General features: G+C 66.5%; 50 protein-coding genes (2 of these 50 cut by a window edge). 20 read left to right on the top strand and 30 right to left on the bottom strand.

Annotation, left to right across the window (positions count from 1 at the left end; all coding sequences use genetic code 11):
* The 3 genes from prpC to prpF form a co-directional block, all read left to right on the top strand.
* A protein-coding gene (gene prpC, locus AC1G9C_RS12490) for a bifunctional 2-methylcitrate synthase/citrate synthase (protein WP_457787062.1) crosses the window boundary here: on the top strand, positions 1–855 show its 3' portion. 300 nt of this gene lie to the left of the window's left edge; the window shows 855 of its 1,155 coding nt (coding positions 301–1,155); its start codon lies off the left edge, out of view; it ends in the stop codon at positions 853–855.
* Complete coding sequence (gene acnD / locus AC1G9C_RS12485) at positions 855–3,464, top strand: Fe/S-dependent 2-methylisocitrate dehydratase AcnD (protein WP_480410363.1); 2,610 nt, start codon at positions 855–857, stop codon at positions 3,462–3,464. Before prpC ends, acnD begins: the two co-directional genes overlap by 1 nt.
* Before the next feature lie 108 nt (positions 3,465–3,572).
* Positions 3,573–4,760, top strand: a complete 1,188-nt coding sequence (gene prpF, locus AC1G9C_RS12480) for a 2-methylaconitate cis-trans isomerase PrpF (RefSeq protein WP_480410362.1) — start codon at positions 3,573–3,575, stop codon at positions 4,758–4,760.
* Positions 4,761–4,826: 66 nt separating this feature from the next.
* On the opposite strand, the gene ppsR is transcribed toward prpF, so the two are convergent.
* Positions 4,827–5,645, bottom strand: coding sequence for a posphoenolpyruvate synthetase regulatory kinase/phosphorylase PpsR (ppsR, locus tag AC1G9C_RS12475; protein WP_021445819.1), 819 nt, complete (start codon positions 5,643–5,645; stop codon positions 4,827–4,829).
* Between the two features lie 182 nt (positions 5,646–5,827).
* On the opposite strand from ppsR, the gene ppsA reads away from it, so the two are divergent.
* The 9 genes from ppsA (at position 5,828) to AC1G9C_RS12430 (ending at position 14,115) form a co-directional block, all read left to right on the top strand.
* Positions 5,828–8,200 carry a phosphoenolpyruvate synthase gene (gene ppsA, locus AC1G9C_RS12470; protein ID WP_031303835.1) on the top strand — a complete coding sequence of 791 codons (2,373 nt, stop codon included), beginning with the start codon at positions 5,828–5,830 and terminating at the stop codon, positions 8,198–8,200.
* A gap of 127 nt (positions 8,201–8,327) precedes the next feature.
* Complete coding sequence (locus tag AC1G9C_RS12465; protein ID WP_457787058.1) at positions 8,328–9,317, top strand: alpha/beta fold hydrolase; 990 nt, start codon at positions 8,328–8,330, stop codon at positions 9,315–9,317.
* 90 nt (positions 9,318–9,407) lie between these two features.
* The gene (locus AC1G9C_RS12460; RefSeq protein WP_021443658.1) at positions 9,408–9,707 is read left to right on the top strand and encodes a Rieske (2Fe-2S) protein; all 300 of its coding nucleotides are present in this window, start codon (positions 9,408–9,410) and stop codon (positions 9,705–9,707) included.
* 36 nt (positions 9,708–9,743) lie between these two features.
* On the top strand, positions 9,744–10,232 hold the full coding sequence (gene rraA / locus AC1G9C_RS12455; RefSeq protein WP_021443659.1) for a ribonuclease E activity regulator RraA: 489 nt from the start codon (positions 9,744–9,746) through the stop codon (positions 10,230–10,232).
* Positions 10,233–10,236: 4 nt separating this feature from the next.
* Positions 10,237–11,223, top strand: coding sequence for a zinc transporter ZntB (locus tag AC1G9C_RS12450; RefSeq protein ID WP_457787056.1), 987 nt, complete (start codon positions 10,237–10,239; stop codon positions 11,221–11,223).
* A 49-nt stretch (positions 11,224–11,272) separates the two neighbouring features.
* Positions 11,273–11,524 (top strand): CrfX protein, encoded by a 252-nt coding sequence (locus AC1G9C_RS12445; RefSeq protein WP_480410409.1) that lies wholly within the window; start codon positions 11,273–11,275, stop codon positions 11,522–11,524.
* A gap of 1 nt (position 11,525) precedes the next feature.
* Positions 11,526–12,350, top strand: coding sequence for a mechanosensitive ion channel family protein (locus AC1G9C_RS12440; RefSeq protein WP_480410361.1), 825 nt, complete (start codon positions 11,526–11,528; stop codon positions 12,348–12,350).
* Positions 12,351–12,435: 85 nt separating this feature from the next.
* On the top strand, positions 12,436–13,026 hold the full coding sequence (sigX, locus tag AC1G9C_RS12435) for an RNA polymerase sigma factor SigX (protein ID WP_031303023.1): 591 nt from the start codon (positions 12,436–12,438) through the stop codon (positions 13,024–13,026).
* Between the two features lie 108 nt (positions 13,027–13,134).
* Positions 13,135–14,115 (top strand): OmpA family protein, encoded by a 981-nt coding sequence (locus tag AC1G9C_RS12430; RefSeq protein ID WP_122109772.1) that lies wholly within the window; start codon positions 13,135–13,137, stop codon positions 14,113–14,115.
* A 115-nt stretch (positions 14,116–14,230) separates the two neighbouring features.
* Here AC1G9C_RS12430 and cobA read toward each other — a convergent pair whose 3' ends face one another.
* The 7 genes from cobA to AC1G9C_RS12395 all read right to left on the bottom strand — a co-directional run bounded on the left by cobA (position 14,231) and on the right by AC1G9C_RS12395 (position 24,497).
* A complete protein-coding gene (cobA, locus tag AC1G9C_RS12425) occupies positions 14,231–14,974 on the bottom strand; it encodes a uroporphyrinogen-III C-methyltransferase (protein ID WP_457787055.1) in 744 nt (247 codons plus the stop codon).
* An 11-nt stretch (positions 14,975–14,985) separates the two neighbouring features.
* Positions 14,986–17,703: a nitrate reductase gene (locus AC1G9C_RS12420; RefSeq protein ID WP_480410360.1), complete on the bottom strand. Its 2,718-nt coding sequence runs from the start codon at positions 17,701–17,703 to the stop codon at positions 14,986–14,988.
* 61 nt (positions 17,704–17,764) lie between these two features.
* A complete protein-coding gene (nirD, locus tag AC1G9C_RS12415; protein WP_021442824.1) occupies positions 17,765–18,091 on the bottom strand; it encodes a nitrite reductase small subunit NirD in 327 nt (108 codons plus the stop codon).
* On the bottom strand, positions 18,088–20,544 hold the full coding sequence (nirB, locus tag AC1G9C_RS12410; RefSeq protein WP_480410359.1) for a nitrite reductase large subunit NirB: 2,457 nt from the start codon (positions 20,542–20,544) through the stop codon (positions 18,088–18,090). Before nirB ends, nirD begins: the two co-directional genes overlap by 4 nt.
* 354 nt (positions 20,545–20,898) lie before the next feature.
* Entirely contained in the window at positions 20,899–22,566 is a 1,668-nt protein-coding gene (locus AC1G9C_RS12405; protein WP_480410358.1) for a bifunctional protein-serine/threonine kinase/phosphatase, read from the bottom strand.
* Positions 22,567–22,698: 132 nt separating this feature from the next.
* The gene (locus AC1G9C_RS12400; protein ID WP_021442821.1) at positions 22,699–23,910 is read right to left on the bottom strand and encodes a nitrate/nitrite transporter; all 1,212 of its coding nucleotides are present in this window, start codon (positions 23,908–23,910) and stop codon (positions 22,699–22,701) included.
* A gap of 431 nt (positions 23,911–24,341) precedes the next feature.
* Positions 24,342–24,497 carry a hypothetical protein gene (locus AC1G9C_RS12395; RefSeq protein WP_178082579.1) on the bottom strand — a complete coding sequence of 52 codons (156 nt, stop codon included), beginning with the start codon at positions 24,495–24,497 and terminating at the stop codon, positions 24,342–24,344.
* 240 nt (positions 24,498–24,737) lie between these two features.
* On the opposite strand from AC1G9C_RS12395, the gene AC1G9C_RS12390 reads away from it, so the two are divergent.
* Positions 24,738–25,292, top strand: a complete 555-nt coding sequence (locus AC1G9C_RS12390; RefSeq protein WP_021444948.1) for a hypothetical protein — start codon at positions 24,738–24,740, stop codon at positions 25,290–25,292.
* Between the two features lie 28 nt (positions 25,293–25,320).
* On the opposite strand, the gene AC1G9C_RS12385 is transcribed toward AC1G9C_RS12390, so the two are convergent.
* From AC1G9C_RS12385 to AC1G9C_RS12335, 11 genes are all read right to left on the bottom strand, one after another.
* Complete coding sequence (locus AC1G9C_RS12385; RefSeq protein ID WP_021444949.1) at positions 25,321–25,653, bottom strand: cytochrome C oxidase subunit IV family protein; 333 nt, start codon at positions 25,651–25,653, stop codon at positions 25,321–25,323.
* Between the two features lie 10 nt (positions 25,654–25,663).
* Entirely contained in the window at positions 25,664–26,353 is a 690-nt protein-coding gene (locus tag AC1G9C_RS12380) for a heme-copper oxidase subunit III family protein (RefSeq protein WP_021444950.1), read from the bottom strand.
* Positions 26,354–26,359: 6 nt separating this feature from the next.
* Entirely contained in the window at positions 26,360–27,031 is a 672-nt protein-coding gene (locus tag AC1G9C_RS12375) for a cytochrome c oxidase subunit 3 (protein WP_480410357.1), read from the bottom strand.
* The gene (gene ctaD / locus AC1G9C_RS12370) at positions 27,028–28,788 is read right to left on the bottom strand and encodes a cytochrome c oxidase subunit I (RefSeq protein ID WP_021442207.1); all 1,761 of its coding nucleotides are present in this window, start codon (positions 28,786–28,788) and stop codon (positions 27,028–27,030) included. Before ctaD ends, AC1G9C_RS12375 begins: the two co-directional genes overlap by 4 nt.
* A gap of 23 nt (positions 28,789–28,811) precedes the next feature.
* Positions 28,812–30,254, bottom strand: coding sequence for a c-type cytochrome (locus AC1G9C_RS12365; RefSeq protein ID WP_480410356.1), 1,443 nt, complete (start codon positions 30,252–30,254; stop codon positions 28,812–28,814).
* 169 nt (positions 30,255–30,423) lie between these two features.
* Complete coding sequence (locus AC1G9C_RS12360; protein WP_397484877.1) at positions 30,424–30,867, bottom strand: thioesterase family protein; 444 nt, start codon at positions 30,865–30,867, stop codon at positions 30,424–30,426.
* 89 nt (positions 30,868–30,956) lie between these two features.
* Entirely contained in the window at positions 30,957–31,646 is a 690-nt protein-coding gene (locus AC1G9C_RS12355) for a polysaccharide lyase family 7 protein (protein WP_021442201.1), read from the bottom strand.
* A gap of 102 nt (positions 31,647–31,748) precedes the next feature.
* A complete protein-coding gene (locus tag AC1G9C_RS12350; RefSeq protein WP_480410355.1) occupies positions 31,749–32,540 on the bottom strand; it encodes an ABC transporter ATP-binding protein in 792 nt (263 codons plus the stop codon).
* Between the two features lie 10 nt (positions 32,541–32,550).
* Entirely contained in the window at positions 32,551–33,402 is an 852-nt protein-coding gene (ntrB, locus tag AC1G9C_RS12345) for a nitrate ABC transporter permease (protein ID WP_021442199.1), read from the bottom strand.
* 12 nt (positions 33,403–33,414) lie between these two features.
* A complete protein-coding gene (locus AC1G9C_RS12340; protein ID WP_480410354.1) occupies positions 33,415–34,698 on the bottom strand; it encodes a CmpA/NrtA family ABC transporter substrate-binding protein in 1,284 nt (427 codons plus the stop codon).
* Between the two features lie 387 nt (positions 34,699–35,085).
* Complete coding sequence (locus AC1G9C_RS12335; RefSeq protein ID WP_021445895.1) at positions 35,086–35,400, bottom strand: hypothetical protein; 315 nt, start codon at positions 35,398–35,400, stop codon at positions 35,086–35,088.
* 148 nt (positions 35,401–35,548) lie between these two features.
* Here AC1G9C_RS12335 and AC1G9C_RS12330 point away from each other — a divergent pair, with 148 nt between their 5' ends.
* Positions 35,549–35,941, top strand: coding sequence for a hypothetical protein (locus AC1G9C_RS12330; RefSeq protein ID WP_480410353.1), 393 nt, complete (start codon positions 35,549–35,551; stop codon positions 35,939–35,941).
* A gap of 34 nt (positions 35,942–35,975) precedes the next feature.
* On the opposite strand, the gene alaC is transcribed toward AC1G9C_RS12330, so the two are convergent.
* From alaC to acnB, 5 genes are all read right to left on the bottom strand, one after another.
* On the bottom strand, positions 35,976–37,205 hold the full coding sequence (gene alaC, locus AC1G9C_RS12325; RefSeq protein ID WP_480410352.1) for an alanine transaminase: 1,230 nt from the start codon (positions 37,203–37,205) through the stop codon (positions 35,976–35,978).
* Positions 37,206–37,359: 154 nt separating this feature from the next.
* Positions 37,360–37,938, bottom strand: a complete 579-nt coding sequence (locus tag AC1G9C_RS12320) for an ANTAR domain-containing response regulator (RefSeq protein WP_122109786.1) — start codon at positions 37,936–37,938, stop codon at positions 37,360–37,362.
* A gap of 18 nt (positions 37,939–37,956) precedes the next feature.
* Positions 37,957–39,168, bottom strand: a complete 1,212-nt coding sequence (locus tag AC1G9C_RS12315) for a CmpA/NrtA family ABC transporter substrate-binding protein (RefSeq protein ID WP_480410351.1) — start codon at positions 39,166–39,168, stop codon at positions 37,957–37,959.
* A 188-nt stretch (positions 39,169–39,356) separates the two neighbouring features.
* Positions 39,357–39,566: a YgdI/YgdR family lipoprotein gene (locus AC1G9C_RS12310; RefSeq protein ID WP_122109788.1), complete on the bottom strand. Its 210-nt coding sequence runs from the start codon at positions 39,564–39,566 to the stop codon at positions 39,357–39,359.
* 143 nt (positions 39,567–39,709) lie between these two features.
* A complete protein-coding gene (acnB, locus tag AC1G9C_RS12305) occupies positions 39,710–42,310 on the bottom strand; it encodes a bifunctional aconitate hydratase 2/2-methylisocitrate dehydratase (RefSeq protein WP_480410408.1) in 2,601 nt (866 codons plus the stop codon).
* 404 nt (positions 42,311–42,714) lie between these two features.
* Between acnB and AC1G9C_RS12300 the strand changes: the two genes are divergently transcribed.
* Complete coding sequence (locus tag AC1G9C_RS12300; protein WP_031303887.1) at positions 42,715–43,191, top strand: DUF1289 domain-containing protein; 477 nt, start codon at positions 42,715–42,717, stop codon at positions 43,189–43,191.
* Between the two features lie 128 nt (positions 43,192–43,319).
* Here the strand turns inward: AC1G9C_RS12300 and AC1G9C_RS12295 are convergent, their stop codons facing one another.
* On the bottom strand, positions 43,320–44,183 hold the full coding sequence (locus AC1G9C_RS12295) for a universal stress protein (RefSeq protein ID WP_122107997.1): 864 nt from the start codon (positions 44,181–44,183) through the stop codon (positions 43,320–43,322).
* A 157-nt stretch (positions 44,184–44,340) separates the two neighbouring features.
* Between AC1G9C_RS12295 and AC1G9C_RS12290 the strand changes: the two genes are divergently transcribed.
* The gene (locus tag AC1G9C_RS12290) at positions 44,341–44,994 is read left to right on the top strand and encodes a MiaE family protein (protein WP_021445887.1); all 654 of its coding nucleotides are present in this window, start codon (positions 44,341–44,343) and stop codon (positions 44,992–44,994) included.
* Between the two features lie 105 nt (positions 44,995–45,099).
* Here AC1G9C_RS12290 and lpxH read toward each other — a convergent pair whose 3' ends face one another.
* Both lpxH and AC1G9C_RS12280 read right to left on the bottom strand, forming a co-directional pair.
* Positions 45,100–45,843 (bottom strand): UDP-2,3-diacylglucosamine diphosphatase, encoded by a 744-nt coding sequence (lpxH, locus tag AC1G9C_RS12285; RefSeq protein WP_480410350.1) that lies wholly within the window; start codon positions 45,841–45,843, stop codon positions 45,100–45,102.
* Positions 45,844–45,847: 4 nt separating this feature from the next.
* Positions 45,848–46,345, bottom strand: coding sequence for a peptidylprolyl isomerase (locus AC1G9C_RS12280; RefSeq protein WP_021445885.1), 498 nt, complete (start codon positions 46,343–46,345; stop codon positions 45,848–45,850).
* Between the two features lie 305 nt (positions 46,346–46,650).
* Here AC1G9C_RS12280 and AC1G9C_RS12275 point away from each other — a divergent pair, with 305 nt between their 5' ends.
* On the top strand, positions 46,651–48,318 hold the full coding sequence (locus AC1G9C_RS12275) for a glutamine--tRNA ligase/YqeY domain fusion protein (protein ID WP_480410349.1): 1,668 nt from the start codon (positions 46,651–46,653) through the stop codon (positions 48,316–48,318).
* Complete coding sequence (cysS, locus tag AC1G9C_RS12270; protein ID WP_480410348.1) at positions 48,319–49,704, top strand: cysteine--tRNA ligase; 1,386 nt, start codon at positions 48,319–48,321, stop codon at positions 49,702–49,704.
* Between the two features lie 51 nt (positions 49,705–49,755).
* Here the strand turns inward: cysS and AC1G9C_RS12265 are convergent, their stop codons facing one another.
* Positions 49,756–51,033, bottom strand: coding sequence for an MFS transporter (locus AC1G9C_RS12265; protein ID WP_480410347.1), 1,278 nt, complete (start codon positions 51,031–51,033; stop codon positions 49,756–49,758).
* A 181-nt stretch (positions 51,034–51,214) separates the two neighbouring features.
* On the opposite strand from AC1G9C_RS12265, the gene AC1G9C_RS12260 reads away from it, so the two are divergent.
* Both AC1G9C_RS12260 and AC1G9C_RS12255 read left to right on the top strand, forming a co-directional pair.
* The gene (locus AC1G9C_RS12260) at positions 51,215–53,995 is read left to right on the top strand and encodes an AMP-binding protein (RefSeq protein WP_480410346.1); all 2,781 of its coding nucleotides are present in this window, start codon (positions 51,215–51,217) and stop codon (positions 53,993–53,995) included.
* Between the two features lie 73 nt (positions 53,996–54,068).
* Positions 54,069–54,704, top strand: coding sequence for a DUF2459 domain-containing protein (locus AC1G9C_RS12255; RefSeq protein ID WP_480410345.1), 636 nt, complete (start codon positions 54,069–54,071; stop codon positions 54,702–54,704).
* Positions 54,705–54,759: 55 nt separating this feature from the next.
* Here AC1G9C_RS12255 and ampC read toward each other — a convergent pair whose 3' ends face one another.
* Positions 54,760–55,938: a class C beta-lactamase gene (ampC, locus tag AC1G9C_RS12250; protein ID WP_480410344.1), complete on the bottom strand. Its 1,179-nt coding sequence runs from the start codon at positions 55,936–55,938 to the stop codon at positions 54,760–54,762.
* Between the two features lie 107 nt (positions 55,939–56,045).
* On the bottom strand, positions 56,046–56,293 hold the end of the coding sequence (locus AC1G9C_RS12245) for an alpha/beta fold hydrolase (protein WP_480410343.1). 559 nt of this gene lie beyond the right edge of the window; only the last 248 of its 807 coding nucleotides appear in the window; the start codon falls outside the window, past its right edge; it ends in the stop codon at positions 56,046–56,048.

The following is a 56,293-nucleotide window of genomic DNA, read 5'->3' as shown; positions in this document are numbered from 1 at the left end:
CCGATGGACGTGATGCGCACCGCGGTGTCCGTGCTCGGCTGCCTGCAGCCGGAGAAGGACGACCACAACCACCCGGGCGCGCGCGATATCGCCGACAAGCTGATGGCGTCCCTCGGGTCCGCATTGCTGTACTGGTACCACTACAGCCACAACGGCAAGCGCATCGAGGTGGAAACCGACGACGACTCCATCGGCGGCCACTTCCTCCACCTGCTGCACGGCGAAAAGCCTCGTGATTCCTGGGTGCGCGCCATGCACACCTCGCTCAACCTGTACGCCGAGCACGAATTCAACGCCTCGACCTTCACCTCGCGGGTGATCGCCGGCACCGGCTCCGACATGTTCAGCTGCATCGCCGGCGCCATCGGCGCGCTGCGCGGGCCCAAGCACGGCGGCGCCAACGAGGTGGCCTTCGAGATCCAGAAGCGCTACGACAACCCGACTGATGCCGAGGCCGATATCCGCGCCCGCGTCGAGCGCAAGGAAGTGGTGATCGGCTTCGGTCACCCGGTCTACACCGTCAGCGACCCGCGCAACAAGGTGATCAAGGAAGTGGCCCGCGAGCTGTCGGTGGAGCAGGGCAACACCAAGATGTTCGACATCGCCGAGCGCCTGGAAAGCGTGATGTGGGAAATCAAGAAGATGTTCCCCAACCTCGACTGGTTCAGCGCCGTGAGCTACCACATGATGGGCGTGCCCACCGCCATGTTCACCCCGCTGTTCGTCATCGCCCGCACCGCCGGCTGGTCCGCGCACGTCATCGAGCAGCGCATCGACGGCAAGATCATCCGCCCGAGCGCCAACTACACGGGCCCCGAAGACCTGAAGTTCGTGCCGCTCAAGGAGCGCAAGTGATGAACACTCAATACCGTAAAAGCCTGCCCGGCACCGCGCTGGATTACTTCGACGCCCGCGAGGCGGTCGAGGCGATCCAGGTCGGTGCCTGGGACAAGCTCCCCTACACCTCGCGCGTGCTCGCCGAGCAGCTGGTGCGCCGCTGCGATCCGCAGGAACTGACCGCCGCGCTGGAGCAGCTGGTCCATCGCAAGCGCGACCTGGATTTTCCCTGGTACCCGGCGCGGGTGGTCTGCCACGACATCCTCGGCCAGACCGCACTGGTCGACCTGGCCGGCCTGCGCGACGCCATCGCCGAGCAGGGCGGCGATCCGTCCAAGGTCAATCCGGTGGTGCCGACCCAGTTGATCGTCGACCATTCGCTGGCCGTCGAGGCGCCGGGCTTCGACCCGGATGCCTTCGAGAAGAATCGCGCCATCGAGGACCGGCGCAACGAGGACCGCTTCCACTTTATCGACTGGACCAAGACCGCGTTCAAGAACGTCGACGTGATCCCGGCCGGCAACGGCATCATGCACCAGATCAACCTGGAGAAGATGAGCCCGGTGATCCAGGCGCGCGGCGGCGTGGCCTTCCCCGACACCTGCGTCGGCACCGACTCGCACACCCCGCACGTCGATGCCCTGGGCGTGATCGCCATCGGCGTCGGCGGCCTGGAAGCCGAGACGGTGATGCTCGGCCATCCGTCGATGATGCGCCTGCCCGACATCGTCGGCGTCGAGCTGACCGGCAAACGTCAGCCCGGCATCACCGCCACCGACATCGTCCTGGCCATCACCGAGTTCCTGCGCAAGGAGCGCGTGGTCGGTGCCTGGGTCGAGTTCTTCGGCGAGGGCGCCGACAGCCTGACCATCGGCGACCGCGCCACCATCTCCAACATGTGCCCGGAATACGGCGCCACCGCCTCGATGTTCTATATCGACGGCCAGACCATCGACTACCTCAAGCTCACCGGCCGCGAGCCGGAGCAGGTGGCACTGGTGGAGAACTACGCCAAGACCCTCGGCCTGTGGAGCGATGCGCTGAAGACCGCCGAGTACGAGCGTGTGCTGCGCTTCGACCTGGGCAGCGTGGTGCGCAACATGGCTGGCCCGAGCAATCCGCATCGCCGCCTGCCCACTTCGGCGCTGGCCGAGCGCGGCATCGCCGACGAGACCAAGCTGCAAGCCGGCAAGGGCGAAGAAGCCCAGGGCCTGATGCCTGACGGCGCGGTGATCATCGCCGCCATCACCAGCTGCACCAACACCTCCAATCCGCGCAACGTCATCGCCGCCGGCCTGGTGGCGAAGAAGGCCAACGCCCTGGGCCTGGTGCGCAAGCCCTGGGTCAAGACTTCATTCGCGCCGGGTTCGAAAGTCGCCAAGCTGTACCTGGAGGAGGCCGGCCTGCTGCCGGAGCTGGAGAAACTCGGTTTCGGCATCGTCGCCTACGCCTGCACCACCTGCAACGGCATGTCCGGCGCGCTGGAACCAAAGATCCAGAAGGAAATCATCGACCGCGACCTGTACGCCACCGCCGTGCTCTCGGGTAACCGCAACTTCGACGGCCGTATCCACCCCTACGCCAAGCAGGCCTTCCTGGCCTCGCCGCCGCTGGTGGTGGCCTATGCGATCGCCGGCACCGTGCGCTTCGATATCGAGCAGGATGCGCTGGGCACCGATGCCCAGGGTAATCCCATCACCCTCAAGGACCTGTGGCCGAGCGACGAGGAGATCGACGCCATAGTCGCGGCGAGCGTGAAGCCCGAGCAGTTCAAGCAGATCTATATCCCGATGTTCGACCTCGGGACGGTGAAGGAAGCCGACAGCCCGCTGTACGACTGGCGGCCGATGTCCACCTATATCCGCCGCCCGCCTTACTGGGAAGGCGCGCTGGCCGGCGAGCGCACGCTCAAGGGCATGCGTCCGCTGGCGATCCTGCCGGACAACATCACCACCGACCATCTGTCGCCGTCCAACGCCATCCTGGCGGACTCGGCCGCCGGCGAGTACCTGGCGAAGATGGGCCTGCCGGAGGAGGACTTCAACTCCTATGCCACCCACCGGGGCGATCACCTGACCGCGCAGCGCGCCACCTTCGCCAACCCGCAGCTGGTCAATGAAATGGCCGTGGTCGATGGCCAGGTGAAGAAGGGCTCGCTGGCTCGCGTCGAGCCGGAAGGCAAGGTGATGCGCATGTGGGAGGCCATCGAAACCTACATGAACCGCAAGCAGAACCTGATCATCGTCGCCGGCGCCGACTACGGCCAGGGTTCGTCCCGCGACTGGGCGGCCAAGGGTGTGCGCCTGGCGGGTGTCGAGGTGATAGTCGCCGAGGGCTTCGAGCGCATCCACCGCACCAACCTGGTGGGCATGGGCGTGCTGCCGGTGGAGTTCAAGCCGGGTACCACCCGCCTGACCCTGGGCCTGGATGGCACCGAGACCTACGACATCGAGGGCGAGATTTCGCCGCGCTGCGACCTGACCCTGGTGGTCAATCGCCGCAACGGCGAGGTGGTCAAGGTACCGGTGACCTGCCGCCTGGACACCGCTGCCGACGTCAGCGTGTACAAGGCCGGTGGCGTGCTGCAGCGCTTCGCCAAGGACTTCCTCGAAGGCGCGGTCGCCTGATTTCGTAGGGTGGATGGCGCTTTTCCATCCACCGTGGCTGGTTCCACGGTGGATCGGTGAGGCGTGATCCACCCTAGGATTCATTTATCTTCCAGCCAGGACTCACCTATGGCTCATCAACCCCAGATCAAGATTCCTGCCACCTATATCCGTGGCGGTACCAGCAAGGGCGTGTTCTTCCGCCTGCAGGATCTGCCCGAGCGCTGCCAGGTGCCGGGCGCGGCGCGCGATGCGTTGTTCATGCGCGTGATCGGCAGCCCCGACCCGTACAGCGCGCATATCGACGGCATGGGCGGCGCGACCTCGAGCACCTCCAAGTGCGTGATCCTGTCGAAAAGCAGCCAGCCCGAGCACGACGTCGACTACCTCTACGGCCAGGTTTCCATCGACAAGGCCTTCGTCGACTGGAGCGGCAACTGCGGCAACCTGTCCACCGCGGCCGGTGCCTTTGCCATCCATGCCGGCCTGGTCGATCCGACGCGGATTCCCGACAACGGCACCTGCGTGGTGCGTATCTGGCAGGCCAATATCCACAAGACCATCATCGCCCATGTGCCGATCAGCAATGGCCAGGTGCAGGAAACCGGCGACTTCGAGCTGGACGGGGTGACCTTCCCCGCGGCGGAGATCGTGCTGGAGTTCCTCGCCCCGTCCGACGATGGCGAGGAGGGCGGCTCGATGTTCCCCACCGGCAATCTGGTCGATGACCTCGAAGTGCCCGGCGTCGGTACCTTCAAGGCGACCATGATCACCGCCGGCATCCCGACCGTGTTCGTCAATGCCGAGGACATCGGCTACCAGGGCACCGAACTGCGCGAAGCCATCAACGGCGATCCCGCGCAACTGGCGCGTTTCGAGCAAATCCGCGTGGCCGGCGCGCTGCGCATGGGCCTGATCAAGAAGGCGGAAGAAGCGGCTACCCGCCAGCACACGCCGAAGATCGCCTTCGTTTCCCCGCCGAAGAGTTACAAGGCCTCCAGTGGCAAGCAGATAGAGGCTGGCGAGGTCGATCTGCTGGTGCGTGCGCTGTCCATGGGCAAGCTGCACCACGCCATGATGGGCACCTGCGCAGTGGCCATCGGCACGGCCGCGGCGATTCCCGGCACCCTGGTCAACCTGGCGGCCGGCGGCGGCGAGCGCGAGGCGGTGCGGTTCGGCCATCCGTCCGGCACCTTGCGCGTCGGCGCCCAGGCGAAGCGGGTCGACGGCCAGTGGACGGTGACCAAGGCCATCATGAGTCGCAGTGCGCGCATCCTCATGGAAGGCTGGGTACGGGTGCCGGGCGACAGTTTCTGATGGCGAAAACTGGAAAAGGCTCGAAATTGCGAGCCTTTTTCTTTTTGAAACAGCTGGTTGTGGCGATTACTTGAGCCGGCGCTCAACACCTTTTTCCACCAGGATCTTGGCCGAGATTTCCTCCACCGAGAAATGCGTGGAGTTGATATAGGCGATGTTCTCGCGGCGGAACAGGTTCTCCACCTCGCGCACCTCGAACTCGCACTGGGCGAAGCTGGCGTAGCGGCTGTTGGGCTTGCGCTCGTGGCGGATGGCGGTGAGCCGGTCGGGGTCGATGGTCAGGCCGAACAGCTTGTTCTTGTACGGCTTTAGCGCGGCCGGCAGTTGCAGGCGCTCCATGTCGTCCTCGGTCAGCGGGTAGTTGGCGGCGCGAATGCCGTACTGCATGGCCATATAAAGGCAGGTGGGGGTCTTGCCGCAGCGCGATACGCCGACCAGGATCAGGTCGGCCTTGTCGTAGTAGTGGGTGCGTGCGCCGTCGTCGTTGTCCAGGGCGAAGTTCACCGCCTCGATGCGCTCCATGTAGTTGGAGTTCTGCCCGATGGAGTGGGACTTGCCCACCGAGTAGGAGGAGTGCGAGGTCAGTTCCTGCTCCAGCGGCGCGAGGAAGGTGGAGAAGATGTCGATCATGAATCCGTTGGCGGTGGCCAGTACGTCGCGGATGTCCTGGTTGACGATGGTGTCGAAGATGATCGGGCGTGCGCCGTCCCTTTCGGCAGCCAGATCGATTTGTTGTACCATGGCGCGCGCTTTATCGACGCTGTCGATATAGGGACGCGTCAGTTTGGTGAACTGAATATTCTCGAACTGCGCGAGCAGGCTCTGGCCCAGGGTTTCGGCGGTGATGCCGGTGCCATCGGAGATAAAGAAAGCGGTTCGTTTCATTTGCGCCAAAGGCCTTAAGCTGAGTTCGATTCTTGGCTATCATAGGCCGCGTTTTTCGCCGGCCCCACCGGGTTCGGCATTGTTACTTATACAAGGGCCAGGCCACAATCTCGCGATCTTGAGTTCGCCGGACCTTCCAGAGCCCCCTGAGCTTTTCCAACACCGTTAGTGGAGAGATCACCTTGGTAGAGTACGTAGTTTCCCTCGATAAGCTCGGCAATCACGATGTTGAGCATGTGGGGGGCAAGAACGCATCCCTCGGCGAGATGATCAGCAACCTGGCTGGTGCCGGTGTCTCGGTTCCCGGCGGTTTCGCCACTACGGCTCAGGCCTACCGCGACTTTCTCGAGCAGAGCGGCCTGAACGCGCAGATCCACGCGGCCCTCGATGCCCTCGACGTCGACGACGTCAACGCCCTGGCCAAGACCGGTGCGCAGATTCGCCAGTGGGTGATGGACGCCGAGTTCCCGGCCGAACTGGACAAGCAGATCCGTGATGCCTTCGCCACCATGAGCGCCGGCAACGACAATATGGCCGTGGCCGTGCGTTCCTCCGCCACCGCCGAAGACCTGCCGGACGCCTCCTTCGCCGGCCAGCAGGAGACCTTCCTCAACATCCGCGGCGTGGACAACGTGATCCGCGCGGCCAAGGAAGTCTTCGCCTCCCTGTTCAACGACCGCGCCATCGCCTACCGCGTGCACCAGGGCTTCGACCACAAGCTGGTCGCCCTGTCCGCCGGCGTACAGCGCATGGTGCGCTCGGAAACCGGCACTGCCGGCGTGATGTTCACCCTCGACACCGAATCCGGCTTCCGTGACGTGGTCTTCATCACCGGCGCTTACGGCCTGGGCGAGACCGTGGTGCAGGGCGCGGTCAACCCCGACGAGTTCTACGTGCACAAGCCGACCCTGGAAGCCGGCCGCCCGGCGATCCTGCGTCGCAACCTGGGCAGCAAGGCGATCAAGATGGTCTACGGCGACGAGGCCAAGGCCGGTCGTTCGGTCAAGACCGTGGAAGTCGACCGCGCCGAGCGCGCGCGCTTCTGCATCAGCGACGCCGAGGTCAGCGAGCTGGCCAAGCAGGCGCTGATCATCGAGAAGCACTACGGCCGGCCGATGGACATCGAGTGGGCCAAGGACGGCGACGACGGCAAGCTGTACATCGTCCAGGCCCGCCCTGAGACCGTGAAGAGCCGCGCCAGCGCCACCGTGATGGAGCGCTACCTGCTGAAAGAGAAGGGCACCGTACTGGTGGAAGGCCGCGCCATCGGCCAACGCATCGGCGCCGGCAAGGTGCGGGTGATCCACGACGTGTCCGAGATGGACAAGGTGCAGCCGGGCGACGTGCTGGTCTCCGACATGACCGACCCGGATTGGGAACCGGTAATGAAGCGCGCCAGCGCCATCGTCACCAACCGCGGCGGGCGTACCTGCCACGCGGCGATCATCGCCCGCGAGCTGGGCATTCCGGCCGTGGTCGGTTGCGGCAACGCCACTCAGGTGCTGAAAGACGGCCAGGGCGTCACCGTCTCCTGCGCCGAGGGCGACACCGGCTTCATCTTCGAAGGTGAGCTGGGCTTCGACATTCGCAAGAACTCGGTCGACGCCATGCCCGAGCTGCCGTTCAAGATCATGATGAACGTCGGCAACCCGGACCGCGCCTTCGACTTCGCCCAGCTGCCCAACGAAGGCGTGGGCCTGGCCCGTCTGGAATTCATCATCAACCGCATGATCGGCGTGCACCCCAAGGCGCTGCTGAACTTCGCCGGTCTGCCGGCCGAGATCAAGGACAGCGTCGAGAAGCGCATCGCCGGTTACGGCGATCCGGTGGACTTCTACGTCGAGAAGCTGGTCGAGGGCATCAGCACCCTGGCCGCCGCGTTCTGGCCGAAGAAGGTCATCGTGCGGCTGTCGGACTTCAAGTCCAACGAATACGCCAACCTGATCGGCGGCAAGCTCTACGAGCCGGAAGAAGAAAACCCGATGCTCGGCTTCCGCGGCGCCTCGCGCTACATCAGCGAGTCCTTCCGCGACTGCTTCGAGCTGGAATGCCGCGCGCTGAAGAAGGTGCGCGGCGAGATGGGTCTGACCAACGTCGAGATCATGGTGCCCTTCGTGCGCACCCTGGGCGAGGCCTCGCAAGTGGTCGAGCTGCTCGCCAGCAACGGCCTGGCCCGCGGTCAGGACGGCCTGAAGGTGATCATGATGTGCGAGCTGCCGTCCAACGCCATCCTGGCCGAGGAGTTCCTCGAGTTCTTCGACGGCTTCTCCATCGGTTCCAACGACCTGACCCAGCTGACCCTGGGCCTGGACCGCGACTCCGGCATCGTCGCCCACCTGTTCGACGAGCGTAACCCGGCGGTGAAGAAGCTGCTGGCCAACGCTATCGCCGCCTGCAACAAGGCCGGCAAGTACATCGGCATCTGCGGCCAGGGTCCCTCGGACCACCCTGACCTGGCCAAGTGGCTGATGGAGCAGGGCATCGAGAGCGTCTCGCTGAACCCGGACTCGGTGCTCGACACCTGGTTCTTCCTCGCCGAGACTCAACCCGCCTGAGGCCGTGCCTGACGGCGACAAAGGGCGGGTCGATCCCGCCCTTTTTTGTGCACCGCCGTCTCGCAAGCCGCTGTGAAACGATCTCTCCCGGCAATATTTCGTGTAAGCGCTTCCGGTCGTCCGATCCATGCAAAGCAGCAGTGAGCTTTTCCCCGTCGCCCTGATCAGCGCCGAATTGCGCGGCGATCTCAGCGAGGACGTCTACCTTGTCAAACCCAACAACAGCCCGGACTCCAGCGTCGAGCTGGCCCTGACCCGTCTCGGCCTGGCCGGCGCCGAAGATGCGCGAGGGGTGCCGGTGGTGCTGCTGCACGGCAGCTTTTCCAACCGGCGTTTCTGGTACTCGCCCAGGGGCGTCGGCCTGGGCGCGTACCTGGCGCGTGCCGGCTTCGATGTGTGGATCGCCGAGATGCGCGGCCACGGCCTGTCGCCACGTAACGAGGGCTACCGCCACAACAGCGTGGCGCAGTACGTGCGCCACGACCTGCCGGCCATCGCCGCCTTCATCGCCGAGCAGAACGGGCAGGTCGCCCACTGGATAGGTCATTCCCTGGGGGGCATCACCCTGGCCGCGGCGCTCGGCGGCGGCTACCTGGACGCCCGGCAGGTGCGCTCGGCGGCGCTGTTCGGCAGCCAGATCAGCCGCGTCCACTGGCCGCTCAAGCTGCCGCCGGTGGAGTGGAGCGGGCGTCTGCTGCTCAAGGGCCTGCCCTATATTTCCGGGCGGCGGATGAAGCAGGGGCCGGAGGACGAACCCATCGGCATCGCCCTGGAGAGCCTGCGCTGGCACGGCCTGTTCGGCCGCTTCGGCGACCGCGAGCAGGATTGGTGGGCCGGCCTGGCCGGCGTCGAGGTGCCGCTGCTGGCGGTGGCGGCCGCCGGCGACCGTCAGGATCCGCCCTGGGCCTGCCGCAAGCTGCTGCAGCAATGCGCGGCGGCGCCGCAGCAGTTTCTGCTGCTGAGCAAGCAGGGCGGTTTCTCCAGCGACTACGGGCATGTCGAGATGCTGGTCAGCAAGGAGGCGCAGCGCGAGGTCTGGCCGCTGGCCGAGTACTGGCTGAACCACCTGCAGCTGCCGGCGGGTTTCGCCGAGCAGCCCACTGCTACGGGGGCTTGAGGCGGCGCGGGCGTTCCTTCGCCGCGCGCATGCCGTTAAGATGTGACGCGATAAAGGCTTGCGGTCATTTCAGGAGCCGCCGGAGGGGGCATGTTCATCGCGCTGGAGCGCCTGATCAACCTCGACGAGGGCTACCGGCGCAGCTTCCAGGTTGCCGGGCGCAGCCTGTTGCTGCTGGTGGTCGAGGGGCAGCCGGTGCTGCTGGAAAACCGCTGCCCGCACCAGGGCGCGTCGCTGCATGACGCCAGCCTGCAGGGCCGGGTGCTGCGCTGCGCACGCCATGGCGTCGAGTTCGACCTGCGCAGCGGGCAGGCGCTGAACGCCCAGTGCACCGGGTTGTCCCTGTTGCACACGGCTTATGACGGCGACCGCATCGGTGTCGACCTCTAGCCGTCTCACCCATTCATTGCTGAAAGGAGTTTTGCCATGCACTACATCACCCCCGACCTGTGCGACGCCTACCCGGAGCTGGTGCAGGTGGTCGAGCCGATGTTCGCCAACTACGGCGGCCGCGACTCCTTCGGCGGCCAGATCGTCACCATCAAGTGCCATGAGGACAACTCGCTGGTCAAGGAGCAGGTCGACCTGCCCGGCCAGGGCAAGGTGCTGGTGGTGGACGGCGGCGGTTCGCTGCGCCGCGCCCTGCTCGGCGACATGCTCGCCGAGAAGGCGGCCAAGAACGGCTGGGAGGGCATAGTGGTGTACGGCTGCATCCGCGACGTCGATGTGATCGCCCAGACCGAACTGGGCGTGCAGGCCCTGGCCAGCCATCCGATGAAGACCGACAAGCGCGGCATTGGCGATCTCAACGTGGCGGTGACCTTCGGCGGCGTGACCTTCCGCCCGGGCGAGTACCTGTATGCCGACAACAACGGCATCATCGTCGCCCCGCAAGCCCTGAGCATGCCGGAATAAGCCCATGCAGGATCAGCAATCGGCCCTGCTGCATGCCTTCGTCCTCGACGGACGCGGCGGCGCACGCAGCATCACGGGCGAAGAGCTGGACGGTCTGCAGTTGGCCGAGCAGGAAAGCCTGTGGCTGCACTGGGATCGCAGCCAACCCCAGGCGCAGCATTGGCTGCGCGAGCACAGCGGGCTGGACGAGTTCAGCTGCGACCTGTTGCTCGAGGAAAACACCCGGCCGCGCCTGCTGCCGCTGCCGGACGACGAGCTGCTGCTGTTCCTGCGCGGGGTCAACCGCAACCCCGGCGCCGAGCCGGAGGACATGGTCTCGGTGCGCATCTTCGCCGATGCGCGGCGGGTCATCTCGCTGCGCCTGCGCCCGCTGCGGGCCACCGAGGCGCTGATCGAGGACCTGCAGGCGGGCAGGGGGCCGAAAACCCCGTCCGAGCTGCTGCTGGAGCTGGCGCGCTACCTGACCGACCGCGTCGACGACCTGATCGCCGAATTGGGCGAGCTGCTCGACGGCGAGGAAGATCGCCTGGATGCCGACGAGCGCTACCGTCCCGAGCACGGCCTGATGCTCCAGGTGCGCCGGCGCGCGGCCAGCCTGCGCCGTTTCCTGGCGCCACAGCGCGATCTCTACGCCCAGCTGGCGCGCAACCGCCAGCCCTGGTTCGTCGAGGACGACGACGATTACTGGAACGAACTGAACAACCGCCTGACCCGCTACCTGGAAGAGCTGGAACTAGTCCGCGAGCGCGTCAGCCTGGTGCTGGAGGCGGAGAGTCGGCGCCTGAGCGAACGGATGAACCGCATCATGTACCGCTTCAGCATCATCACCGGGCTGTTCCTGCCGCTGACCTTCCTCACCGGCCTGCTGGGCATCAACGTCGGCGGCATACCCGGCGCCGAGAGTCCGCTCGGTTTCTTCGTCGCCTGCGGCCTGATGGCCAGCCTGGCACTCGGCCAGCTGTGGCTGTTTCGCCGCTGGCGCTGGCTGTGATGTGTGACTTGACCGCTCGCCGCCGCGTCTAGCCGTGACATCCCGTGAGGTGCACATGCACGATCCATTCGAAGAATCCCTACGCGATTTGCTCAAGTCATCGCCGTCCAATCATGACGACGATGCCTGCCTGCACCGGGTTCTCAAGACCGCCAACCGTCAGGTCGGCGCCGGCGACCTGTTCAGCCTGATGGGCCACTGGCTCGAAGCCCTGATGATTGCCCTGAACAACGGCTCGGCGCATGTCGCGCCGGTTTCGCGCCGTACCCATTCCCCTGCTTCCGCTGATAAGGCCGATTGAAATGGAACTCGACCCCTGGACCCAAAGCCTGATCGCCGCCATGACCGCACTCTGGACCAAGGTCGCCGGCTTCATTCCCAACCTGTTCGTCGCCCTGGTGCTGGTGCTGCTCGGCTTCGTCGTGGCCAAGCTGCTCGACACCCTGCTGTCCAAGCTGCTCGGCAAGGTCGGGCTGGATCGCCTGATGATGGGCACCGGGCTGACCAAACTGCTGGCGCGCGTTGGCATCCAGGCTTCGGTGTCGACCCTGATCGGCAAGATCGTCTACTGGTTCGTGCTGCTGATTTTCCTCGTCTCGGCGGCCGAGTCGCTCGGCCTGCAGCGGGTTTCCGCCACCCTCGACGTGCTGGCGCTGTATTTGCCCAAGGTATTCGGCGCGGCCCTGGTGCTGCTCGCCGGCGTGCTCCTGGCGCAGCTGGTCAGCAGCCTGGTGCGTGGCGCGGCAGAGGGCGTCGGCCTGGATTATGCCCACGGCCTGGGCCGTGTGGCCCAGGGCCTGGTGATCATCATCAGCATCTCGGTGGCCATCGGTCAGCTGGAGGTCAAGACCGATCTGCTCAACAACGTCATCGCCATCGTGCTGATCTCGGTCGGCCTGGCAGTGGCGCTGGCCCTGGGGCTGGGCAGCCGGGAAATCGCCAGCCAGATCCTGGCCGGCATTTATGTGCGCGAGTTGTACCAGGTCGGGCAACAAGTGCAGGTTGGTGAGGTCGAAGGGCAGATCGAGGAAATCGGCACGGTCAAGACTATCCTGTTAACCGATACGGGTGAGTTGGTCTCGGTGGCCAACCGCGTGATGCTCGAGCAACGGGTAAACAGTCGCTAACGCGCCAATCCTGCTACTTTATGCCGCCGCCCGACAGGTATAGCCTGTGGGGCGGTTTTCGTCCCGACTTTCGGCCCAACTTGTTTTGAACAAAGCCCAAACCTTGCCCACGCGTTACGACCCCCGCGAGCTCACCGATGAGGAGCTGGTGGCGCGCGCTCACGACGAGTTGTTCCACATCACCCGTGCTTATGAAGAACTCATGCGCCGTTACCAGCGCACCCTGTTCAATGTCTGCGCGCGTTATCTGGGGAACGAAAGGGACGCCGACGATGTCTGTCAAGAGGTCATGCTGAAAGTTCTTTACGGTTTGAAGAACTTCGAGGGCAAGTCCAAGTTCAAGACCTGGCTCTACAGCATCACCTATAACGAGTGCATTACCCAGTACCGCAAAGAGCGCAGAAAGCGGCGTTTGATCGACGCCCTGAGTCTCGATCCGTTGGAAGAGGCGTCCGAGGAAAAGACGCCGAAAGTCGAGGAACGCGGTGGTCTGGATCGCTGGTTGGTGCACGTCAACCCGATCGATCGGGAAATTCTGGTGCTACGTTTTGTCGCAGAGCTGGAGTTTCAGGAGATCGCCGACATCATGCATATGGGCTTGAGCGCCACGAAAATGCGCTACAAGCGAGCTTTGGATCGATTGCGCGACAAATTTTCGGACACTTCCGAAACTTAGTTCAGCTAATCGACCACTAAGGGAGTGGCGAACCCTGCTAAAATCGCCGCCAAGTTGCCGACTGAAACCGCAGGCGACTTATTAACCACCAAGATGGGGATTTAACGGATGAAACTGAAAAACACCTTGGGCGTAGTCATTGGCTCTCTCGTTGCCGCAACTTCCTTCGGCGCGCTGGCGCAAGGGCAAGGCGCTGTCGAGGTGGAGGGCTTCGTCAATCGCTACTTCGCCGACACCCAGCGTGACTTCGCTCACGATGAAGGCAACCTGTTCGGCGCCAGCATTGGCTACTACCTGACCGACGATGTCGAGCTGGCCCTGTCCTACGGCGAGTACCACGACCTGCGTGGCGAAGGCGCTGCCGGCAGCAAGAACATCAAAGGCAACCTGACCGACCTGAAGGCCCTCTACCACTTCGGTCAGCCGGGTGCAGGCCTGCGTCCCTACGTGTCTGCCGGCTTCGGCCATCAGAGCATCGGCGACGCCAACAGCGGCGGCCGTGATCACTCCACCCTGGCCATCGCCGGTGCCGGTGCCAAGTACTACTTCACCGAGATGTTCTACGCCCGTGCCGGCGTCGACGCTCTGTACAACATCGACCAGGGCGACACCGAGTGGCAAGCCGGCGTCGGCGTTGGTCTGAACTTCGGCGGCGGCAGCAAGCCGGCCCCGGCTCCGGCCCCCGTAGCCGCTGTCGAGCCGATGCCCGAGCCCGCTCCGGAGCCGGTAATGGAAGCCGTGCGCGTCGAGCTGGACGTCAAGTTCGACTTCGACAAGGACCGCGTGAAAGAAGAAAGCTACGGTGACATCAAGAACCTGGCCGACTTCATGAACCAGTACCCGCAGACCACCACCACCGTTGAAGGTCACACCGACTCCGTCGGCAGCGACACCTATAACCAGGGTCTGTCCGAGCGTCGTGCCAACGCCGTTCGCGATGTGCTGGTCAACCAGTACGGTGTCGATGGCAGCCGTGTGAACACCGCCGGTTACGGCGAGTCGCGCCCGGTAGCCGACAACGCCACCGAAGCTGGTCGCGCCGTCAACCGTCGCGTTGAAGCCGAAGTGGAAGCCCAGATCCAGCAGTAATGCTTCTGGTGCGCTAAGAAAAACCCGGCCTTGGCCGGGTTTTTTCTTTTCTGGAATAAAAAAGCCCGCCAAGGGGGCGACGGGCAAACAACGACTTCGCAGGAGCGCGAAGCGGTCAGGCATGCAGGAGCTGAGGCATGCTGATATGGCTGCTGGCGCGGGCGACTTCGCCGATCACCAGGATGGCCGGACTCTGCAGGGCAAAGGCGCGGGCATCTGCGACCATATCGGCCAGTTGGCTGCGGCATTCGCGCTGCTCGGGAAGTGAGGCGTTCTCGATCATCGCCACCGGCATTTCGCCGCTCATGCCGCCGGCGAGCAGGCCGGCCTGGATGTCGACCAGCTTGGCCACGCCCATATAGACCACCAGGGTGGTGCCGCCCTGGGCCAGGGCCGCCCAGTTCAGGCTGCTGTCGTCCTGGGTATGGGCGGTGACCAGGGTCACGCCGCGCGCCACGCCGCGCAGGGTCAGGGGAATGCCGCAGTTGGTGGCGCCGGCCAACCCGGCGGTGATGCCGTTGACCAGCTCCACCTCGATACCGTGCGCGCCGAGCCAGTCGGCTTCCTCGCTGCCGCGGCCGAAGATGCACGGATCGCCGCCTTTCAGGCGCACCACGCACTTGCCCTGGCGCGCGTAGCGCAGCATCAGGCGATGGATAAAGGCCTGCGGGGTGGAGCGGCAGCCGCCGCGCTTGCCCACCGAGACGATGCGCGCGCCTGGGCAGTGTTCCAGCACGGCCGGGTTGACCAGATCGTCGATCATCACGATCTCGGCCTGATTCAGGGCCTTGACCGCCTTCAGCGTCAGCAGCTCGGGATCACCAGGGCCAGCGCCCACCAGCCAGACTTTTGCGCTCATATCGGGTTCCTCTAGGCGTTGACGGCAAGCGGCTGGTTAGCCAGCAGGCGTTTGATTTCGGGGACGCAGGAGCCGCAGCTGGTGCCGCACTTGAGCTCCTGCTTGAGGCCGTCCAGGTCCAGGCCGCGCTTGATGCCGGCGCACACCGCGCTTTCGCTGACGTTCAGGCAGTTGCACAGGGTCTTGCCGCGCATGGTGGCGCCGGCGTTGCCTGGCGGCGCGGAGACCGGGGCGAGCAGCCAGCGGCGCAGGTCGGCGTCGGCCTGGCCGTCCAGCCACAGGCTTCTGAGCCATTCGCTGGCGGCGGTTTCGCCGGCCAGGCGGATGCTGACGATACGGCCGTCCTCGATGCGCACGCGCTTGCCCACCGCGCGGCGCGGGTCGTCGTAGGCCAGCACCGGGCCCTGGTGCAGGCGCAGCAGGCGGTCGATCTGTGCCAGCAGCTCCGGCTGCGGCGCTACGGCGCAGGCGGCGCGGATCAGCAGGGCGGGGCGCTCGCGGCCGGTGGGGGTGAGGCTGGCGTAGGCGAAGTCCTCGAACAGCGGGCGCAAGGCCTCGAAGCGACTCTGCACCTCACCCTCGACCAGAGCGAACAGCTGCCAGGGCAGCTCGACCCTGTCCACCTCGACCCCGGCGTGCTTGAGCTCCGGCTGCTTGGACAGCGGATCGAAAGCCGGCTGGGTCAGCACATTGGTGCCCAGGCCCTTGAGGAAGCGGTCGCCCCAGTGCATCGGCAGCCAGGCCTGACCGGGCCGCACCGAGTCGTCGGCCTGCACCGGTAGGATCAGGCTGCCGCGGCGGCTGCGCAGCCTGACCAGATCGCCGTCCTGCAGACGACGACGGCGCAGTTCATCCGGGTGTAGGCCGAGCACGGCGGCCTCGACATGGCCGAACAGGCGCGCGGCGGTGCCGGTGCGGCTCATGCCGTGCCACTGGTCGCGCAGGCGGCCGGTGTTGAGGGTCAGGGAGTAACGCGCCTCGCGCTTTTCCTTTGGCGCGCGGTACGGGTCAGCGTGGAACTGCGCGCGTCCGCTGGCCGTGGGGAAGCGGCCGTCGGCATAGAGCCGCGCGGTGCCCTGGCGCGCGCCGGACGGGAACGGCCATTGCTGGGGACCTTGGTCGTCGAGCAGCGCGTAGCTGAGCCCCGAGAGGTCGAGGTCGCGCTGGGCGGTCAGGTGCTTGTATTCCTCGAACAGCGCTTCGCTGTCGGCGAAATCGAACAGGCTGGGCAGGCCGGGGCGGAGCAGAGTTTCCAGGCGACGGGCGAAGTCGCAGGTGATCGACCAATCGGGCCGCGCCTCTGCGGGCGCTGGCACGGCGCGGCGTACATGGCTGACGCGGCGCTCGGAGTTGGTCACCGTGCCTTCCTTCTCGCCCCAGCTGGCGGCTGGCAGCAGCAGGTCAGCGTAGCGGCAGGTCTCGGTGGTGAAGAAGGCTTCCTGCACCACGACGAAGGGGCAGGCGGCCAGGGCCTCGTGCACCTTGTTCTGGTTCGGCAGCGATTGGGCTGGATTGGTGCAGGCGATCCACAGCGCCTTGATGCGGCCCTCGTGCACCGCATCGAACAGCTCGATGGCGGACAGGCCGGGCGTCTGCGGTAGGGCATCGACGCCCCAGTAGGCGGCGACTTCGGCGCGGTGCTCCGCATTGCCGGCCTCGCGATGGCCTGGCAGCAGGTTGCTCAGGCTGCCGGTCTCGCGGCCGCCCATGGCGTTGGGCTGGCCGGTCAGCGAGAAGGGGCCGGCGCCGGGCTTGCCGATTTGCCCGGTGGCCAGGTGCAGGTTGATCAGCGCGCTGTTCTTGGCGCTGCCGGACGAGGACTGATTGAGCCCCATGCACCACAGCGAGAGGAAGGAGGGCGCGCGGCCGATCAGCTCGGCGCAGCGCTGCAGGGCGTCCAGGCTGATGCCACAGATGTCGGCGGTGGCCGCCGGGCTGTAGTCGCGCACCAGGTTCTTCAGCGCCGCGAAGCCTTCGGTATGGGCGTCGATATAGACGCGGTCGACCCAGCCTTCCCACAGCAGGAGATGCAAAATGCCGTGAAACAGCGCGACGTCGGTGCCGGGCAGAATCGCCAGGTGCAGGTCGGCCAGCTCGCAGGTGTCGGTGCGCCGCGGGTCGACGACGATGATCTGCATCTCGGGGCGCCTGGCCTTGGCTTCTTCCAGGCGGCGGAACAGTACCGGGTGGGCGTAGGCCATGTTGGAGCCGGCGATCAGCAGGCAGTCGCTCTGCTCGATGTCTTCGTAATTGCAGGGCGGGGCATCGGCGCCGAGGCTGCGCTTGTAGCCGACCACGGCGCTGGACATGCACAGCCGCGAGTTGCTGTCGATATTGTTGGTTCCCACCAACGCTCTCGCCAGCTTGTTAAAGGCGTAGTAGTCCTCGGTCAGCAGCTGGCCGGAGATGTAGAAGGCGACGCTGTCCGGGCCGTGCTCGCGGATGGTCTCGGCGAACACCGCCGCGGCGTGATCCAGGGCACTGTCCCAGTCCGTGCGCGAACGGGCCAGGCCCTTGCCCAGGCGCAGCTCGGGATAGAGGGCGCGGGCGTCGAGGTCGCCGGTCAGGTGCAGGGTCGAACCCTTGCTGCACAGCTTGCCGAAGTTGGCCGGGTGGCTGGGGTCGCCGGCGACGCCGAGAATCTGCTCGCCATCGTGCTCGATCAGCACGCCGCAGCCCACGCCGCAGTAGCAGCAGGTGGAGGCGGTGACTTGAGTGGGGCTGGCCATGTTCGGAGCTCCTAGGGGGCAATACGCCTGGCGGCAGACCGCGTGCCTGCCGCCGGACGGCTTAGGCGCACTTCGCGGCGGTGTTCAGGGCCAGCAGCACGCGGCCGCTTTCCACCTTGGCATGGTGCCGGTGAGCGCAGCCCACATCCGGCGCCACGGCCTCGCCGGACTCCAGCTCGATCTGCCAGTTGTGCAGCGGGCAGGCCACGCGCTTGCCGTAGATCAGCCCCTGGGACAGCGGGCCGCCCTTGTGCGGGCAGCGGTCGTCGAGGGCGAAGACCTCGTCGGCCGCGGTACGGAAGATGGCGATATCGCCTTTCGGCCCTGCAACAATGCGCGAGCCGAGTACGTTGATCTCGTCCAGGGCGCAGATATCCAGCCAGTTCATACGGTGGCCTCCTCAATTTGCACGACCTTGATGCGGTCGAACTCTTTCTTCAGTTGCGGCGTCTCGATGCGCTCCTTCCAGGGGTCCTGCTCGAACGACAGGGCGTAGTGCAGGCGCGCGGCCAGGGCCTTGCGGTTGGCTTCGTCCTCCAGCACCGCCTTCTTAATGTGCTCCATGCCGACGCGCTGCATGTAGTGCACGGTGCGCTCGAGGTAGAAGGCCTCTTCGCGGTACAGCTGGAGGAAGGCGGCGTTGTATTCGCGCACTTCCTCGGCGGTTTTCACCTTGACGAAGAACTCGGCCACCTCGGTCTTGATCCCGCCGTTGCCGCCGATATACATCTCGAAGCCGGAATCCACGCCGATGATGCCGACGTCCTTGATGCCGGCCTCGGCGCAGTTGCGCGGGCAGCCGGAGACCGCCAGCTTGACCTTGTGCGGCGACCACATGTTGAACAGGTCGTGCTCCAGGTCGATGCCCAGCTGGGTGGAGTTCTGCGTGCCGAAGCGGCAGAACTCGCTGCCGACGCAGGTCTTCACGGTGCGGATGGACTTGCCGTAGGCGTGGCCGGAGGGCATGTCCAGGTCCTTCCACACGGCCGGCAGGTCATCCTTCTTGATGCCCAGCAGGTCGATGCGCTGACCGCCGGTGACCTTGACCATGGGTACGTTGTACTTGTCGGCCACATCGGCAATGCGGCGCAGCTCGGACGGGTTGGTCACGCCGCCCCACATACGCGGCACCACCGAGTAGGTGCCGTCCTTCTGGATATTGGCGTGGGCGCGTTCGTTGATCAGGCGCGACTGCGGGTCGTCCTTGGCCTCGCCCGGCCAGGTGGAGATCAGGTAGTAGTTCAGCGCCGGGCGGCAGGTGGCGCAGCCGTTGGGCGTGCTCCAGTTGAGAAACTCCATGGTTTGCGCCATGGACGTCAGGTGCTGCTCGCGGATCGCCTTGCGGATCTGCCCGTGGTTGAGGTCGGAGCAGCCGCAGATGGCCTTCTCGCTCTTGGGCTTGACGTCGGCGGCGCCGCCGACGGTGCTGATCAGAATCTGCTCGACCAGGCCGGCGCAGGAGCCGCAGGAGCTGGCGGCCTTGGTGTGCTTCTTGACCTCGTCGACCGAGAACAACCCGTTCTCCTGGATGGCCCGGACTATGGTGCCCTTACACACGCCGTTGCAGCCGCAGATCTCCATGCTGTCGGGCATGTTGGCGGTCTTGTCGGCGCCCTGGTGACCGACGTCGCCGATGGCGCCTTCGCCGAACATCAGGTGGTCGCGGATCTCGCTGACGTTGTGGTTCTCGCGGATCTGGCGGAAGTACCAGCCGCCGTCGGCGGTGTCGCCGTACAGGCAGGCGCCGACCAGCACGTCGTCCTTGATCACCAGCTTCTTGTACACGCCGCCGATGGGGTCCGACAGCGTTATCGTTTCCGTTCCCTCGCCGCCCATAAATTCGCCGGCGGAGAACAGGTCGATGCCGGTGACCTTGAGCTTGGTCGAGGTCACCGAGCCCTGGTAACGGGCGAAACCGAGCTGGGCCAGGTGATTGGCGCAGACCTTGGCCTGCTCGAACAGCGGCGCCACCAGACCATAGGCGATGCCGCGGTGACTGGCGCATTCGCCGATGGCGTAGATGCGCGGGTCATAGGTCTGCATGGTGTCGTTGACCAGGATGCCGCGGTTGCAGGCGATGCCGGCGCTCTCGGCCAGTTCGCTGTTGGGGCGGATGCCGGCGGCCATCACCACCAGGTCGGCGGGGATCACTTCGCCGTCCTTGAATTTCACCGCGCAGACGCGGCCTTCGCCGTTATCCAGCAGCTCGGCGGTGTGCTTGGGCAGGAGGAACTTCAGGCCGCGGTCTTCCAGGGATTTCTGCAGCAGCTCGCCGGCGGTACGATCGAGCTGGCGCTCCAGCAGCCAGTCGCCCAGATGCACCACGGTGACGTCCATGCCGCGCAGCTTGAGGCCGTTGGCCGCCTCCAGACCGAGCAGGCCGCCGCCGATGACCACGGCGTGCTTATGGGTCTTGGCGGTGTCCATCATCATCTGGGTGTCGGCGATATCGCGGTAGCCGATCACGCCCTGCAGGTCCTTGCCCGGGATCGGCAGGATGAAGGGGTTGGAACCGGTGGCGATGAGCAGGCGGTCGTACTCGGCTTCGCTGCCGTCGTCGGCGATCACCAGGCGCTTCTTGCGGTCGATCTTGACCACCTTGCGCCCCAGCAGCAGCTTGATGTCGTTTTCCGCGTACCAGCCCAGATCGTTGAGCACGATCTCCTCGAAGGTCTGCTCGCCGGCCAGCACCGGCGAGAGCAGGATGCGGTTGTAGTTAGGGTGCGGCTCGGCGCCGAACACGGTGATGTCGTAGAGATCGGGGGCGAGCTTGAGCAGCTCTTCGAGGGTGCGTACACCCGCCATGCCGTTGCCGATCATCACCAGCTTGAGTTTTTGCATGCCGGCCATCTCCTGAAGAAAAATCACGGTCGAAAAAATTGTCGGGAGCAATTTTTAACGTCGCTCCGCGACGGCTCGAAGAGTGGCCGCCAGGGATGGCAGGCCATAAAAACAAAAAAGGCGTCCCGCTAGTCACCTAGCGAGGACGCCTTTGTCCAGGTCCCGTTCGATCGGGAAGTGCAGCCTTCTTCGTTGAAGGTCGCGCTTTATTCAACTTGTGCCAAGACTAATGCAGCGCCTGTGCCAACTTTCCAACATCACGGTTTTTCAGGCTTTTCAGGCACTTGCCGGCTTCTGCCGAGCCTGCTTGTGCACCTTTGCGAGGCGTTTTGCGCCGCTTTGGTGCGAGTGGCGCTATTTGAGCAGCAACAGCGCCAGCAGCAGGTTGAGCAGCAGCGACACCAAGGCCACCGTGCGCCAGACCAGCAGCGGCTCGCGCTCCAGCAGCGGCCGTGGGCGGCTGCCGATGGACTGGCGCTCGCCGCTTTCCAGGGCCAGCAGCCATTCCTCGGCAGTTTCGAAGCGCTGCGCCGGGGCGGCGGCTACCGCGCGGTTCAAGACCTCATCGAGCCAGGCAGGCAAGTCCGGGCGGTAGCGGCTGGCTGGCACAGGTTGGCCGAAGCGCGGGTGCTGGAAGGCCTCGACCTCGCCGTGGGGATAGTGGCCGGTGAGCAGGTGATAGAGGGTCACGCCCGCGGCGTAGAGGTCCTGCTGGGCGCTGGGTGGGCTGCCGGCGAAGGCTTCCGGGGCGATATAGCTGGGGGTGCCGGGCAGGGCATGGGCCTCGTCGCGGGTCAGGCCCGGGCAGTAGGCCAGGCCGAAGTCGAGCACGCGCAGCTCGCCGTCGTCGCCGAGCAAGAGGTTCTCCGGCTTGATGTCGCGGTGGATGACATTGCGCCGGTGCAGTAGGCCGAGGGCCTTGATCAGCCGCGGCGCCAGGTCCTGCCAATCGGCCAGGCTCAGCGGGCCGGCCTGCTGCAGGCGCGCGGCCAGGGTCTGGCCGGCGTACTCGCGCTGCACGTAATACAGGTGCTGGCGCTGCGGCAGGGCGTGCAGCTCGGGGAAGTGGCGGCCGGCGACGCGGCGCAGGAACCATTCCTCCTGCAGCAGCGCCGGGCCGGCCTGCTCCTCGCCGGCGCGGCTGGCCGGCAGGGTCTTGAGCAGCCAGGGCTGATTGTGCGCGTCGCGCACCCGGTAGATCAGCGACTGGCGCGATTCACCGAGCAGGCCTTCGACCTGCCAGCCCTCGAACTCCTGGCCGTCGCGCAGGCGCGGCGGCAGCGGCCAGTGCTCGAGCTGGGCCAGGGTGTCGGCCAGCGCCGCCTCGGGCAATTGGCCTATGTACACCAGCAGGGCGCTGGCGTTGTCCTGGCTGCCGGCGCGGTGGGCCTCGCCGACCAGCGCTTGGCAGATCGCCTCGGCGTCATCGCCCTGTTGCAGCAGTTCGCCGATGCGCCTGTCGCTGAGGCAGGCCCAGACGCCGTCGCTGACCAGCAGGAAGCGGTCGCCGGTCTGCAGCTCGCCGTCGCGGTAGTCCACCACCAGGTGCTGATCCAGGCCCATGGCGCGTTTGAGCACGTGCTGCATGCCCGGCTGTTCCCAGACATGGTCCTCGGTCAGGCGCAGCAGCTGGCCGTCACGCCACAGGTAGGCGCGACTGTCGCCGATATGCGCCAGGGTGTAGCGCCGGCCGCGCAGTACCAGGGCGGTGAGGGTGGTCAGCAGCGGCTGGCCGCCGCCGTTGGCCTGCAGCCAGCGGTTATGCGCGCTGAGCAGGCGGTCCAGGCTGTGCTGCACCGGCCAGGTTTCCGGGGTGGAGTAGTAGTCCAGGGCCAGCGCCTGCAGGGTGGCGCGTGCGGCCAGGCCGCCGTCGGCGCACTGACTGACGCCATCGGCCAGGCCCAGCAGGTAGCCCTTGCTGGCGGCCAGGGCCGGCGCCGGGGTGACCACGCGCAGGGCGTCCTGGTTCTCGCTGCGCGGGCCGGTGGCGCTGGTTTCGCCGATGCTCAGTTGCAGGGCCATGGCTGTTTCCACAGATCGTTTATTTGCCTCGGCGCTTCGGAACGTAGGGTGCGCCGCGTGCACTAGGCTCGACGATAGAGCGCTGGTGCGCATGGCGCACCCTACGAAGGCGGCGGATCGCCGAAGGTTCGCTCACACCCGCGCGGCGGTCACCGCGGCGCTGCCCCAGGTGGTGCGCCAGCGCTGCTTGACCCCGTGCAGACCGATCCAGGCCAGCACGCCGAGGCTGGCGAACAGCCACAGGCCCAGCTGGTAGTCGCCGGTGTGCTGCTTGATGGTGCCGAGGCCGGCGGCGAGGAAGAAGCCACCGATGCCGCCGGCCATGCCGATCAGCCCGGTCATCACGCCGATCTCCTTGCGAAAGCGCTGCGGCACCAGCTGGAACACCGCGCCGTTGCCGGCGCCGAGGCCGAGCATGGCGGCGACGAACAGGGCCAGGGCGGCGGTCGCGCTGGGCAGGTTGAAGCCCACCGCGGCGATGCACAGCGAGGCGATGGTGTACATCATCAGCAGCGAGCGGATGCCGCCGATGCGGTCGGCCAGGGCGCCGCCGAGTGGGCGCAGCAGGCTGCCGGCGCAGACGCAGGCGGCGGTGTAGTAGCCGGCGGTCACCGGGTTCAGCCCGTACTGGTCGCTGAAGTAGCCGGGCAGGGCGCTGGCCAGGCCGATGAAGCCGCCGAAGGTGACGCTGTAGAAGAACATGAACCACCAGCTGTCGCGGTCGCCGAGGGCCTTGAGGTAGTCGCCGAAGGCCTTGGCCTTGGGCCGCTCCGGCGCGTTCCTGGCCACCAGGGCGAAGATCACCAGGGTCGCCAGCAGCGGGATCAGCGCCCAGCCGAACACGTTCTGCCAGCCGGACAGCGCCGCCAGGCCGGGTGCGAACAGCGCCGCCAGCACGGTGCCGGAGTTGCCGGCGCCGGCGATGCCCATGGCCTTGCCCTGGTGCTGCGGCGGGTACCACTGCGAGGCCAGCGGCAGGGCCACGGCGAAGGCGGCGCCGGCGAAACCGAGGAACAGGCCGAGCAGCAGCGCCTGCTCGTAGCTGCCGATGCCGATCTGCCAGGCGCAGAACAGCGCGACGATGACCACCACCTGGCCGAGCAGGCCGGCGGTCTTCGGCGACAGGCGGTCGGCGAGAAAGCCCATCAGCAGGCGCAGCACGGCGCCGGCGAGAATCGGCGTGGCCACCATCAGGCCGCGCTGCTGGGCGTTGAGATCGAGGTCGGTGGCGATCTGCACAGCCAGCGGGCCGAGCAGGTACCAGACCATGAAGCTCAGGTCGAAATAGAGGAAGGCGGCGAACAGGGTGGGGGCGTGGCCGGCTTTCCAGAAACTTGTATTCATCGATCACCTCATCAGCGAGAAGGGGCCCGGCACGGCGCGGCCGACCGTGGTCGTGGACACGGCGGCCGCGCCTGCCGGGGAGGCTGCGCACTTGTGGCGCGCGGCCCTGCGGCCGAGGCCACAGCAGGGTTGAACGATTGCAGTGCAGGTTCGGATCGCGACGCCTGCGCCGGCCCCGGACACTGGGGCGAACACGAAAAAAAACGCCGCTTCACCGCTGGCCGTTGAGGCGAGGTGAGGCGACGTCTTTGTCGTGAAGGAGGTGGCCGCCGTTGGCTACCTTGTGCAGGGTCCAAGCAAGAGCCGCGCCAATCGTCTATGGGCCTGGCGGTGCGGGTTCTCGGGCGTTGCGCTGGCGGCTGGCTGCCGCAAAAGGAGGCGCAGGTGCGGCGACATGCACCTGGACGGGGCGTCGCTGGTTGCCGAGCGGCTCAGTGGCGGGCGGCGGCGACCAGGCTGCGCGGTTGGTCTGCGGCGAGCACGGCGCCGCTGGCGGCGTGCGTCGGCAGCGGCAGGGTCAGCAGGGCCAGGGCCAGCAGGTTGCTCAGCAGGCCTGCCTGGCGCGCGCGGCGATAGCGAGTAGACATGGCGAATCCCCCCTTTCTTGCTGTTCTGCCCTAGGCGTAGCAGACGAATGGCCTGCTGTCACGGCGACGGCTGCAAGAATCGCGCAATCGCCCGTCGTCCGGCGTCTCGGGGCGAAAAAACGGCGGTGCTATACTGCAATCCTGATCAAAAAATAGACAAATCGCCGCCTGGCGAGCCGCCTACCTGGCGGCGCCTGCGGGACGCTCGGCAGCATGGCAAAGCGAGATGGGAGGTGGGTCATGAATCGGCACTACTACATCAGCGACAACCTGGACGAGCTCGAGCGTGTCGAGCAGGAACTGGAAGCCCAAGGGATTAGCACCGAGCAGATTCACGTGCTCAGCGAGCAGGACGCCGAGGTGGAGCACCATCACCTGCACGACGTGCCCTCGTTCATGAAGCAGGACGTGGTGCACTCCGGCGAGATCGGCGCGCTGGTCGGGCTGGTGCTGGCCGCCGCGGTGCTGCTCGCCGCCTATTGGCTGGGTTGGACGGCCAGCGCGGCGGGTTGGATGCCGTTCATCTTCCTGGCCATCGTGTTGTTCGGCTTCTGCACCTGGGAAGGCGGCTTCTTCGGCATTCAGGTGCCCAACGCGCATTTCCGTCGCTTCCGCCAGTACCTGAAAGACGGCAAGCACGTGTTCTTCGTCGATGTCGAGCCGGAGCAGGAGCCCCTGCTGGCCCAGGTGGTCGGCCATCATCCGCGCTTGAGCGATGCCGGCACCGGCGAGGCGGCGCCGCACTGGATAGTCGCCTGGTTGCAGCGCTGGCACCAGTTCAAGCGCACCATCTGAGCTAGCCAGTCGCTGTCAGCCCGGCCGCTCAAGGCGCGCCGGGCGCCGGCCCCTGGCCGAAGAACAGCACGCGGCTGAGAAACACGTAGTTCGCCTCGCTCGCCATCAGTCCCACCAGCACCAGCAGGCACAACGGCGGCAGCAGGATGGCGTAGACCATGGCCAGGCGCTCCCAGGCCATGTGCATGAAGATGGCGACGATCAGCCCGGCCTTGAGCAGCATGAACAGCAGGATCAGCGACCAGCGCAGGTAGCCGGCGAGATGGAAGTAGTCGACCAGGTAGGAGAGCGTGCTGAGGACGAACAGCAAGCCCCAGATCTTCAGGTACAGGCCGATCGGATGCTGCTGGGTCTGAGCCATGGCGAGTCCCTCACCAGAGGTAGAAGAAGGCGAAGATGAATACCCACACCAGGTCGACGAAGTGCCAGTACAGCCCGGCGATCTCGACGTTCTGGTAGTTGCCTGTGCGCTCGTAGGCCCCGCGCCAGACCTTCCAGGCGACGATGCACAGGTAGAGCACGCCGATCGACACGTGCAGGCCGTGGAAACCGGTGATCATGAAGAAGCTGGCGCCGAACTGGGCGGCGCCCATGGGGTTGCCCCAGGGCCTGACGCCTTCCTCGATCAGCTTGCTCCATTCGAACGCCTGCATGCCGACGAAGGCGGCGCCGCCGAGGGCGGTGGCCAGGATCAGCGCGGCGGTGCGCCCGCGTTCGCGGCGATAGGCGTAGTTGACCGCCATGGCCATGGTGCCGCTGCTGCTGATCAGCACGAAGGTCATGATGGCGATCAGGATCAGCGGGATGCTCTGCCCGGCGATGGTCAGGGCGAACACCTCGCTGGTGTTCGGCCAGGGCTCGGTGGTGGTCATGCGCACCGCCATGTAGCCGGTGAGGAAGCAGGTGAAGACGAAGGTGTCGCTGAGCAGGAAGATCCACATCATCGCCTTGCCCCAGGGCACCTGGTGGAAGGCCTCCTTGTCCGCGGCCCAGTCGGCGGCGACTGCCTGCCAGGGCGGCGTGGCGGTGTCCGGTGTGGGGTGTTCGCGACGACTGGCCATGGCGGATCACCTCAGGCCGCAGAAGGCGGCGATGGCCTGGTAGGTCTGCGGGCTGCTGGTGAGCACGGCGAACAGCAGCAGCCACAGCCCCAGCAGGTAGTGCCAGTAGCTGGCGCAGAGCTCCACGGCGACGGCGAAGGCGTGCGGCCGGCGCAGCCGCGTGGCCAGGGCCCAGGCCCAGACTGCCAGGCCGCCGAGCAGGTGCAGGCCGTGCAGGCCGGTGAGCAGGTAGAAGAAGCTGTTGGCCGGGTTGCCGGCGAGCGGATAGCCCCAGGCGGCGACGCGTTGCCAGAACCACAGCTGGCCGAGGAGAAACACCACCGCCAGCAGCCCGCCGGCGGCGAAGGCCAGCTGGCTCGTCGCCATTCGCGAGCGCCGCGCGGCCAGCCGGGCGCCCTGCAGGCACAGGCTGGCGGCGAGCAGCACGGCGCTGTTCAGCCACAGCGGCCAGGGCTGCGCCAGCGGCGCCAGTGGGTCGGTCAAGGGCTGCCAGTCCCCGACCTGCGAGCGCATCAGCAACGCCAGCAGGAACAGCAGAAACAGCGAGCTGATCGCCGCCAGCAGCAGGCGCAGGCCGACCCGGGCGGTGTGCAGGCGCTCGGCCGGCGTCGTCTCCGGGGTCTGCGGCCAGCCGCCGGGGCCGAGTTCCTCGCCGTCGCGCAGCAAGAGCCGGTTCATGGCCTGCGCTCCGTCGCCGCGTTCTTCATCCGTTGCAGCTCCTCGTCCGACACCGTCTGCGGCACGAAGTCCTGCTCCACGCCTGGCACGCTGTAGTCGTAGGCCCAGCGGTGCACCACCGGCAGGCGGGCGCCCCAGTTGCCGTGCACCGGCGGAGTCTGCGGGGTCTGCCATTCCAGGCTGGCGGCGCGCCAGGGGTTGGCGCCGGCGGGCTTGCCCTTGGCCAGGCTCCAGAACAGGTTGAACAGGAACAGCAGCTGGGCGACGCCGACCACCAGGGCGGCGACGGTGATGAAGGCGTTGAGGTCCTGCGCCGACTGCGGGATGAACTCGTAGTCGTCGAAGGTGTAGTAGCGCCGCGGCATGCCGAGAAACCCAAGGTAGTGCATGGGAAAGTAGATGGCGTAGGTGCCGAGGAAGGTGATCCAGAAATGCAGCTGGCCGAGGCGGTCGTCGAGCAGCCGCCCGGTGATCTTCGGGTACCAGTGGTAGATGGCGCCGAACACCACCAGGATCGGCGCCACGCCCATGACCATGTGGAAGTGGGCGACCACGAAATAGGTGTCCGACAGCGGGATGTCGACTATCACGTTGCCGAGGAACAGCCCGGTCAGGCCGCCGACCAGGAAGGTGAGGATGAAGGCCAGGGCGAACAGCATGGGCACGGTCAGGTGGATGTCGCCCTGCCACAGGGTCAGCACCCAGTTGTACACCTTCAGCGCGGTGGGCACGGCGATGATCAGCGTGGTGATGGCGAAGAAGAAGCCGAAGTAGGGGTTCATGCCGCTGACGTACATGTGGTGCGCCCACACCACGAAGCTCAGCACGCCGATGGCGACTATGGCCCAGACCATCATGCGGTAGCCGAAGATGTTCTTGCGCGCGTGGGTGCTGATCAGGTCGGAGACCAGGCCGAAGGCGGGCAGGGCGACGATGTACACCTCCGGGTGGCCGAAGAACCAGAACAGGTGCTGGAACAGGATCGGGCTGCCGCCCTCGTGCTCCAGCGGCTGGCCAAGGGAGATGATCGCCGGCATGAAGAAGCTGGTGCCGAGCAGGCTGTCGAACAGCATCATCACCGCGCTGACCAGCAGCGCCGGGAAGGCCAGCAGGGCGAGGATCGAGGCCATGAAGATGCCCCATACCGACAGCGGCATGCGCATCAGGGTCATGCCGTGGGTGCGTGCCTGCAGCACCGTGGTCACGTAGTTGAGGCCACCCATGGTGGCGGCGACGATGAAGATCGCCAGCGACACCAGCATCAGCACTATGCCCCAGTCGGTGCCCGGGGTGCCGGCGGTGATCGCCTGCGGCGGATAGAGGGTCCAGCCGGCGCCGGTGGGGCCGCCGGGAACGAAGAAGCTGGCCAGCAGCACCAGCACCGAGAGCAGGTAGAACCAGTAGCTGAGCATGTTGACGTAGGGGAACACCATGTCCCGCGCGCCGACCATCAACGGGATCAGGTAGTTGCCGAAGCCGCCGAGAAACAGCGCGGTGAGCAGGTAGATGACCATGATCATGCCGTGCAGGGTCATGGCCTGGTAATAGGTGCTGGCATCCATGAACTCCAGGCTGCCGGGAAAGCCGATCTGCAGGCGCATCAGGCCCGAGAGCACCAGGGCGATCAGGCCGACGAAGATCGCCGTCAGCGCGTACTGGATGGCGATGACCTTGTGGTCCTGGCTCCAGATATAGCGCGTCAGGAAGCTGCGCGGCTCGTGCAGGGCCGTGCTTTCGGCTTGGTGCGCATAGGCCATCGCGTCATCCTCCTGCTGGGGGCTCAGGGCGAGGGATCCGCGGCCTCGTCGGCGCCGTCGGCGAGGGAGGCGATAAAGGCGGTCAGCGCCTCGAGCTGCGCCGCGTCGACGGCCAGGACCGGCATGATCGCGGCATAGCCCTGCACCACCTGGGCGTTGGGCTGGCGTATCGCCTCTTCAATATAGGCCGCATCGGCCCGGGCCGTGCTGCCGTCGACGAAATCCCGGGTGCTGCCATACAGCCCGCGCCAGCTCGGGCCGATGCCGGCGCTGCCGTCGAGGCTGTGGCAGGCCAGGCAACCCAGGCTGGCGGCCAGCGCGCGGCCCTGTTCGGTCGGGCTGGCAGCGTCGTGCTCGGTGGCCGGGGCCTTGTCGCTTAGCGACTGGATCAGGGCGAGCAGGGCGGCCAGTTCCTCCTCGCTCAGGCGGTAGGCCACCATCACCGGCGGAAAACCCTGCACCAGCTTGGCCTGCGGGGCGAGGATGGATTCGCGCAGGTAGGCCTCGTCGGCCTGCAGGCTGCTACCGTCGGCCAGTTGCCGGGTGCTGCCGTACAGGCCCTGCCAGGTCGGGGCCAGGTTGGCGCTGCCATCGAGGCTGTGGCAGGCCAGGCAGCCGAGGTTCTGCGCCAGCTGGCGGCCCTTGTCCAGCAGGCTGGCGGCGCTCGGCGGCGCGGCGCGCAGGCTCTGGGCGAAGGTCGGCTGGCTGGCCAGCCACTGCTCGAAGGCCTCGGCCTCCTCGACGACCAGGCGTCCGCGCATGTTGAAGTGGGCCACGCCGCAATACTCGGCGCAGAGCACCTCGTAGCGGCCCAGGCGGGTCGGGGTGAACCAGAAGTAGGAGACCATGCCCGGCACCATGTCCATCTTGGCGCGGATCTGCGGCACGTAGAAGTTGTGCAGCACGTCCTTGGAGCGCAGCAGCACCTTGACCGGCTGATCCAGCGGCAGGCGCAGCTCGCCGCCCTGCACCAGCACGTCGTCCGCCGCGGCCGGGTCGCCGGGGTCGAGGCCGAAGGGGTTGCGCGGCCCGACCCACTTGATGGCGGAGCGACCCAGGCGGCCGTCCGCGCCGGGGAAACGGTAGGCCCACTGCCACTGCTGGGCCACCACCTCGACCTCGCGGGCTTCCTGCGGCACCCGCACGAAATCGTCGTAGACCACCAGGCCGGGGGCCAGCAGGGCGACGATGCCTAGGCTGGTAACGGCGAACAACCACCACTCGAGTTTCTTGCTTTCCGGCTGGTAGGCCGCCCGGCGGCCTTCCTTGTGGCGGAAGCGGATGATGGCGATGACCATGAACAGGCACACCGCGACGAAGAACAGCCCGGTGATGAGCAGGGTGATCAGCAGTGCGGTGTCGATGGACACCCAGTTGGACGCCGCCTCGGTGGCCTGCCAGGGGCTGAGCAGGTGAAACAGCAGCGAGCCGATCACCAGCAGTATCAAGACGATTGCAAACGCCATGGGGCCGCATCCTGTTCCGGGCGCGCCTGGCTACACAAAGCCCCTGCCGGTGGCGAACGGCGTTGCAAATCGCGGCGTCAGGGCTCGGCGGCCCCGGCGCGGGAGCCGTCACTGGCCAGTATAGGCGCTGCCTCGCCGGCTGCCGCGCGGGCCGGCAGCGCGCGGTGACTCAGTCGAGGCGATTGACCCGCGGGAACTTGGCGGCGAACTCCGCCGGCATCGGCACCACCCTGGACTGGCGGTAGTCGAAGAACACGAAGCCGGACTTGGCCATGGCCACCAGCGTGCCGTCGGCCGGACGGCTGATGCGGAAGGTGATGTCGCCGCCGTACCTGTTGAAGTCCATCACACCCACCTCGAACAGCAACTGGTCGCGGGCATGGGCTTCGGCGCGGTAGGTGGTGGCCAGGTCGGTGACGATGATGCCGGTGCCGTTGCCGTCGGTCTCGCGGATGCCGAACTCGTAGAGAAAACGTGCCCGCGCCTCGGAAATCATCGAGATCATCGAGTCGTTGCCCAGGTGGTTGGCACCGTTGATGTCGGTGACTCGCACGGTGAGGTGGGTGCTGTAGCAGTACTGGTCTTCGGGAAACTCGAGGGTCAGGCGGGCCATGGCGCGTCTCGTCGCAGGTGGGGTGGCGATTGTACGCGAGCGACAGGGGCTGGCGCCGTCATTCGCCGCGGCAATGACGGCGCGACGCCTCAGCGATGCAGGCTGTTCAGATGAAAGAAGGTCACCCGGCCGCCCTCGTCGCTCGGCCCTTCGTTGTCCTGGATATAGGCGCCGGCCTTGAAATACAGCTGCTGTGTGCTCCAGGCGGGGTCGAGCTGGCGGTACAGCGAGCCCTGGTCGCCGTCCTTGCTGACCACGCTGACGCCGAGCCTGCCGCTGGGGGTGACGCGCAGGTCGTAGCCGAAGCGCTCGCCCAGCTGCACGTTGTCCGCCAGCAGGATGTTCTGCACCTGGCTGTCGCCGGGTTTTTCGCGCAGCAGCAGTTCGAGGCGACCGACGCCACGGCGATAGTGGTATTGCAGCTTGAGCAGCGGATCGTTGTGGCTGCCGGGCTCGTCCTTGCTGTGGATCTGGCCGATCACCACCTTGTTCTTGCTCGGTACCTGGTCGACCTGCAGCACCGCGCTGAGGTAGCTGTCGGCGCTGGCGTGCAGCCAGTTGCTCAGGCTGCCGTCGCTCTGCGTCTCGCGCAGTTCGCTGCGTGGGTAGCTGGCGTCGGCGGTGGTGGAACCGCCGACCGGCACCCAGAAGGTCAGGCTGCCGTCGGCGTTGCGGCGCAGGTACTGGCTCTGGTAGCCGTTGTTCAGCCGCGCGGTGCTGATGGTGGTGGGGCTGGGATCGGTGGGGATCGAGAGGTTCCAGGTGGTGAGGTCGAGCACGGGCTTTCCTTGGTCTAGGGCTGGGGGAACCTCTCTTCGTGTGCCCGTTCGGTCATTGGTTCAACCGCTCCGACCAGCGTGCCAGAGCGGTTGCCGTGTCTGTCAGGCGGCCGGGCGCTGCTGGCGCTGGTAGAGGAACTCCAGTACCGCACCGCGATAGCTGTGGTACTGCGCGTCATTGGCCAGCGCCAGGCGGTCGCGCGGGCGCGCCAGCTCCACCTTGAGGATCTCGCCGACGGTGGCGGCCGGGCCGTTGGTCATCATCACGATGCGATCCGACAGCAGCACCGCTTCGTCGACGTCGTGGGTGACCATCACCACGGTGCTGTGGGTGGCGCCGACGATGCGCAGCAGCTCGTCCTGCAGGTGGGCGCGGGTCAGCGCATCGAGGGCGCCGAACGGCTCGTCCATCAGCAGCACCTTGGGCTCCATGGCCAGGGCACGGGCGATGCCGACGCGCTGCTTCATGCCGCCGGAGATTTCGCTGGGGTGCTTGTGCATGGCATGGGCGAGGCCGACCATCTGCAGCGCCTGCTCGGTGCGCGCCTTGAGCTGGGCCTTGCTCTCGCGTGCGCCGAAGACCTTCTCCACGGCCAGGTGGACGTTGCCGTAGCAGGTCATCCAGGGCAGCAGGCTGTGGTTCTGGAACACCACGGCGCGTTCGGGGCCGGGGCCGTCGATCTCGCGGCCGTTGCAGATCAGCCCGCCCGCGCTGGCTTCGAGCAGGCCGGCGATCAGGTTGAGCACGGTGGATTTGCCGCAGCCGGAGTGGCCGATCAGCGAGACGAACTCGCCGCGAGCGATGCTCAGGTTGACGCCTTCCAGGGCCTGGAAGCGGCCTTTCTTGGTGTCGAAGTGTTTGCTGACGGCGGTCAGCTCGACGAACTTGTCCATGGGTGGCTCCTTAATTCGCGTAGTCGAAGCGCTTGGCCAGCAGCAGGAGCGCCTGCTCCAGGGCCAGGCCGACCAGGCCGACGATGATGATGGCGATGAGGATGTGTTCGACGTTGAGGTTGTTCCACTCGTCCCACACCCAGAAGCCCAGGCCGATGCCGCCGGTGAGCATCTCCGCGGCGACTATCACCAGCCAGGCCACGCCGATGGCCAGGCGGATGCCGGTCATCAGGTGCGGCAGCACGGCGGGAAACAGGATGCGCGTCAGCACCTTGAACTCCGACAGCTTGAGCACGCGGGCCACGTTCAGGTAGTCCTGCGGCACGCTGGCGACGCCGGCGGCGGTGTTGAGGATGATCGGCCAGATCGAGCTGATGAAGATCACCCAGATCGATGCCGGGCCTGCCGCCTCGAACACCAGCAGGCCGATCGGCAGCCAGGCCAGCGGCGACACCGGACGCAGCAGGCTGATGATCGGCGCCAGCATGCCGGCGAGGAAGGCGAAGCGGCCGATGGCGAAGCCCAGCGGAATGCCCACCAGCGCTGCCAGGCCGAAGCCGACGCCGACCCGGCCGAGCGAGTTGAGGATGTTCCAGCCGATGCCCATGTCGTTGGGGCCGTTGTCGTAGAAGGGATCGGCGAACAGCACCAGGGCGGCCTGCCAGGTGCTCAGCGGGCCGGGCAGGCCCTCGCTGTGCTGGGCGAGCAGGGCCCACAGGCCGATGAAGGCGAGGATGCCGAGCAGCGGCGCGATGGCCGCCTTGAGCCCGTTGCCGAGGGTCTGCACGCTGGGCAGCAGGGCCATGGGCGAGAAACGCGGCTTGGCCAGCTGCGGCAGCGGAGTTTTCAGGGGCGCATTCATGGTCACCTCCGATCAGGCTTTGATGGCGAAGGAGTCGGCGTAGGCGGCCGGGTTGCTGCCGTCCCAGACCACACCGTCGATCAGCGTGCTGCTGCGCAGCGGGCTGCTCGGCACGGCCAGCTTGAGGGCGCCGGCCGCCTCGGCGTAGAGCGCGGTCTGGTTGATCTGCGCCGCCACGGCGGCGTAATCCGGCGCGTCCTTGAGCAGGCCCCAGCGCTTGAACTGGGTGAGGAACCACATGCCGTCGGAGTGGTAGGGGAAGTTGACGCTGCCGTCCTTGCAGAAGGCCATGGCGTGCTCGTCCTGCCAGCTGTTGCCGAGGCCGTCCTCGTACTGGGCGAGAAAGCGCGGTTCGATCACCTGTACCGGCGCGTTGACGTAGGCCTTGCCGGAAATCAGCTTGGCGGTGCTCTTGCGGTTCTCCTCGCTGGCCTCGATGAAGCGGCTGGCGTCGAGCACCGCCATGATCAGCGCGCGGGCGGCGTTGGGGTACTGCTCGATAAAGGCGCGGGTGGTGCCGAGCACTTTCTCGGGGTGATCCGGCCAGATCTGCTGGGTGGTGGTGGCGGTGAAGCCGATCTTGTCGAAGATCGCCCGCGCGCCCCAGGGCTCGCCGACGCAGAAGCCGTCCATGTTGCCGACGCGCATGTTGGCGACCATCTGCGGCGGCGGCACGACGATGGTCTTCACGTCGCTCAAGGGGTTGATGCCCAGGCTGCCGAGCCAGTAGTACAGCCACATGGCGTGGGTGCCGGTGGGGAACGTCTGGGCGAAGGTCAGCGGCGTGCCGCCCTTCTTCACGTGCGCGGCCAGTTGCGCGCCGTTGCTCACTCCGGCCTCGCGCAGCTGCTTTGACAGGGTGATGGCCTGGCCGTTCTGGTTCAGGCCCATGAGCACCGCCATGTCCTTCTGCGGCCCGGCCAGGCCGAGCTGGGCGCCGTACATCATGCCGTAGAGCACGTGGGCGGCATCCAGCTCGCCGGTGTTGAGCTTGTCGCGCACGCCGGCCCAGGAGGCTTCCTTGCTCGGGGTGATGCTCAGGCCGTACTTCTCGCCGAAGCCCTGGGTGGCGGCCACCACCACCGAGGCGCAGTCGGTCAGGGGGATGAAGCCGACTTTCAGCGCGGCCTTTTCCGGTGCGTCGGAGCCGGCTGCCCAGGCCGCACTGCGCAGTGAGGCCGGTGCCGACAGGCCGAGCGCGGCGATGCCGCCAACGGCACCGGCGAGGGCAATGGATTGCTTGAGGAAGTTGCGGCGGCTGGTGTCCAGGGGCTTGTTCGAATCACGATCGGTCATGGGGCTAATCCTTGTCAGGCACATAAACAAAAAACGGCGTACGCCAGGCCGCCTCGGTAAGAGGAGGTGGCCTGACGGACGCCGTTGTCCGTGATCCTCGGCCCGCCGCCGTTGGCGTGCTACGCAGGATGGTTGACAGGGACATAGCAAGGGGCTTGCCAGTTTTTCCAGGCAAAGACCCTGACGTTCTCGGCAGCGCACGGCGAGTGCCGCAGGGGCCTCAGCTGGCGAATGGCTAGCCGATAGAAATCAATGACTTGGATATGGGCTGGGGCCATTGGCGGGGGCCTGCCGGGCGGCCCAGCGGCCGCCGGCGCCGGCGCGCTCGTGGGCCAATGGCGTGCATGGCCGGGCGCCGCTGAGCCGTTTTGGTTCGAGGTGCCGAGCTCAGGAGGCTGGCTGGACGCGCGCTTCCTCGACGAAATCGCGCAGCCAGCGCAGCACTTCCACCGCCTCCCAGCGTGCCGGGTCGAACAGGGCGTAGGCCAGGCCCTGATAGCCGACCACATCCAGCTGGCGGTGGTAGCCGGCGCGCTGCAGCAGTGCCTCGATCTCGGCGAAGCAGGTGTTGAAGTGCTGGCGGTTAAAGGGCGTGCGGTTCTCGGTGACGATGCCCTCGAGCTGCAGTTCCTCGACCATTTCACGCACCCGCTCCAGCGGCATGCGGTTCACCCGGTGTTTCAGCTGCAGTACGTCCAGCATGGTGCGGCTCCTGTGCATTGGTTCGAGAGAGCAAGGGTAAACGAAAAATACTGTACAAATAAACAGTATTGGTGAATAGTGAGGCCACTGCAGCGACATCGACCCGTCCGCCCCGCACGGTGGACGCCTTGCGAGAGGAGAATTGGCAATGCAACAGATGCTGATGACGATTGTGCTATTGGCTGTGCTGAGCGGCTGCGCCCAGCCGCAGATCGAACGGCCGCAGGCCAATGGCGCCTACCTGGTGATCGAGGGCGAGCAGGCCTGGGCCGTGCTGGTGTCCGACGGCCGGCGCGTGGAGGAGGCGGGCAGGGTGCTGGACGTGATCCGCCTGCCCGGACATCACTCGAGCATCGCCGCCAGCTACGTGATCGACACGCCCAACTGCGGCAAGCTGCAGTGGCTGACCGAGCGCCACGGCGCGGCAGAGGGGGAAACCACCCTGCTGCCGGCGGCGTTCAACGAGGAGTTGGTCAGCCCGGGCTGCGTGCTGGCCCAGGGCCTGAGTCGCGCCTGGACGGCGCTGGATTATTCCGGCTGATATGACCAGGGCGCCTCGCGGCGCCCTGGTGGCTTTACTCGTCAGTGGCCTTGGCCTTCTTCGCCGGCAGCAGGCCGTCGGCGCGGAACATCGCCTTGATCCCGCGCAGCGCCTGGCGGGTGCGATCCTGGTTCTCGATCAGGGCGAAGCGCACGTGGTCGTCACCGTAGTCGCCGAAGCCCAGGCCCGGCGAGACGCAGACCTTGGCCTCGGCCAGCAGCTTCTTGGCGAATTCCAGCGAGCCGAGCGGGGCATAGGCCTCGGGAATCTTGGCCCAGACGTACATCGAGGCCTTGGGCTTTTCCACCATCCAGCCGATCTCGTGCAGGCCCTTGACCAGCAGGTTGCGACGCTGGCGGTACTGCTCGGCGATGTCGCGTACGCACTGCTGGTCGCCTTCCAGGGCGGCGATGGCGGCCACCTGCAGCGGAGTGAAGGTACCGTAGTCGTGGTAGCTCTTGATCCGCGCCAGGGCGGACACGAGTTCTTTATTGCCGACCATAAAGCCGATGCGCCAGCCGGCCATGTTGTAGCTCTTGGACAGGGTGAAGAACTCCACCGCGATGTCCTTGGCCCCCGGCACCTGCATGATCGAGGGGGCCTGCCAGCCGTCGTAGACGATGTCGGCGTAGGCCAGGTCGTGCACCACCAGCACGTCGTACTGCTTGGCCAGGGCCACCACGCGTTCGAAGAAGTCCAGCTCCACGCACTGCGCGGTGGGGTTGGAGGGAAACCCCAAGATCATCATCTTCGGCTTGGGGATGGATTCGCGAATCGCCCGTTCCAGCTCGGCGAAGAAGTCCACCCCCGGCACCAGCGGCACCGAACGCACCTGAGCGCCGGCGATCACCGCGCCGTAGATATGAATGGGGTAGCTGGGGTTGGGCACCAGCACGGTGTCGCCATGGTCCAGGGTGGCCAGCATCAGGTGCGCCAGGCCTTCCTTGGAGCCGATGGTGACGATGGCTTCGCTTTCCGGGTCGATGTCCACCGCGTAGCGCTCCTGGTACCAGCGCGAGATGGCGCGGCGCAGGCGCGGGATGCCGCGCGATGTGGAGTAGCCGTGGGTGTCTTCGCGCTGGGCGACCTGCACCAGCTTCTCGACTATGTGCGGCGGCGTGGCGCCATCGGGATTGCCCATGCTGAAGTCGATGATGTCCTCGCCACGGCGGCGCGCGGCCATCTTCAGCTCGGCGGTGATGTTGAACACATAGGGGGGGAGACGATCGATGCGCGCAAAGCGGCGCTTGGCGTTGTCGGCCATGATTTCCTCGAAGTACGTAAGCGCCCGGAACCGTCCGAGCGACGTTGGCCACTGCACTGGCCGGAGGCGACGATAAGGCGCCGGCAGCTCTGCTGTCCAGCGCAGTGGCGGGAAAAATTGCCGGTGCAGTGCGCCTGGGCTACTGCAGCGGCGCTCAGCCGCCGAGCATGTCGTGCATGGCGATGATCTGCTCGGCCACCTGGATCAGCTTCTGCTGGCGGCTCATGGCCTGGCGGCGCATCAGGGTGTAGGCCTCTTCCTCGTTGCAGCTCTTCATCTTCATCAGCAGGCCCTTGGCCAGCTCGATGCGCTTGCGTTCGGCCAGCTGGGCGTCGCGCGCCTGCAACTGGGCGCGCAGGGCCTGGTCGCTCTCGAAGCGGGCCATGGCCACGTCGAGAATCGGCTGCAGGCGCTGGGCGTGGATGCCCTCGACGATGTAGGCGCTGACCCCGCTCTGGATCGCCTGGCGCATGACGCCAGGGTCGTGCTCGTCGGTGAACATGACGATCGGTCGCGGCTGGTCGCGGCTGACCAGCACCACCTGTTCCATCACGTCGCGGCTGGGGGACTCGGTGTCGATCAGGATCACGTCGGGGCGCACGGCCTCGACCCGCTCGGGCAGGTCGATGGTCAGCCCGGACTCATCGATCACCTCGAAGCCGGCCTCGATCAGCGCGCACTTGAGGCGGCCGACCTTCTTCGGGGTGTCGTTGATCAGCAGGATACGCAGCATCGTGGACTCTCCGGGCGATTACAGGGCGACAGCCGGGCTGTCGGCCAGGGCGTGGAGACGGAAGCTGCGGGCGTAGCCGGCCGGGTCGCTGCCGTCCCAGCGGGTGCCATCCTGCAGCGTGGCGCTGCGCATGTCCGCGGGTATGGGGATATTCAGCGCCTGCGCCGCCTCGCGGTAAAGCCCCAGTTGCTGCACCTGGCGGGCGACGCCGAGGTAGTCGGGGTCGCTGCGCAGCAGGCCCCAGCGGCGGAACTGGGTCATGAACCACATGGCGTCGGACAGGTAGGGCAGGTTCACCGCGCCCTCGCCATGAAAGCGCAGCGGATGGGCGTCCTGCCAGGCGTGACCGAGGCCGTCCTGGTACTGGCCGAGAAAACGGGGCTGAATGGCCGACAGCGGTGCGTCGACGTAGTCGCGGCCGCTGAGCAGTTGTGCCGTGCTGCGCTTGTTCTCCTCGCTCTCGTCGATGAAGCGACTGGCTTCCAGCACCGCCATGATCAGCGCGCGGGCGGTATTGGGATACTGCAGGGCGAATTCGCGGGTGCAGCCGAGCACCTTCTCGGGGTGATCGGCCCAGATCGACTGACTGGTGGCGACGGTACAGCCAAGGCCCTCGTCCACCGCCTGCGCGCTCCACGGCTCGCCGACGCAGAGGCCGTCGATGCGGCGCGCCTTGAGGTGCGCGATCATCTGCGGCGGCGGCACCACCACGCTGTCGACGTCGTGCAGTGGGTGAATGCCCTGGCTGGCCAGCCAGTAATAGAGCCACATGGCGTGGGTGCCGGTGGGGAAGGTCTGGGCGAAGGTCAGGCGTGCACCTTGTTGGTGCGCGCGATGCAGCAGTGCTTCGCCACTGCTCACGCCTGCGGCCAGCAGCGGCTGCGACAGGTTGATGCTCTGACCGTTCTGGTTCAGGCCCATCAGAACCGCCATGTCGGTGGCCGGAGCGCCGCCCAAGCCGAACTGGACACCATAGATCAGGCCGTAGAGGCTGTGCGCGGCGTCCAGTTCGCCGCTCAGCAGCCTGTCGCGCAGCCCGGCCCAGGAGCTCTGGCGCTGCAGATTGAGGGTCAGTCCGTGTTTCTCGGCGAAGCCCTGAGTGGCGGCCACTATCACCGAGGCGGCATCGGTCAGGGCCATGAAGCCGATGTTCAGCGTGCGCTTCTCCGGCGCATCGCCGATCCCGGCTCCACCCGGCACATCGCTGAGGACTGCTTGTCGTTCGCTCATGTTGCTTGTCCCTTCTCCACGCAAAAAGGCGCCGCACCCACGTCCGCCACTGGGGCAGCAAGGGAACGACGCCATTGTCGTGAGCGGCTTCCGCCGTTGGAAGCGCTCTGTTATCGGGACTGAAGCAATGCATATGCCATCACGGGCGGCGTGTTGGCGTTTGCCGATCTTTGAGGGGGAGGCGCTAGTTAGCGCTCCAGCATCTGCTTGACGTTGCTCTGCGGGATCTGCTGCTTGCGGCCTTCGCTGTCGGTGAACTCGAGCATGCCGGTGTCCCGATCCAGCTCCGGTTTGCCGTCGCTGGTGAGCATCTGTCCATCGGTGGTGGTGATGATGTACTCGCTGCTGCAGCCGGCCAGGCCGAACAGGCACAGGGCGGCGATGATCCATGGCTTCATGATGTGCTCCTGAATGCTCGTATGGGGTGTCCCCAATTCAGAAGGTAGACGCTGCCGTTGCCGCCGCAAGGCGCCGCGACGTTTTGCGCCAGCCATAAACAACAAGCCCCGCACGGGGCGGGGCTTGTTCTACAGCGCTGGGATCAGGCCTGAACGACCGGGATCTTGGCGTTGGCCGCCGCTTCGCGGAAGTCGGCGATCTGGTCGAAGCTCAGGTAGCGGTAGATATCGCCAGCCATGCTGTCGATATCCTTGGCGTAGACCATGTACTCCTCGACGGTCGGCAGCTTGCCGAGAATCGAAGCGACCGCGGCCAGTTCGGCAGAGGCCAGGTACACGTTGGCGCCATCACCCAGACGGTTGGGGAAGTTACGGGTGGAGGTCGACACCACGGTGGAGTTGGCGGCGACGCGCGCCTGGTTACCCATGCACAGCGAGCAGCCCGGCATCTCCATGCGTGCACCGGCCTTGCCGTAGATGCCGTAGTAGCCTTCTTCGGTCAGCTGGTGAGCATCCATCTTGGTCGGCGGCGACAGCCACAGACGGGTCGGGATACCGCCCTTGACCTTGTCCAGCAGCTTGCCGGCAGCGCGGAAGTGACCGATGTTGGTCATGCACGAACCGATGAACACTTCGTCGATCTTGTCGCCGGCCACGGTGGACAGCAGACGGGCGTCGTCCGGGTCGTTCGGGGCGCACAGCACCGGCTCGTTGAGTTCGGCCAGGTCGATTTCGATGACTTCGGCGTACTCGGCGTCCTTGTCGGCTTCCATCAGTACCGGGTTGGCCAGCCAGGCTTCCATCGCCTGGGCACGACGCTCCAGGGTGCGGGCATCGCCGTAGCCTTCGCTGATCATCCAGCGCAGCAGGGTGATGTTGGACTGCAGGTATTCGGCGATGGCCGCTTCCGGCAGTTTGATGGTGCAACCGGCAGCCGAACGCTCGGCGGAGGCGTCGGACAGCTCGAAGGCCTGCTCGACGGTCAGGTTGTCCAGGCCTTCGATCTCGAGGATACGGCCGGAGAAGATGTTCTTCTTGCCCTTCTTCTCGACGGTCAGCAGACCTTTCTGGATGGCGTAGTAGGGGATGGCGTGGACCAGGTCACGCAGGGTGATACCCGGCTGCATCTTGCCCTTGAAGCGCACCAGCACGGATTCCGGCATGTCCAGCGGCATGACGCCGGTGGCAGCGGCGAAGGCCACCAGGCCGGAACCGGCCGGGAAGCTGATGCCGATCGGGAAGCGGGTGTGCGAGTCGCCACCGGTGCCGACGGTGTCCGGCAGCAGCATGCGGTTCAGCCAGCTGTGGATGATGCCGTCGCCCGGACGCAGGGACACACCGCCACGGGTGCGGATGAAATCCGGCAGGGTGTGGTGGGTGGTGACGTCGATCGGCTTCGGATAGGCCGCGGTGTGGCAGAAGGACTGCATCACCAGGTCAGCCGAGAAGCCCAGGCACGCCAGGTCTTTCAGCTCGTCGCGGGTCATCGGGCCGGTGGTGTCCTGGGAGCCGACGGTGGTCATCTTCGGTTCGCAGTAGGTGCCCGGACGCACGCCTTCGACGCCGCAGGCCTTGCCGACCATTTTCTGCGCCAGGGTGAAACCCTTGGTGCTGGCAGCAGGCTGGTCCGGCTTCTTGAACAGGTCGGAGGAGCCCAGGCCCAGTTCGGCACGCGCCTTCTCGGTCAGGCCACGGCCGACGATCAGCGGGATACGGCCGCCGGCGCGGACTTCATCGAGCAGCACCGGAGTCTTCAGTTCGAAGGTGGTGATGACGTCGTCGGTGCCGTGCTTGCAGACCTTGCCAGCGTAGGGGTAGACGTCGATCACGTCGCCCATGTTGATGTTCGATACGTCGAACTCGATCGGCAGGGCGCCGGCGTCTTCCATGGTGTTGTAGAAGATCGGGGCGATCTTGGTGCCGAAGCAGAAGCCGCCAGCACGCTTGTTCGGCACGTAGGGAATGTCGTCGCCGAAGAACCACAGCACCGAGTTGGTGGCGGACTTACGGGAAGAACCGGTACCGACCACGTCACCGACGTAGGCCACCGGGAAGCCTTTGGCCTTGATCTCTTCGATCTGCTTCAGCGGGCCGATGGCGCCTTGCTGCTGCGGCACGATGCCGTCGCGAGCCATTTTCAGCATGGCCAGGGCGTGCAGCGGGATGTCGGGGCGCGACCAGGCGTCCGGGGCAGGGGACAGGTCGTCGGTGTTGGTTTCGCCCGGCACCTTGAACACGGCCAGGCTGTATTTCTCGGCGATGGCCGGCTTGTTGGTGAACCACTCGCCATCGGCCCAGGACTGCAGCACGGCCTTGGCGTTGGCATTGCCGGCCTTGGCTTTCTCGGCGACGTCGTGGAAGGCGTCGAACATCAGCAGGGTGTGCTTGAGTTGCTCGGCGGCAACGGCGCCCAGGGCGGCGTCGTCCAGCAGCTCGACCATGGTGGCGATGTTGTAGCCGCCCTGCATGGTACCCAGCAGCTCGACGGCGCGTTGCTTGCTGATCAGCGGGGAAGTGGCTTCGCCCTTGGCCACGGCAGAGAGGAAACCGGCCTTGACGTAGGCGGCTTCATCGACGCCTGGCGGTACGCGGTTGGTGATCAGGTCTACGAGGAATTCTTCTTCGCCAGCCGGCGGGTTTTTCAGCAGCTCGACCAGGCCTGCGGTTTGTTCGGCGTTCAGCGGCTGGGGCACGATACCCTGAGCGGCACGCTCTGCTACGTGTTTGCGATAGGCTTCAAGCACAGTTATTACCCTCATCAGTGGTCCCAAAGGGTTGTCCGGGACGCGATCCAGATACCCATGAACCAGGCGCTTTTCGACTTTATGAGCCGATCAGCCGAGGTTTCATGAGTCTCTTGTAGAAGCTGCTTTCAAAGTTTTACGCCGGCAGGACGGGGTCTGATGAGGGCGGGCGCAGAGGCTCGGGGGGACTCCGAGTGACTGCGCCGCCATCGTACCTGCAGGATCGACTGTGCTCGTGACGCTTTGAAAACAGCTTCCAACGGACATTGGCGCCGTAAAAGGCGGGCCGATTCTAATGGAAAGCGCGGATAAAGTTAAGCCAAAGCCCTGGGCTTGGCGGGGGTGATCTTGCTTAGACAAAGGGCTAACATGCTCGGCCGTCCTGCTGTCTATATTGCTTCTCCATGTCCAATCAACGCATCAAGACGCCTTGCGTGGGTCTGTGCTCGACCGTTTACGGCGATGTGGTATGCCGCGGTTGCAAGCGTTTTCACCACGAGGTGATCAACTGGAACAGCTACGGCGACGAGGAAAAGCGCGCCGTCTGGCTGCGCCTGGAAGTGTTGCTGGTGCAGGTGATGACGGCCAAGGTCGAGGTGTTCGACGAGCAGCGCCTGCGCACCCAGCTGGAGCAGCGGCAAATCCGTTTTGTGCCGCAGCAGTCGCCCTATTGCTGGGCCTACCAGCTGATCGCACGCGGCGCGCGGGTGATCAACCAGCTCGATGCCTACGGCATGGCGCTGCTGCCCGAGTTCCGTGGCTGGGCCTTGCCGGAGCTGCGTGACGCCATCGACCGCGAGTTCTTCCTGCTCTCCGAGGCGCACTACGAGCGCTATATCGCGCCGAAATTCCTCCGCGAAGGCCTGGAACTGCGCGTGTGAGACCGGGTGGGTAGCCCGGATGCAATCCGCCAGCTCGCGCACGGCGATCCACTCCCTGGCTTTTGTCCGGCGCACAAAAAATGCCGCTCGCATTTGCGAGCGGCATTTTTGTCTGGCTGGCGTTCATTTCAGCGTTGCGCCACCAGCTCTTCGAGGTGGGCGATGATCTCGTCCGGCTTGAGCACCAGCACGTCGCTTTCCAGCGAGTCGAGAATCACTTCGGCGGTATTGCCGATCAGGGCGCCGGATAGCCCGGTGCGCGCCACGGTGCCGATCACAGTGACCACGGCGCTGAGCTGGTGGGCGATCTGCGGGATCAGCACGTCGGCCGGGCCTTCGACTATGTGCAGGCGGTCGTCGCCGATCTCGTACTCGGCCTGGAAGCTCCTGCACTGCTCGCGGTAGCGCGCCTCGATGGTTTCCTTGAGCTGGAAGGTCGGGTCGGCCGCCGACAGCATCGGCGTTGGGTGGGCGGTGATCACGTGCAGTTCGCCCTTGGCCAGGCCGGCGATGTCGTAGCCGTGGCTGATGATGCCGGCGTGCAGGGTGCGGTGCTCGCCGTCGGCATTGCCCACGTCCACCGCGGCGAGGATGGTGCCGCCGGTCCAGGGCTTGTCGGTCTTGACCATCAGCACAGGGCCTGGGCAGTAGCGCAACAGCTTCCAGTCGTCGGGGGTAAGGATGGCTTTCTTCAGTGGATTGTCCGGCAGGTGCTGCTTGACTACCAGGCCGCAGCCTTCGGCCTGTTGCACGGCGATGATGGTCTGGTGCGGGCTGTCGTGCCAGGCCTGCTGGGCGGAGACGGCGAAACCTTCCTCGCTCAGGCTGCTGCTGAGGTCGTTGAGCCAGGCGCTGTGCTCGCCCTTCTTGTCGCACACCAGCAGGTGCAGGCGCGATTGGGTGACTCCGGCTATCAGTTTCGCGCGCTTGAGCGCGAGGCCCTCCGGGTGCTGCGGCTCCATTACCACCAGGATGCTGCGGATCGCTTGCATGGTCGTCTCCCTGAGAATGAGTGGCACTTGTTCAACTATAGCGGTGCGCGGTTGACGGGCTTGTTGACCTGCGTCAACGGCGCGCTGGCCGTCTTGGCGCTCACTCGTATAATGGCCCGCCATTGCCAACCCCGCCAGCGTTCGAGAGCGCCCCCTGATGATGTCAATTGCCCAGCATATTCCGAGTAAAGGCGAGGAAAGCGCGTCGATCCTGCAGGAAATCCTCGAGTTTCTCGGCGGCGTCGCCACCCCGGCGGCCTGGCTGGACGAGGCCCTGCGCCAGCAGGAAATCCTCCTGCTCGACCACCGCAATCTGGAATACAAGGCGGCGCAGACGGCCCTGAGCCTGATGGGGCGCTACCTGACCAAGACCGAATTGACCGCGAGAATGTCGCGTTTGGCCCGTGAGGAGCTGGTGCACTTCGAGCAGGTGAGCAAGATCATCCGCGGCCGCGGCATCGAGGTTCGCCACGTTTCCGCTTCGCGCTACGCCGCCGGCCTGCGCGCGCTGCTGCGGGGCGGGGAAGTGGAGCGGCTGGTGGATGTGCTGGTGATCGGCGCCTTTATCGAGGCGCGCTCCTGCGAGCGCTTCGCCGCTCTGGTGCCGCGACTGGATGCCGAACTGGCCAAGTTCTATGCCGGGCTGCTGGAGAGCGAAGGGCGCCACTATCGGGGCTATCTCAAGCTCGCCTACCTCTATGGCGACTCAGCCGACGTGGATGCGCGTATCGAAGTGGTGCGTGCGGTGGAGCAGGAGCTGATCACCTCGGCGGACGAGCAGTTCCGTTTCCATAGCGGTGTGCCGGCCTGAAAGCGGGCGGGAGAACGCGCACAAAATATGGAGGAGCGGCTTCAGCCGCGAACACGGCGATAACGGCCTTTCGCGGCTGAAGCCGCTCCTGCAAATTTGTATGGGCTACGGTTTGGAGGCTCCTGCGGGAGCAAGCTCGAACGGCGCCTGGTTGAACCCCTTGTCATCGACCTGCAGCGCCCACCCCTGGCGATCCCAGTCACCCAGCACGATGCGCCGCGCCGCTTGGCCGTTCACGTCCAGTTCGTGCACCGCCGGTCTGTGGGTATGGCCATGGATCAGCGTGCGCACGCCGTGCGCGGCCATCACCTCAACCACCTCCGCTGGCGTGACATCGACTATCTCGCTGGCTTTCATCCGCGTCTGTGCGCGGCTTTCGTTGCGCAGCTTGCGCGCCAGCTTCTGTCGGGTGCCCAGTGGCAGGTTGCGCAGGATCAGCAAGGACAGCGGGTTGCGCAGCCAGCGACGCAGCTTCATATAGCCGACGTCCAGGGTGCACAGGCTGTCGCCGTGCATCAGCAGCACGCGCTCTCCGGCCATTTCGACCAGGCTGGGATCCTTCAGCAGGGTACAGCCGGCCTCGCGGCAGAAGCGCTGGCCGATGAGGAAGTCGCGGTTGCCGTGCATCAGGTAGATGCGCGTGCCGGCGTCGCTCAGTTCGCGCAGCGCGCGGGCGATTTCATGCTGGAAGGGCGTCATGCCATCGTCGCCGATCCAGACTTCGAAGAAGTCGCCGAGGATGTACAGCGCCTCGGCCTGGCGCGCGCGAGTGGCGAGAAAATGCAGAAACGCCCGGGTGATGTCCGGGCGTTGCTCTTCGAGATGCAGATCGGAGATCAGCAGGATCATCGACTTACTCGGCGACGACTTCGGCCTTCTCGATGATCACGTCGTCCACCGGCACGTCCTGGTGGCCGGCCTTCATGGTGGTGGCCACGGCCTTGATCTTCTCGACCACGTCCATGCCTTCGACCACTTCACCGAATACCGCGTAGCCCCAGCCCTGAACGGTCGGTGCGCTGTGGTTGAGGAAGCTGTTGTCGGCGACGTTGATGAAGAACTGCGCGCTGGCCGAATGCGGCTCCATGGTGCGGGCCATGGCGATGGTGCCGACCTTGTTGGCGACGCCGTTGTTGGCTTCGTTCTTGATCGGCGCGCGGGTCGGTTTCTGCTTCATGCCCGGCTCGAAACCGCCGCCCTGGATCATGAAGTTGCCGATCACGCGGTGGAAGATGGTGCCGTCGTAGTGGCCTTCCTTCACGTATTGTTCGAAGTTGGCCACGGTTTCCGGGGCCTTGTCGGCGAACAGCTTCAGGGTGATGACGCCGTGGTTGGTGTGCAGTTTGATCATGGGGGGACTCACTCTCGAATGGGGCAGGGCACCGAGCTCGGGCGGGCGCCGGAGCGGCCACTGCATTGCAGCTGTCAGGGGGTTGACGGGTTGGGTATGATACGGGCTTTGTTCCAGTCGGCCTACCCAGGGGGAATCTCTAAAAACTACCTGCGTTGCCATTGCTGCGTTAAAAACAGGCTCGGAATGCTCATTTACAACTCGTAAACTGCGCTTCCTTGCCTGTTTTTGCCTTGCTCTGGCTGCCTCGCCTACGTTTTTAGAGGTTCCCCCCTGCGCCGCGCCAGCATGATCTTAAGGACCCCATGAGCAAGCCCACCGTCGAAAAAGCCGCCAACTTCCTGCGCCCCATCGTCCAGGCCGATCTGGACAGCGGCAAGCACGCCAAGATCGTCACCCGCTTCCCGCCGGAGCCCAATGGCTACCTGCATATCGGTCATGCCAAGAGCATCTGCCTGAACTTCGGCCTGGCCCAGGAGTTCGGCGGCGAGTGCAACCTGCGCTTCGACGACACCAACCCGGCCAAGGAAGACCAGGAATACATCGATGCGATCAAGGCCGACGTCGAGTGGCTGGGCTTTTCGTGGGCCGGTAGCGAGCGCTACGCCTCCGACTACTTCGACCAGCTGCATGCCTGGGCCATCGAGCTGATCAAGGCCGGCAAGGCCTTCGTCTGCGACCTCAACGCCGACGAGATGCGCGCCTACCGCGGCAGCCTGACCGAGCCGGGCAAGAACAGCCCGTTCCGCGAGCGCTCGGTGGAGGAGAACCTCGACCTGTTCGCCCGCATGAAGGCCGGCGAGTTCGCCGACGGCGCCCGCTCGCTGCGCGCCAAGATCGACATGGCCTCGCCGAACATCAACCTGCGCGATCCGATCCTCTACCGCATCCGTCACGCCCATCACCACCAGACCGGCGACAAGTGGTGCATCTACCCCAGCTACGACTTCACCCACGGTCAGTCGGACGCCATCGAGGGCATCACCCACTCCATCTGCACCCTGGAGTTCGAGGACCATCGCCCGTTGTACGAGTGGTTCCTGGCCAACCTGTCGGTGCCGGCGCAGCCGCGCCAGTACGAATTCGCCCGGCTGAACCTGAACTACACCATCACCAGCAAGCGCAAGCTCAAGCAACTGGTCGATGAAGGCCATGTGCATGGCTGGGACGATCCGCGCATGTCCACCCTGTCCGGCTACCGCCGCCGCGGCTATACCCCGGCCTCGATCCGCGCCTTCTGCGACATGATCGGCGTCAACCGCGCCGGCGGCGTGGTGGATATCGGCATGCTGGAGTTCGCCATCCGCGAGGACCTGGACGCCAACGCCGCGCGTGCCATGTGCGTGCTCAAGCCGCTCAAGGTCGTCATCACCAACTACCCGGAGGGCCAGGTCGAGAACCTCGAACTGCCGCGCCATCCCAAGCAGGACATGGGCGTGCGCGTGCTGCCGTTCAGCCGCGAGCTCTATATCGACGCCAGCGACTTCGAGGAAACCCCGCCGGATGGCTTCAAGCGCCTGATCCCGGGCGGCGAAGTGCGCCTGCGTGGCAGCTACGTGATCCGCGCCGACGAGGCCGTGAAAGACGCCGCCGGCAACGTGATCGAGCTGCGCTGCAGCTATGACGAGAACACCCTGGGCAAGAACCCGGAAGGCCGCAAGGTCAAGGGTGTGATCCACTGGGTGCCGGCCGCCGAGAGCGTCGAGTGCGAAGTGCGCCTGTACGATCGTCTGTTCCGTTCGGCCAACCCGGAGAAGGCCGAGGAGGGCCAGACCTTCCTCGACAACATCAATCCGGATTCGCTGGTGGTGCTCAAGGGCTGCCGCGCCGAGCCGTCGCTGGCCCAGGCCGCGCCGGAAGAGCGTTTCCAATTCGAGCGCGAAGGCTACTTCGTCGCCGACCTGAAGGACTCGCAGCCGGGCAAGCCGGTGTTCAACCGCACCGTCACCCTGCGCGATTCCTGGGGGCAGTAAATGGCGCTGAGCATTTACAACACCCTGAGCAAGACCAAGGACGCCTTCCAGCCGCTGGAAGGCAACAGCGTGCGCATGTACGTGTGCGGCATGACCGTCTACGACTTCTGCCATATCGGCCACGCCAGGGTCATGGTGGCCTTCGACGTGGTCACCCGCTGGCTGCGCCAGCGCGGCTATGACGTGACCTATGTGCGCAACATCACCGATATCGACGACAAGATCATCAAGCGCGCGCATGAGAACGGCGAGCCGTTCGAGGCCCTGGTCGAGCGCATGATCAAAGCCATGCACGAGGACGAGGCGCGCTTGAGCGTGCTGCGCCCGGACATCGAGCCGCGCGCCACCGGCCATATCGCCGGCATGCACCAGATGATCCAGACCCTGATCGACAAGGGCTACGCCTACGCCCCGGGCAATGGCGACGTGTACTACCGCGTCGGCAAGTTCGAAGGCTACGGCAAACTGTCGCGCCGCAAGATCGACGAGCTGAAGATCGGCGCACGCATCGAGGTCGACGAGATCAAGCAGGATCCATTGGACTTCGTCCTGTGGAAGGGCGCCAAGCCGGGCGAGCCGTGCTGGGATTCGCCCTGGGGCAAGGGCCGTCCGGGCTGGCACATCGAGTGCTCGGTGATGTCCACCTGCTGCCTGGGCGAGACCTTCGACATCCACGGCGGCGGCCCGGATTTGGTGTTCCCGCACCACGAGAACGAGATCGCGCAGAGCGAGGCGGCCACCGGCAAGCTCTACGCCAAGGCCTGGATGCACGCCGGCGCGGTGCGCGTGGACGGCGAGAAGATGTCCAAGAGCCTGGGCAACTTCTTCACCATCCGCGAAGTGCTGGAGAAGTACCACCCCGAGGTGGTGCGCTACCTGCTGGTGTCCAGCCACTACCGCAGCCCGATCAACTATTCCGAAGACAGCCTCAAGGAAGCCAAGGGCGCCCTGGAGCGCTTCTACAACGGTCTGAAGGGGTTGCCGGAAGTGGCACCTGCCGGCGGCGAGGAATTCGTCGAGCGTTTCGGTGCGGCGATGGATGACGACTTCAACTCGCCGGAAGCCTGCGCTGTGCTGTTCGAGATGATCCGCGAGGTCAACCGCCTGCGCGAGACTGATGTCCAGGCTGCCGCCGGCCTGGCCGCCCAGCTCAAGCAGCTGGCCTCCGTGCTCGGTGTGCTGCAGCTCGAGCCGGATGCCTTCCTGCAGGCCGGCGCCGCCGGTAAGGTCGACGCCGCCGAGGTCGAAGCGCTGATCGCCGCGCGCCTTGCGGCCCGCGCCGAGAAGAACTGGGCCGAGAGCGACCGCATCCGCGACCAGCTCACCGCCATGGGCGTGGTGCTGGAAGACGGCAAGGGCGGCACCAGCTGGCGCCTGGCCGAGTAACAGATTGCGCAGGTAACACGACAAGGGCCGCTTTCGAGCGGCCCTTGTCGTTTATGCCAGCGCCGCGCGCCGGCCGCGCTCCAGGTCGACGCTGGCCAGGATCAGCAGGCCGATGACGAAGTAGCTGCCAGTGATCAGCATCGCCAGGCGGTGGTCGCCGCCGCTCAGCCAGCTGGTCAGGCCGTAGGTCATGGGGCCGAGGATGGACGCCAGCTTGACCGCCTGGCCCCACAGGCCGAAGAACTCCGCCAGGCGCGTCGACGGCGCCAGTAGCCCGACTATGGCGCGCCCGGCCGACTGGCTGGCGCCCATGCACAGGCCAGCGAGGTTGGCGGCCAGCCAGAACAACAGCGGCCCCTGGGCCGCCCAGACCAGACCGACCATGGCGATCCAGCCCAGCAGGGTAAGGCTCAGGGTGGCGCGGTGGCCGATACGGTCCTGCAGCCAGCCGAACAGCACGGCGCCGATGGCGGCGGTGACGTTCACCGCGAAGATCAGTAGCAGGGTGTCCTGGGTGCTGAAGCCCATGACCTGGTCGGCATAGATGGCGGCCAGGGTGATCACCGCCGAGATGCCGGCCTGATAGCACACGGTGCACAGCAGAAAGCGCAGCAGGTCGCGGTAGCGCCCGGCCTCGCCCAGGGTCTGGGCGAGGCGTGCCCAGGCCGCCCGTGCGCCGGTGGCGGCGCCCAGCTGCGGCCGGCTGCGCTCGCGCAGGAAGAGAAAGGTGGGCGTGCAGGCGATGGCGAACAACGCCGCGGTGATCAGCATGCAGGCCGGCACGAACTGCTCGGCACTTTGGCCCTGTGCCTGCGCCCAGGTCACGTAGGCCAGGCAGGCGCCCAGGCTGACCAGCCCGCCGATATAGCCGAAGCCCCAGCCCCAGCCCGAGACCCGGCCCAGCGCCTCGCGTCGGGCCAGTTCGGGGAGGAAGGCGGCGATCAGGTTCTCGCCGGTGCCGAAGCAGAAGTTCGACAGCACGATAAAGATCAGCGCAACGACCAGCGTGTCCGGCCCGGCCAGTGCCAGCCCCGCGGTAAACAGGATGCAGCCGAGGGCGCTGAACAGCAGCAGGCGCTTCTTGCAGGCGAGGGCGTCGGCATAGGCGCCGAGCAGCGGCGCACTGAGGATGACCAGGGCATAGGACAGGGCGATTGCGCTGGTCCAGGCCAGGGTGCCCCAGGCCTGGCCGCCGGCCACCACGGCGACGAAGTAGGCGTTGAACACCGCGGTGATCACCACCGTGGTGTAGCCGGAGTTGGCGAAGTCGAACATCGCCCAGGCCCAGACTTCTCGGCGGCGTACGCCGGGGGCGAGACTGCTTGGCATGCGGCTCTCTCTTACATCGCGTTGGTAGCTGCAAGCCTAGCCGGGGGTGGCCGTCTCGTCAGGCGGGACGCCCATCTTGCCTATTGGGCGCATAATGGCCACTGACCTACACAACCTGTGAGGGTTGCCGATGTCTCGTCCGCCACCGTCAACCAAGGCCGCGCCGGGTTGCGAAAGGGATGTGGAGCGCCTGCTGGAGATCGTGCGGCGCACCGTCAGCGAGTTGCGCCCGCAGGCCGCGACTGCGCTGCAACCGTGCCTGGACAGCGTGCTGGATCGCGATCTGGGCCTGGACAGCCTGGCCCGCGCCGAGTTGTGGGCGCGCATCGAGCAGGAATTCGGCGTGCGCCTGCCGGATAGCCTGTTCGCCAGTGCCGAGACCCCCGCCGACCTGCTGCGGGCGCTGCAGGGGCGAACTGCGCCGGCGGCCGCCGCGTCGCCCGTCGTCGCGCCCGACACCGAGGCGGACACCGCCCAGGTGCCGGCGACGGCGCAGACCCTGATGCAGGTGCTGGAGTGGCACGCGCGCCGCCACCCGCAACGCACCCACGTGCACCTGCTGGGCGAGGGCGACGAGCAAGAGGACATCAGCTACGGCGCTCTGCACCGCGGCGCCCAGGCGGTGGCCGCCGGCCTGCAGCTCGGCGGCCTGCGGCCGGGGCAGGCGGTGGCGCTGATGCTGCCCACCGGGCGCGACTTTCTCTACGCCTTCTTCGGCATCCTGCTGGCCGGCGGGGTGCCCGTGCCCATCTATCCGCCCCTGCGCCTGTCGCAGATCGAGGAGCACCTGCGCCGCCAGGTCGGCATCCTCACCAACGCCGAGGCGCGGTTGCTGATCACGGTGAGCGAGGCGCGCCTGCTGGCCCGCCTGCTGCGCCCGCAGGTGCCGAGCCTGCGGCGTATCGCCAGCGTCGCCGAACTGGCCGGCGAGGGCGGCGGCTGCGTCACGCCGGCCAGGGGCGCGCAGGACCTCGCCTTCCTGCAGTACACCTCGGGCAGCACCGGCCAGCCCAAGGGGGTGATGGTCAGCCACGCCAACCTGCTGGCCAACCTGCGCGCCATGGGCCAGGCCCTGCAGGTGGGGCCGCAGGATGTGTTCGTCAGCTGGCTGCCGATGTACCACGACATGGGCCTGATCGGCGCCTGGCTGGGCAGCCTGTACCACGGCGTGCGCCTGGCGCTGATGTCGCCGCTGGCCTTCCTCGCCCGCCCGGCGCGCTGGCTGTGGACCATCCATCGCTTGCGCGGCACGCTGTCGGCGGCGCCCAACTTCGCCTACGAACTGTGCCTGAGCAAGTTGCCCGAGGCGGAGCTGGAGGGCCTCGACCTGAGCTGCTGGCGTCTGGCCTGCAACGGCGCCGAGCCGGTCAACCCGGATACCCTGCGGCGCTTCGCCGAGCGTTTTGCCCGCTACGGCCTGGCCCCGGCCGCGCAGACCCCGGTCTACGGCCTGGCCGAGGCGACCCTGGGCGTGGCCTTTCCGCCGCTGGGCCGCGGGCTGCTGGTCGACCGGGTGCAGCGCGAGGCGTTCCAGCGCCGCGGCGAGGCGCGACCGGCGGGCGCGCAGGATGACGCGGTGCTGCAATTCGTCGCCTGCGGCCGGCCGTTGCCGGGGCACCGCATCCGCATCGTCGACGAGCGCGGCGTCGAGCTGCCCGAGCGCCGCGAAGGGCACCTGCAGTTCAGCGGCCCGTCCACCAGCGCCGGCTACTTGCGCAACCCGGAGGAAACCCGCCGGGTCCTGCGCGACGGCTGGATGGACTCGCTCGACCTGGCCTACATGGCCGGCGGCGAGGTCTACCTGACCGGGCGCGCCAAGGACCTGATCATCCGCGCCGGGCGCAACATCTACCCCTACGACCTGGAAACCGCGGTGGGCAACCTGGCGGGGTTGCGCAAGGGCTGCGTCGCGGTGTTCGGCAGCCAGGATCCGGCCAGTGGCACGGAGCGCCTGGTGGTGCTGGCGGAAACCCTGGAGCAGGAGGCCGGGCGGCGTCGGCAACTGCAGCAGGAGGTCAGCCGCGTGGTGCTCGAGCTGGCCGGCGTGCCGCCGGACGACATCGTCCTGGCGCCGCCGCACAGCGTGCTGAAGACCTCCAGCGGCAAGATCCGCCGCGCGGCCTGCCGCGAGTCCTACGAGCGCGGCGAAATCGGCCGGCCGCGTCTGGCGGTGTGGCGGCAGCTGCTGCGGCTGGTCGGCCAGGGCCTGCGCGGGCAGCTGCGGAGCAGCTGGCGTGATGCCGGCGCGTGGCTCTATGGCCTGTACTGCTGGCTGCTGTTCGCGTTGCTGGCGGCGCCGACCTGGCTCGGCGTGGCCCTGTTGCCGCGGCGGCGCTGGTCTCGTCTGTGGGCGCGGGCCGGGGCGCGCCTGTACCTCGCGCTGTCCGGCGTGTCGCCGGCGGTCGGCGGGTTGCAGCGGCTGTCCACCGCTTCGGTACAGGTCCTGGCCGCCAACCATGCCAGCTACCTGGACGGTCTGCTGCTCTGCGCCGTGCTGCCGCCGCAGTTCGCCTTCGTCGCCAAGCGCGAGCTGGCCGAGCAGCGCATCGCCGGGCGTTTCCTGCGCCGGCTCGGCGCCCACTTCGTCGAGCGCGTCGACCCGCGCGGTGGCGCCGCCGATGCCGAGGCACTGCTGACGGCGCTGGCGGCAGGCGAGTCGCTGGTGATCTTCCCCGAGGGCACCTTCGGCCCCGAGCCGGGGCTGCGGCCGTTGCGCATGGGTGCCTTCGTCCTGGCCGCGCGCAGTGGCGCCGAGCTGCTGCCGCTGGCCATCGGCGGTACGCGCGAGTGGCTGCGCGACGGTCACTGGCTGCCTCGTCGGAGTTCGCTGCGGGTCGAGTTCTGTGCGCCGCTGAGGGCGCAGCAGAACAGCTGGCTGGAGGCGATCCGCCTGCGCGATGCGACCCGTGCGGCGCTGTTGCAGCAGCTGGAGGAGGGTGAGCGGGTGCCGCGCTTCGGTTAGCGCGGCCCGCGTGCACGGATGGGCGGGATCTGGCTTATGGTTGAGCCTGATCCTGGCTGCGAGTCGACCGCCTATGCGCATTCCGTTGCTGTTTGTCGTGCTGCTGCTCGGCTGCGCCACCGCGCCCGAGCCTCCCCAGGCGCCGCCGGATTGCGCCCCGCGCAGGGCGGTGCAGGTGGTCGACCACGGCCTGCACGCCGGCCTGCTGCTGCCGGCGGCCGACCTGCTGCAGCGCCTGCCGGCCCTGGCCGAGGACTTCCCAGGCACGGGTTTTATCGAGCTGGGCTGGGGCGACGAGGGCTTCTACCGCAACCCGGATGCCGGTTTCGCTCAGGGCGTGCAGGCGCTGTTCTGGTCGGGCGACAGCGTGCTGCACCTGGTGCAGCTGGCCGCGCGGCCGACTGGCGGGCAGATGACCCTGGCGCCGGACGAGGCGGGCTACCAGCGTCTGCTGGACTACCTGCTGGCCGGCTTCGCCCTGGATGCCGAAGGCCGGCCGCAAGCGCTCGGCCCCGGCCTGTACGGGCACAGTCGCTTCTACCGGGCCAACGGCCGCTACTCGCTGCTCAATACCTGCAACACCTGGGTCGCCGAGGCGCTGGCGGCGGCCGGGCTGCCGCTCGGCGAGGGCTCGCCGCTGACCGCATCCGGGCTGATGAGGCAACTGCGGAGCCCGGCGCTGGCGGGTTTCATCTGCCAAGCGCCGTGACCGCGCCAGCCTGCAGTCGGCGCCTGCCCGGATTGCATCCGGGCTGCAGTGTCATTCAGCGCGGCAGCGCCTCGAGTATCTGCAGGGCCACCCGCACCCGCTCGGCGTTGGGGTAGTTGCGGTTGGCCAGCAGCACCAGGCCGATGTCCCGTGCCGGCAGCAGCAGGACATAGGCGCCGAAGCCGTTGGTCGAGCCGGTCTTGTTCAGCAGCAGGTCGCCTGTGGCGGGTATGGTCGCGTCGAAGCGCTCGATGGCCTGTGGCTGCAGCGCCATGTCCGCGGAGTTGCCGGCCTGCAGGCGCGCCAGGTCGATGGGGTAGGCGTAGCGCTCCCAGCCCAGGCCCTGGCTCATGTCGCCGACCCGGTAATAGCCGGTCTGGGTCATCGCCACGGCGCGCGGCCAGGGCTCGGGTAGCGCCTCGGGGTGCAGGTTGGCCTCGACGAAACGCAGCAGATCCGCCGCGCTGGCTTTTACCCCATAGGCCTCGGCGTCCAGCATGCCGGGGTTGACCCGCACCGGCTGATCCGCCTTGTCGTAGCCCTGGGCGTAGGCGGGCAGGCGCGATGGCGGTACCTGGATATAACTTTGCGTCAGGGCGAAGGCCGGAAACAGCCGCCGTTCCATCGATTCGGCAAAAGGCTCGCCCAGGCTGGCGGCGGCCAGGTGGGCGAACAGGCCGATGCTCGGGTTGGAGTAGAGGCGCTGGGTGCCGGCGGCATAGCTCGGTTGCCAGCTGCGGTAATAGGCCAGCATCGACGCGCGATCCAGCACCTGTTCGGGAAACTGCAGGGGCAGGCCGCCGGCGCTGTAGGTGGCCAGGTCGAGCAGGCTGATCTGCTCGAAGGGGCCGCCGCGCAGCTCGCTCAGGTGCTGGCTGGCGCTGTCGTGCAGGTCGAGTTTGCCGCTGGCCGCGGCGTAGGCGCCCAGGGTGGCGCTGAACAACTTGCTGACCGAGCCGATCTCGAACAGGGTGGCGTCGTCGACGGCTTGCCCCGTTTCCCTCGAGGCCAGGCCGTAGTTGAAGGTGTAGCGCCGGCCCTCGACGCTCAGGGCGACCGCCATGCCGGCAATGGCGTGCTCGGCCATCAGCGGTTCAATGATGGCGTTCACCGCCGTTTCGATCTGCTGCTTCGCCGTGCTGCCGGCCAGAGTGTCGCCGGCGCCGAGCAGCAAGCCCAGCAGGAACGCTGCACGCAGGCGACTTAAAGTAGATTCTAGTATTTTTAATTTCATTAAAATCAATTATTTATTGAGTTTATATAAGGTGAATTGTCACGTTTTGCGCGCTCGCTAGCGCGATGCTGGCGATGCGGCGGCGTCGCCAATGCTAGCCGGTGAGGTCAGCGTACAGGGTGATGCAGGGCGAGAAAGGCTGCAATCGCCTCGTTGACCGGCTGCGGGTGCGTGACGGGGCCCATATGGCCGAGACCGGCGAATTCAAGCCGCTCGACCCGGGGCAGGCTGGCCAGCAACAGCTCGGCCACCGCGTGCGCGGCGGCGGTCGAGCGCTCGCCGAGCAGGTAGAGCACCGGCACGCGCAGCGTGGTGAAGGCCGCCAGCGCTGTGGGCTCGCTGAGCAGCGCATAAG

This window comes from Pseudomonas sp. ABa2, assembly GCF_056676075.1.
This window is presented reverse-complemented; position numbering and strand designations above follow the sequence as displayed.

What these genes read in the sequence shown, in the direction of transcription:
- AC1G9C_RS12350 (WP_480410355.1), bottom strand. Translation starts at nt 32,540, where the DNA reads ATGGACAAGTTCGTCGAGCTGACCGCCGTCAGCAAACACTTCGACACC.
- AC1G9C_RS12465 (WP_457787058.1), top strand. Translation starts at nt 8,328, where the DNA reads ATGCAAAGCAGCAGTGAGCTTTTCCCCGTCGCCCTGATCAGCGCCGAA.
- lpxH (WP_480410350.1), bottom strand. Translation starts at nt 45,843, where the DNA reads ATGATCCTGCTGATCTCCGATCTGCATCTCGAAGAGCAACGCCCGGAC.
- AC1G9C_RS12310 (WP_122109788.1), bottom strand. Translation starts at nt 39,566, where the DNA reads ATGAAGCCATGGATCATCGCCGCCCTGTGCCTGTTCGGCCTGGCCGGC.
- AC1G9C_RS12320 (WP_122109786.1), bottom strand. Translation starts at nt 37,938, where the DNA reads ATGCTGCGTATCCTGCTGATCAACGACACCCCGAAGAAGGTCGGCCGC.
- AC1G9C_RS12395 (WP_178082579.1), bottom strand. Translation starts at nt 24,497, where the DNA reads ATGTCTACTCGCTATCGCCGCGCGCGCCAGGCAGGCCTGCTGAGCAAC.
- AC1G9C_RS12300 (WP_031303887.1), top strand. Translation starts at nt 42,715, where the DNA reads ATGTCCAATCAACGCATCAAGACGCCTTGCGTGGGTCTGTGCTCGACC.
- AC1G9C_RS12265 (WP_480410347.1), bottom strand. Translation starts at nt 51,033, where the DNA reads ATGCCAAGCAGTCTCGCCCCCGGCGTACGCCGCCGAGAAGTCTGGGCC.
- AC1G9C_RS12365 (WP_480410356.1), bottom strand. Translation starts at nt 30,254, where the DNA reads ATGGCGTTTGCAATCGTCTTGATACTGCTGGTGATCGGCTCGCTGCTG.
- AC1G9C_RS12335 (WP_021445895.1), bottom strand. Translation starts at nt 35,400, where the DNA reads ATGCTGGACGTACTGCAGCTGAAACACCGGGTGAACCGCATGCCGCTG.
- AC1G9C_RS12290 (WP_021445887.1), top strand. Translation starts at nt 44,341, where the DNA reads ATGATGTCAATTGCCCAGCATATTCCGAGTAAAGGCGAGGAAAGCGCG.
- AC1G9C_RS12450 (WP_457787056.1), top strand. Translation starts at nt 10,237, where the DNA reads ATGCAGGATCAGCAATCGGCCCTGCTGCATGCCTTCGTCCTCGACGGA.
- prpF (WP_480410362.1), top strand. Translation starts at nt 3,573, where the DNA reads ATGGCTCATCAACCCCAGATCAAGATTCCTGCCACCTATATCCGTGGC.
- AC1G9C_RS12330 (WP_480410353.1), top strand. Translation starts at nt 35,549, where the DNA reads ATGCAACAGATGCTGATGACGATTGTGCTATTGGCTGTGCTGAGCGGC.
- AC1G9C_RS12440 (WP_480410361.1), top strand. Translation starts at nt 11,526, where the DNA reads ATGGAACTCGACCCCTGGACCCAAAGCCTGATCGCCGCCATGACCGCA.
- AC1G9C_RS12400 (WP_021442821.1), bottom strand. Translation starts at nt 23,910, where the DNA reads ATGAATACAAGTTTCTGGAAAGCCGGCCACGCCCCCACCCTGTTCGCC.
- AC1G9C_RS12375 (WP_480410357.1), bottom strand. Translation starts at nt 27,031, where the DNA reads ATGAACCGGCTCTTGCTGCGCGACGGCGAGGAACTCGGCCCCGGCGGC.
- acnD (WP_480410363.1), top strand. Translation starts at nt 855, where the DNA reads ATGAACACTCAATACCGTAAAAGCCTGCCCGGCACCGCGCTGGATTAC.
- AC1G9C_RS12460 (WP_021443658.1), top strand. Translation starts at nt 9,408, where the DNA reads ATGTTCATCGCGCTGGAGCGCCTGATCAACCTCGACGAGGGCTACCGG.
- AC1G9C_RS12315 (WP_480410351.1), bottom strand. Translation starts at nt 39,168, where the DNA reads ATGAGCGAACGACAAGCAGTCCTCAGCGATGTGCCGGGTGGAGCCGGG.
- nirD (WP_021442824.1), bottom strand. Translation starts at nt 18,091, where the DNA reads ATGAACTGGCTGGATATCTGCGCCCTGGACGAGATCAACGTACTCGGC.
- AC1G9C_RS12385 (WP_021444949.1), bottom strand. Translation starts at nt 25,653, where the DNA reads ATGGCTCAGACCCAGCAGCATCCGATCGGCCTGTACCTGAAGATCTGG.
- AC1G9C_RS12420 (WP_480410360.1), bottom strand. Translation starts at nt 17,703, where the DNA reads ATGGCCAGCCCCACTCAAGTCACCGCCTCCACCTGCTGCTACTGCGGC.
- AC1G9C_RS12295 (WP_122107997.1), bottom strand. Translation starts at nt 44,183, where the DNA reads ATGCAAGCGATCCGCAGCATCCTGGTGGTAATGGAGCCGCAGCACCCG.
- cobA (WP_457787055.1), bottom strand. Translation starts at nt 14,974, where the DNA reads ATGAGCGCAAAAGTCTGGCTGGTGGGCGCTGGCCCTGGTGATCCCGAG.
- rraA (WP_021443659.1), top strand. Translation starts at nt 9,744, where the DNA reads ATGCACTACATCACCCCCGACCTGTGCGACGCCTACCCGGAGCTGGTG.
- cysS (WP_480410348.1), top strand. Translation starts at nt 48,319, where the DNA reads ATGGCGCTGAGCATTTACAACACCCTGAGCAAGACCAAGGACGCCTTC.
- AC1G9C_RS12280 (WP_021445885.1), bottom strand. Translation starts at nt 46,345, where the DNA reads ATGATCAAACTGCACACCAACCACGGCGTCATCACCCTGAAGCTGTTC.
- ampC (WP_480410344.1), bottom strand. Translation starts at nt 55,938, where the DNA reads ATGAAATTAAAAATACTAGAATCTACTTTAAGTCGCCTGCGTGCAGCG.
- ctaD (WP_021442207.1), bottom strand. Translation starts at nt 28,788, where the DNA reads ATGGCCTATGCGCACCAAGCCGAAAGCACGGCCCTGCACGAGCCGCGC.
- nirB (WP_480410359.1), bottom strand. Translation starts at nt 20,544, where the DNA reads ATGCAAAAACTCAAGCTGGTGATGATCGGCAACGGCATGGCGGGTGTA.
- ppsR (WP_021445819.1), bottom strand. Translation starts at nt 5,645, where the DNA reads ATGAAACGAACCGCTTTCTTTATCTCCGATGGCACCGGCATCACCGCC.
- AC1G9C_RS12255 (WP_480410345.1), top strand. Translation starts at nt 54,069, where the DNA reads ATGCGCATTCCGTTGCTGTTTGTCGTGCTGCTGCTCGGCTGCGCCACC.
- AC1G9C_RS12380 (WP_021444950.1), bottom strand. Translation starts at nt 26,353, where the DNA reads ATGGCCAGTCGTCGCGAACACCCCACACCGGACACCGCCACGCCGCCC.
- AC1G9C_RS12340 (WP_480410354.1), bottom strand. Translation starts at nt 34,698, where the DNA reads ATGACCGATCGTGATTCGAACAAGCCCCTGGACACCAGCCGCCGCAAC.
- AC1G9C_RS12390 (WP_021444948.1), top strand. Translation starts at nt 24,738, where the DNA reads ATGAATCGGCACTACTACATCAGCGACAACCTGGACGAGCTCGAGCGT.
- alaC (WP_480410352.1), bottom strand. Translation starts at nt 37,205, where the DNA reads ATGGCCGACAACGCCAAGCGCCGCTTTGCGCGCATCGATCGTCTCCCC.
- ntrB (WP_021442199.1), bottom strand. Translation starts at nt 33,402, where the DNA reads ATGAATGCGCCCCTGAAAACTCCGCTGCCGCAGCTGGCCAAGCCGCGT.
- AC1G9C_RS12360 (WP_397484877.1), bottom strand. Translation starts at nt 30,867, where the DNA reads ATGGCCCGCCTGACCCTCGAGTTTCCCGAAGACCAGTACTGCTACAGC.
- AC1G9C_RS12275 (WP_480410349.1), top strand. Translation starts at nt 46,651, where the DNA reads ATGAGCAAGCCCACCGTCGAAAAAGCCGCCAACTTCCTGCGCCCCATC.
- AC1G9C_RS12430 (WP_122109772.1), top strand. Translation starts at nt 13,135, where the DNA reads ATGAAACTGAAAAACACCTTGGGCGTAGTCATTGGCTCTCTCGTTGCC.
- AC1G9C_RS12405 (WP_480410358.1), bottom strand. Translation starts at nt 22,566, where the DNA reads ATGGCCCTGCAACTGAGCATCGGCGAAACCAGCGCCACCGGCCCGCGC.